Origin of the sequence: Microcoleus sp. B3-D2, assembly GCF_036705345.1 — a bacterium.
Taxonomy (GTDB): domain Bacteria; phylum Cyanobacteriota; class Cyanobacteriia; order Cyanobacteriales; family Microcoleaceae; genus Microcoleus.
In genome coordinates this window covers 1-45,190 of record NZ_JAUBUG010000060.1, presented here as the reverse complement: position 1 = coordinate 45,190, position 45,190 = coordinate 1, and the positions used below count along the sequence as shown (strand labels likewise).

Genomic DNA, 45,190 nt, shown 5'->3' with positions numbered 1-45,190 from the left:
TCTAGGGAGTAGGGTTTCATTTTTCTCTTTTTTACCACCTCTACTATTGTACCTAATTGTTAAGCAAAGTGCTGTATTGTGCTAGATTTACCAGAAAAATTGTGTGGCGATCGCAATCAACAACGTCCAAACCGCAATTTTGGAAATCATGTAATTCGCCGCCACGTTCAGAATTTAAAGCGATCGCTCAAATCTCTCGATCGCGAAGGATTTCGGTACGTTTACGTCCTCCGTTCCCCAGAGGAAATCGACGCGGTGGAAGTCGAGAGACAACCTTTGTGGAACAATCGCAAAGGCGACTGCGGCCCTTTTGACATCATCGGCGACGTTCACGGATGCTGCGACGAATTGGAACAATTGCTGCAACAGTTGGGCTATCAAATTATCGAAAAATCCAGCGAATCCGATTTGGGGAATTTTCCCACCTACGCGCACCCGGAAGGGCGTAAAGCCGTGTTTTTGGGCGATTTGGTCGATCGGGGCCCGCGCATTCTCGACACCCTCAAACTCGTGCGAAACATGGTACTCGCAGAAACAGCTTTATGCGTACCTGGAAATCACGACATCAAACTGCTGCGAAAACTCAACGGCAAAAATCTCAAAATTAACCACGGACTGGAACAAACCTTAGCAGAAATTGCCGCTTTACCCGATGAATTGCGCGAATCAGCAGTACGAGAAATTCGCCAATTTTTAGATAGTTTGATTGGGCATTACGTCCTCGATGGCGGAAAATTAGTCGTCGCCCACGCCGGGATGAAAGCTGAATTCCAGGGACGCGCATCCCGCCGCATTCGAGATTTCGCCTTGTACGGAGAAACAACTGGCGAAATCGATGAATTCGGCTTGCCCGTCCGCTACAATTGGGCCGCCGAATATCGAGGTCAGGCAGCAGTTGTTTACGGACACACCCCCGTTCCAGAAACAGAATGGTTCAACAATACAGTTGATATTGACACTGGCTGCGTTTTCGGAGGCAAACTAACAGCTTTGCGGTATCCCGAAAGAGAATTTGTCAGCGTTCCTGCTGCTAGAATTTACTGCGAACCTGCCAAACCGATCCTCTTTCAAGACAGCCCAACTCCACTTAACAATAGAGACATTAATTCACCCGCGCTCAATAGCGGTTTTGCGGCAGTAAATCTCACCGCCCAACAGCAGTTTGATGACGTACTGGACATTAGCGACGTACTCGGAAAACGCATTATTTCAACTCGCCTGCAAAGTAACATTACGATTAAAGAAGAAAATGCGATCGCAGCCCTAGAAGTAATGAGTCGGTTTGCCGCCAATCCCAAATGGCTGATTTATTTGCCCCCCACAATGTCTCCCGCTGCTACCTCCAACGAACCAGGACTTTTAGAACATCCAGCCGAAGCATTTAGCTACTACCAACAGCAGGGCATATCGACAGTTGTGTGCGAAGAAAAGCACATGGGTTCCCGTGCAGTTGCGATCGTGTGCCGCGACGCATCGGCAGCTTTACGCCGCTTTGGCATTCTCAGCGAGAGTATGGGCATTTGCTACACCCGCACGGGACGGCATTTTTTCGATAATTCTACCTTAGAAAGAGAATTTTTAGCGCGGGTAAATGTCGCTCTCACTGCGAGCAATTTTTGGGAGAATTTTCAAACCGATTGGGTGTGTTTGGACTGCGAATTAATGCCTTGGTCAGCCAAAGCTCAAGGTTTATTGAAAGAGCAATACGCCGCCGTGGGAACAGCATCTCGTCACGGGTTTGCGGAGGCGATTAAGAACTTAGAACAGGCAAACCAGCGGGGAGTTGAAATTAATTCTTTGCTAACCAGCTATCAAGAGCGAGCCGAACTAGCCGATCGCTATGTTCATGCCTATCAGCGCTACTGCTGGCCTGTGAAATCGCTCTTGGATCTCAAATTAGCACCTTTCCACATCTTGGCAACCGAGGGTACAGTTCACACTGACAAAAATCACTGTTGGCACATGGAACAGATTTCACAAATTTGTAAAGCTGACCCGGAATTTCTGTTAGCTACTGAATACAAAATAGTTGAAATTGCCGATTTTGACAGCAGATCCGCAGGGATTCAATGGTGGGAAAAACTGACGGAGGCGGGAGGCGAAGGAATGGTTGTTAAACCAATGGATTTTATTGTGAAAAATAGCAAAGGACTCGTACAACCTGCGGTAAAATGTCGCGGTAAAGAGTATTTGCGAATTATTTATGGTCTGGAATATTCTTTGCCGGAACATTTAGAAAAATTGCGATCGCGCGGGCTTTCCGGCAAGCGTTCTTTGGCGTTGCGAGAGTTTGCTCTCGGTATAGAAGCATTGGAGAGATTTGTTGCGGGTGCTCCATTGAGACAAGTTCACGAGTGCGTTTTCGGAGTTTTAGCGATGGAGAGCGAACCTGTCGATCCGAGGCTGTAATCTGAAGGTAGAAAGCAGGCGATCGCTCATTCATTTCCTCCTACTAATCGCTGTACTCCCAATGTCGATAAATTCATCATTTGTGCGACTTGCGCTAAATTCATGCCCGAATTTAACAGTTGAGAAACAAGCTCGCGCAAGGCTGATTCGGCCGCCAGCCGTGCTGGTTCGGATTGCTGGTAAGTATTGAGAAACTCTAGTGTTTGAGGATTCCTAAACCTCAACCCCCAACTCCAACTGACAACAGCCGCAGGGAGACAAAACCAAGAAGTTGACTTTCTGATATTCCACCAAAACAAGCTAGGGATACTGAAAACAGACAGCGAATCCTGCTATCAAAACGCAACAGAAGATGAAATGTGCGATCGGCTTTTGATAGATTCTGGCATCTGTCTTGTCAAACATTACGACGCTACCCGATGCAGCGAAGAACCGGATCTAGTCGTGCAAGTTTTTTGGGAAAAATTGAGTCCGGCATAGGTAGAAAGAGCGATGCGCGCCCTACTTTTAATCCGCGAAACAGGTGGGCAATGCCCACCCGGCTCTTAATTAACATCGGATTTTTCATCCGAATTCGATTGGGCGGCTTAACATCGAGTTTTTAACCCTAATTCGCTCCTATTTATAACCTCTATTCTTCTCCGACCAAACGCGGGTTGGTAGCCCCCAAACATAGACAAATCCTTCAGCAGCTTTGTGATCGAATTCGTCCTCTGCGCCGTAGGTTGCTAAGTCGAAACTGTAGAGAGAATTTTCCGATTTGCGGCCAACAATTGTCGCATTTCCTTTGAATAGTTTGAGCCGCACGGTTCCAGTTACTCGCTTTTGCGTGTCCTGAATAAATGCGTCTAAAGCAGTTTTCAAAGGATTGTACCAAAGACCGTTGTAAATCATTTGGCTGTAGGTTTCTTCGATGCCGCGTTTGTACCGCGTCACATCGGCTGTCAGCGTCAAACTTTCTAAGTCTCGGTGCGCCTGCATCAAAACTAAAATCGCTGGTGTTTCGTAAATTTCCCGCGATTTAATCCCGACTAAGCGGTTTTCAATCATGTCAATCCGGCCGACTCCGTGGTTTCCAACTATTTCGTTGAGTTGGGAAATTAAGGCGACTGGTGATAACTCTTTGCCGTTCAAACTGACAGGATTTCCGCAAGCGAAATCGATTTCTATGTATTCGGGTGTGTCGGGAGTTTGTTCGATCGCCTTTGTCATCAAATACACCTCTTCCGGCGGTTCCGCCCAAGGATCTTCGAGGATTCCGGCTTCGATTGCCATTCCTAATAAGTTGCGATCGATACTGTAAGGGGAAGACTTTTTCACGGGCGACGGAATGCCGCATTTCTCGCCGTATGCGATCGTTTCCTCGCGGCTCATTTTCCACTCCCGCGCAGGTGCTAAAATCTTAATCTTGGGGTTGAGCGCGCCGATCGACACATCGAACCGCACCTGATCGTTTCCTTTACCTGTGCAACCGTGGGCGATCGCATCTGCACCGTATTTTTCCGCAGCTTCTACTAACAATTTAGCAATCAGCGGGCGAGCCAGGGCAGTCGAAAGGGGATAACGGTTTTCGTAAAGTGCGTTAGCTTGAATCGCTGGAAACGCATAGTCTTTGACAAATTCTTCGGTAGCATCAATAACTAAAGATTCCGAAGCACCGGATGCTAAAGCTTTTTTGCGGATCGGTTCTAATTCGTCTCCCTGTCCCAAATCCGCGGCCAGAGTAATTACTTCTTCAACACCCCACTCGTTTTTGAGGTAAGGAATGCAGACGGAGGTATCGACTCCGCCCGAATATGCTAGGACAACTTTTTTAGCGCGACTCATTGCTCTTTACATCCTGAATTTAACTGACATCTTGCACCCGCTGTGAATCAGCCTTTTAGGGGCGGGCAAGATGCCCACCCCACAATAAAATTAAATTTTTGTGGCACAGGCATCTTGCCTGTTCGGGAGAATAGTGTAAGATGCCGGCCCCACAATAAAATTAAATTTTTGTGGAACAGGCATCTTGCCTGTTCTGGAGAATGGTGCAAGATGTGATATTTAACCGACTTTTCATTATGCACCTAATTGAGATCGATTCTTGTCAGAAATAGTACAGATTTATATATTCTTTTTTTGCTAAACTTGGCTATTTCGCGGGGGAGTTGCTGCGAAAAATCTGCTACCGTGGGATACGGTAACTCTGGAGATGGGGAAAAACCGTGTTTTTTAGTGTTGTGATTCCGACGTACAATCGTAAACCGATTTTGGCAAAATGTCTACTGGCTTTGGAAAATCAGGAGTTCGGTGAGATTGTCAGAGAGTATGAAGTAATTGTCGTGGACGACGGATCGACCGACGGGACGCTGGAGTGGTTGGCCGCAGATGCCGACTTGTTGCCTCATGTGCGATCGATCGCCCAATGTCACCAAGGCCCAGCCGCTGCCCGGAATTTGGGCGTTGAAGATGCTAAGGGCGATACGATTATTTTTATTGACAGCGATTTGGTGGTAACAGAGCATTTTTTGCAAGCCCACGCAGATGCTTTGCTACAGGGTTACAAAGATACTGATGCGGTTTTTACTTACGGCAGCGTGATTAATACTTGCAATTTCGACAATCCTACTTCGGAACCTTACAAAATAACGGATTTTTCGGCAGCTTATTTTGCTACAGGAAATGTGGCGATCGCCCGCCACTGGCTGCTGGCTGCTGGACTTTTTGACACTCGCTTTCAACTGTACGGATGGGAAGACTTAGAATTGGGTGTTAGGTTGAAAAAATTAGGTTTAAAATTGATTAAATGTCCAGCGGCTGTGGGTTATCACTGGCATCCACCTTTTAGTTTAGAGCACATTCCGGGCATGATTGACCGAGAAATTCAGCGCGGGAGAATGGGAGTTTTGTTTTATCAAAAGCACCCAAGTTGGGAAGTGCGGATGATGATTCAAATGACTGTTTTGCACCAAATACTGTGGGGAGTTTTATCATTAGGTGGGATGCTGAACGAGCGGACGATGACTCCTTTTTTGCAGTGGTTGATTGACCGAGGTAAGCCGCAGTTAGCTTTAGAAATCGCTCGGATTTTTCTGAATTGGTATAACGTGAAAGCCGTGTACGCCGCTTGTGGGGAATTGCAGGTCGAGACAAAGATACCATAAATCAGCCGGACGGTGCAAATAAAATATAAGATATTGTAGGAGTGTTTCAGGGCCCATTGGTGTCAACTTAAGCTCAAATGTAGTAACGGTATACTGGTTGACACTTATGCCTAAATTCTCCTAGCCTTGCTTAAGAAAGGGAATTTACCGGACTCAAGACTTGGATACAAACCAGAGAAACAAAGGATTTTAGTCTTAAGTTGACACCACTGATCGGGGGGTGTTTTAATTGTCATTTCGACTAAGGATATTTGCTTAGAAAACACAATAGCGAGCCACCAGGTAAAGGCAGGCGAAACCCGGTTCTAGACATTGTAAAAATTTTACCTTTAATCCAAGTTGCTTGCTGAGCCTGTGATTTGAGGAATCTCGGCTGTTTTCTTGATGGGCTGCGATAATTAGATTTCCACACATTTTCCCACTCTTCTTATTTTTGATATAATTACAGATAATTTAGGAGTGTGCTATCTACCCAAGAGTTGTGCTGGTTTACCTGAAAGTGTTAGCTACAAACGGTTAATGACTTAAAACTATTCCCACAGGAAAAATTTGAATAATTTGAGGGTCTGCTGTGAATACAACTGACGAGAAAAATCCCAGACGAGAAACAATTAGACTTCCAAACACTGCTTTACAAGAAAATATTTTAATGGTGGACGACAATCCAGAAAGCTTGCGACTTGTATCCCGGCTTTTGTCTAAGCGGGGATATAAAGTGCGGCCGACACGAGATGGCAAATTGGCCCTCAACTTTGCTGTATCGAGTCCACCGGATTTGATTTTGCTGGACATCATGATGCCCGGTATGGATGGCTATCAAGTCTGCGAACAGCTAAAAGCGTCTCCGAAAACGAAAAATATTCCTGTGATCTTTATCAGCTCTTTAAATGAAGTTTTTGATAAAGTCAAAGCTTTTTCGCTGGGGGCGGTAGACTACATTACTAAACCGTTTGAAATAGAAGAAGTCGTAGCTCGCGTCGAAAATCAACTGCTGCTCAGTCGGCTTTCTAAAGAAATTTTAGCAAAAAATGTGCTGTTAGAAGCTGAAATAGAAGAACGCAAGCGGATCGAAGCACAACTACGAGAAAGCCAGCACTGGCTGTCGGCAGTAATTAAAACGAATCCTAATTTATTGTACGTTTACGATTTGATAGAAGAGAGAAGTCTCTACGTCAACCGCGAAATCTATAGCGATATTGGCTACACGTTTGAAGAAATACAGCAGATGGCAGCCACATTTATTCCTAAGTTAATACACCCTGACGATATCCCTGGATTCTTAGAACAAAGAAAAAAAATTGCGACAGCAAAAGATGGCGAAAGCTTTGATTTTGAATACCGGATACAGCATAAGAATGGTGAATATCGGTGGTTTTGCAGCCGGGACAGCGTGTTTGCCAGAACAGCGCAGGGCCAACCTTGGAAAATTCTGGGAACTGCTGCTGAAATTAGCGATCGCAAACAAGCAGAACTCGAACTTAAAACAGCTTTAGCTGCTTTGGAACGGCAAATCAAGCAACGATTTCTTCTAGAAACAATTACTCTCGAAATCCGCTACAGCTTAAATCCCGAGCAAGTTTTTCAAACCGCGGCGGCCCAAATAGGTCGAATTTTTAATGCCGATTGCTGCTTGATTCACACCTACACAGAAAACCCAGTTCCCCGAATTTTTAATGTCGCTGAGTACAGAAAAGGCCCATCACAATCACTTTTAGATTTAGAAATCCCCGTAGAGGGCAATCCTCACGTTCAGTTTTTATTGTCCCAAGATCAAGCTGTAGTTTCTGACGATGTTTTTTCCGAACCCCTGCTAGAAAACGTCAGAGATTTGTGCTGTCAAATAGGTTTGAAGTCGCTGATATCCATCCGCACTTCCTACCAGGCAAAAGCCAACGGAATGATATGCTTGCACCAGTACGATAGCCCGCGTCACTGGACGCAGGATGAGATCAGATTATTGAACGCTGTGGCGGCACAGATGGGAATTGCGATCGCTCAAGCCAATCTTCTCGAACAAGATAAACAACAGCGACTTAAACTTCAACAGAGCGAAGCTAGTCTAGCAGCAGCCCAGAAAATTGCCCATATCGGCAGTTGGGAATTTGATTTAGTCACCCATAAAATTACTTGGTCAGAAGAAGTATTCCGCATTTTTGGTCTTGACTCAACTGCAACTGAACCGACATCTGCCCAACTTTTAAAGATGTGTCATCCCGGCGACAGACACTTGTTTCAAAAAACTGTCACCCTCACTATCTCGCAAGGCATTTCCTACAAAAGAGAGTTCCGATTTTTTCATACTAGCGGTCAAATTATCTACGTGGAAGGAAGGGGAGAAGCGGTTTTTAACGAAACCGGGGAAGTAATCAAACTGTTGGGAACAGTAATGGATATTAGCGATCGCAAACAAGCCGAAGCTGCTTTGCTTCTTAGTGAAGAACGTTTTGAGCTGGCTTTTGAAGGCAGTGCGATGGGATTGTGGGATTGGAATCTTGTCACGGCCGAAGTCTATTTTAATTCGCGGTGGAAAACGATGCTAGGATATGAAGTAGAGGAAATAGAAAATAATATCGCATCGTGGGAGCAACTGGTACATCCAGAGGATTGGCGTTCGGTTAAAGCAGCGCTAAATGCTCACCTAGAAGGCAAAGAGCCGACTTACGAAAAGGAATTTCGGATGCTGACAAAATCCGGCGAGTGGAAGTGGATTTTGAGTCAAGCGAAGGTGATGGAACGCGACGCTTCGGGAAATCCTGTGCGGATGACGGGCACGCATACCGATATTAGCGATCGCAAACAAGCCGAAGCAGATTTGCTACTTAGCGAACTGCGAGAACGGGAAAAAGCGCAACAGTTAGAACAAACTCTGGAATACTTAAAAAATGCTCAATCCCAGCTCATTCAATCCGAAAAAATGTCAAGTATCGGGCAAATGGTAGCGGGAGTTGCCCACGAAATTAATAACCCGGTCAACTTCATCTACGGCAATATTCTTCCCGCCAAACAGTACGCTTGCGATTTAGTAAAATTGCTCAGCCTTTATCAGCAACACTATCCCGCACCAGTTCCCGAAATAGCTCAAGAATTGGCAGAAATCGAGGTAGATTTTATCGCTGACGATTTTCCGAAAATCATGGCTTCTATGCAAGAAGGTGCTAATCGAATTAAGCAGATAGTGCTGTCTTTGCGAAACTTTTCGAGACTTGACGAAACAGAGCGCAAAGTAATAGACATTCATGAAGGGATAGAAAGCACTTTGGTGATTTTGCAGCACCGATTGCAGTCACAGCCAAAACGTCGGGAAATTCAACTTATTAAAAATTACGGCACACTGCCAAAAGTCGAGTGTTATCCGGCTCAATTAAACCAGGTATTTATGAATTTGTTGTTGAATGCGATCGACGCTGTGGAAGAGTCATCAGCAAGCTGTACTTGCAAAGTTAACCAAATTCGCATTGTTACTGAAGTCAGCCGAAAAAACCAAGTGTGTGTGCGGATTTCTGACAGCGGGCCCGGTATCCGTCCCGAAGTTCAGTCAAGGATATTTGACCCGTTTTTTACTACCAAACCGATCGGCAGCGGCACTGGTTTGGGGTTGTCGATTAGTTACCAAATTGTTAAACACAGGCACGGCGGTAAGTTGGAGTGTCATTCAGAAGTTGGCCGGGGAACAGAATTTGCGATCGAACTTCCGATTTCGCAAAAGTTGAAAATTAACAGTTAGGATAAGCTGTTATATCCTGTCCGGCCAATTAACCATAATTATTGTAGGGGCGAGTCCACCAACAATCTCTAATATCAGCCTGAGACGACCGTAAACCCGCCCCGATCGTCCAATTGGGGGCAATTGAACGGAAACCATATTAATCGTCTATCAGAACCTATTTTAGGTTGCGTCATAACCTGGCATTTTATCCAGTATTTCTTGCTAACAGTCTGTGATTGAGTATAATTTAATCCTAAGCCTGATATAATAAAAAGTTAGCCTTGAAAGCCTCCAGACGTTACGCTGCTAAAATTAGTAGTGAATATTACAGTTGCTCTTATACAAATTCTGTCAACATACGTCTGCTGTAGCGTCTACCACATTTTTACTGAATTATGACTGACTCAATTCGCTTCCTCATGTGTGCTCCTGACCACTACGATGTGGATTACGTGATTAATCCGTGGATGGAGGGCAACGTACACAAATCATCGCGCGATCGCGCCGTCGAACAGTGGGAAAAACTCTACCACGTGCTCAAAGACAACGCGGTGGTAGACCTGGTACCGCCGGCCAAAGGCTGGCCGGATATGGTTTTCACCGCCAACGCAGGCTTACTTTTAGGCAATACCTTCGTCCTCAGCCGTTTCTATCACAAAGAACGCCAAGGCGAAGAACCCTATTTCAAAGCATGGTTTGAAAGCAAAGGTTTCACGGTGCACGAACTCCCGAAAGACTTGCCGTTTGAAGGCGCGGGCGATGCTTTGCTCGATCGCGAAGGACGCTGGTTGTGGGCCGGCTACGGCTTCCGTTCCGAACTCGACTCGCACCCGTTACTAGCAAAATGGCTCAACATAGAAGTGCTTTCGCTGCGTTTAGTTGACGAACGTTTCTATCACCTAGACACCTGTTTTTGTCCCCTGACAGGTGGCTATTTGCTCTACTATCCAGCAGCATTTGACTCCTACTCCAACCGCTTAATTGAAATGCGAGTTGCGCCGGAAAAACGCATTGCCATTGAAGAAGCAGATGCCGCCAATTTTGCCTGCAATGCCGTCAATATTGACAAAGTAGTGGTAATGAACAAGGTTAGCGAAGCCTTGAAAACGCGCATTACTCAGGCAGGTTTTCAAGTAATTGAAACGCCGATGACCGAATTCCTGAAAGCGGGCGGCGCCTGTAAGTGCTTGACGCTGCGGGTAACGGAACCGATTCAAGAAGATGGATCGCCAAACGTGATGGTAGAAAGCCGCACAATTCGCATGGAAGGTCACTTGCTCGATGCTGGTTTAATCAGCCGCGCTTTAGACTTAATTATCGAAAACGGCGGCAGTTTCCAAGTCCTCAATTTCAATTTAGGAGAGCAGCGGCAAAGCACATCATCTGCGGATGTTAAAGTTTCGGCTCCTTCCCACGATGTGATGGAAGAAATCATGGGAATGCTGATTGACTTGGGTGCAGTTCCTCCGCCGCAAGAGATTTGCGACGCTATTTTAGAGCCGGTAGTGCAAGATGGCGTCGCCCCGGACGACTTTTATGTGAGTACGATTTATCCCACCGAAGTGCGGGTAAACGGTCAGTGGGTGAAAGCGCAAAATCAGCGGATGGACGGTGCTGTTGCTATTACGGAAACTGCTGATGGCCCAGTTGCTAAATGCAAATTATTGCGCGATTTAAAAGTAGGAGAAAAAGTAGTTGTTGATGTGGTCGGCATCCGCACTGTCCGCAAAACAGAATCGCGGGAACAGCGCAATTCTCAAGAATTCAGCTTTATGTCCGGCAGCGTTTCTAGCGAGCGCCGCGTAGAATTGGTAGTGGAACAAGTAGCGTGGGAATTGCGCCAAATTCGCGATCGCGGTGGCAAAGTTGTAGTTACGGCGGGGCCTGTTGTCATCCATACCGGCGGTGGCGAACATTTAGCGCATTTGATTCGGGAAGGTTACGTACAAGCTTTGTTAGGTGGAAATGCGATCGCAGTTCACGACATGGAACAATCGAATATGGGAACCTCTTTAGGGGTTGACATGAAACGTGGCGTAGCTGTGCGCGGCGGACACCGACATCACTTGAAAATAATTAACACTGTGCGGCGTTACGGGAGTATTGCAAAAGCTGTTGAAGCCGGGCTGGTTACTAACGGTGTGATGTATGAGTGCGTCAAGAACAATATACCGTTTTCTCTTGCCGGTTCGATCCGCGATGACGGCCCGCTTCCCGACACCCAAATGGATTTAGTGAAGGCTCAAGAAGAATATACTGAGCTGTTACGCGGTGCGGATATGGTGTTAATGCTGTCGTCTATGCTGCACTCAATTGGTGTGGGAAATATGACGCCGGCTGGTGTGAAGATGGTGTGTGTGGACATTAATCCGGCGGTGGTGACGAAATTGAGCGATCGCGGTTCGATCGAATCTACTGGAGTTGTTACCGATGTGGGATTGTTCCTGAGTTTGTTGGTGAATCAATTGGATAAATTGACTAGCCGCCATCATGTAACTCAATCTGTTTAGATTCGGCGGTTGAAACCGCGTCTATACAAACGAAGTCCGCCTGCGCGGACTGAATAATAGAGGCTGGTAGGGTACGCATTGCGTACCTTACAGAGCCGATAATGCTCATTATCATCGCTCAAAATGCGCCCCAATAAATTGAGCTATCTCCCTTTCGATCGCCCTTTTCTCCTGCAGAGGATGTAATTTCTAAATTAGGGGCGGTGACGGCAGACAAATCGCCCGGTAAAGACCTAATTCGCAACTCATTTAGCAAAGCATTAATATTGTTCGGCTCAGCATCCAGAATGCTTGCCAGCGGCAGCAGATTTTGCACTGCATATTCGCCGAGTCGAGCATTAATACTCTCTGCTAAATAGCAGAGCATAATGTATCTGCTACTGCTACTGATAATATGAAATATTTTATTCAACTCATCAAAGTATTGAGTCCCCGGTATAGATGCCGCGATTTGGGTTTCACCCTTCCAGAATAAATCTACATGAATTTGACTAGCTGGCGAAACTTTAGCCTTTGCAATCCAGATGATATCGAGGATTAGTTCAGAGTCGCGCTCGTGGAAAATCAGCCGCTTTAAACCAGATAGAAATTCTGGAGAATTTAGCGTATTTTGCCATTCTAGACACCAATCATTACTTTTAGCATTTAGGGCATTTTTGACCGTCGTCGGACGTTCAATCACATCTTTTAATAAAGAAAGACTTCCCGCAGCTTTGGCAAATTTTGGGGAGATTTGCTGGTGCAGTATCTGGTTGGGATCAATGTAATCTTTGCGCCAAGGTGCGTCCGGGATGAGAACTTCACAGGCGGGAGCAAGTGTGATGTTAGCAGTAAGTATCGGTGGGTTTTTAACTGTGCATCCTTCTAATGACTGTTGAGATTCTAGACGGCAGATGACCTCGATCGCAGAGTTTTTATCTGCTGCGTTTAAAGGTGTGTTGCTGTACTCTGCTGCTAATTCTTCGAGAAAATCTAGGTAATCTTGCACAACAGGCGATATCCCTTGTCCTAAAAGCTGATAGACTTCGGAAAATGGATTAGAAACCGCTATAGTTGTGCGGCGGTTGCCGAAAAAAGGCACGTCATCCAAAAAAGCGTATTTTGGCCGCCAAAACTTACCCCTAGACTCATCCCACAGACATTGACGGTGAGCAAAGCGCTTTTGAATTTGCTGGCGTTGTTCGCTGGAAATACTGCCTTTGATGAAAGTATTATCGAGATACTTGTAAATTGCCTTTACTGATTGTAAATGTGCGTTTAAATCGTCGGATGTCGTGATTTCAACTGTCATTTTCCCAAGTTTTGATTAGTGTATCAAAGTGGTCGATAACTGTAGTGGTATCTACAGGCTGAAAACCAAGTGCAGTTCTGATTTCGGGCTTCAGCAAGTCGCGCTCAGGGCGTGCAAATAAAAATTTTTGGCTAGCAACTAAGCGAACATCTTGAATGAAACAGACATCTTTAGCGCGATACAGCCTCGGTTCAGGTATCGCCGCGCCGGGATATTGGCTTAACTTTTGAGGATTTTGCTCGACAGGAACCCAAGGCTTATCTGCGAGTGTTTCAGCCAGTGTTTTGTTGGTATTGGCAATTTTCGTATGTTTTAGTTCATCCCAATTATCATTATCAATGATGTAGTTAAAAACAGCAATGCAAGCATCGGTTACTGCAACTGCACCTGAACGATTTGCGGTTTGAATTAGATTGTCAACAGCAGCTACAATGTCATCTGCACTCAAGGTTCTTCGCATACCCAAACCCTCGAAAAAATCGAGCCAGAGTAGCTCATCCTGCGAATAAAATTCCATGTCTGGAATAGCTGCTAAATTTCCGACAATGTTGCGGATTACTTGATTTTCAGGAGTGTAAATTAATTCGGCAGATCGTAATCTGCGATCGCTACAGCGTACCAAACGCGCTTTTTTAAGCTCTTCCTTAAATGAGGAAGCATCCTCTCCTCCCTTTTCTAGTTCTTTGCAAGCTTCACTCAGATGATCTCGAATCCAGGCCAGCGCCGTTAATTGTTCTTCCGGGGCAAATGACGCATACTCAGGCAACAAGCACTCGCGAATTAGTCTAGCGCGATTCAGTACCGGAACTTGCAAAAGTTGGAATAGCCGCAGCCATTCCCGGTTTTGTTCTAGGCGTAAAAGCCTCAACGTACCTGCAATTTCTGGCGGTTCGTATCCGCCGCCAGGAAGGTAGACATTTTCATCGTTGAGGGAAACTATTTCGTTGGAAGTTGTGGGGTAAATTGGAAGTTGACGCAGCTTATTGAGGCTATCTTGGTTGTAATCTAGTGGCTCTGAATTTCCCAGGAAATTGAGGAGAGATGTATAATGCTTTTGGTGGTAGGGTGGCAAACCTCGGGCGTAGCGCGAAGATACTGTATCTAGGACATCTGGGCCAACGACAAACGAAATTAACTGATTTTTGTGTCGTTGGGCAAATTGTGCGATCGCACTTTCAAGTTTTACTGGTGCTTTGACAAGCGTCACCCCAAAATACTGTACAGCTTCCATCATTTCCGCTGCAATATTATCGCCGCCCAACAAAGGAGTGTCAAGTTTTCCTCCTTTGTAAAGCTTCCCATCATTTCCCGGAACCAGCGGAACTTTCTTCAATTCATCGATTGTTTCTTGCGACAGATATCTGGGTGAGATATTGAAAAAATAATTGTATACGAGAGTCAGCCACTCTGCATTTGGTGGATGTGGTGCATCAGCTTGCCAATCACATTCTGACTGCGTTGAACCAATTACGTGCACCAATTTCTTCGCTACTTCTGCGGCATTCATCTCTGAAACGCCAATCATGTTATGTGGAGGCAATACATTGGTTAAATCTCCGTGCAAAAACCATTCTAGATGATTGGCAAATATCTGCCTTGGTGCATACTCTGAAATGTAAACAGTTCCTATCGGGTTATAACCAAATACTTGTAAAGTATTATTAGCGAGAATAGCTAACGGCAAACCTCGCAAATCTCGGTGATTGTCGCTGATGCAATAGCGCAGCATATTCGCAACCCAATGTCTCTTTTGCAAGCTTGGTTTCGGTGCATTTTTCAAAGGTACACCTAACTCTTTATTTTCGGTTAAGTGCTTTCGCAAGTTCGCCGCAGTGAATGTTGGCAAGGGCAAACCTGCATCTTTGAAAACTCCCAAAATTGACTCTGGCAATGGCGGTTCGGGAATGTCAATCTTGTCGGCGCGCAGCGGTTCTAATAAGTTGTCCCAGAACTTTTTAGAAGGTAGATTTCTGACTGTCGGAGGCGTCACCCATCTTGTTTGCGACATCACTATCACGCCCAATAGACGTTCATTTACAGCGTGTTCTACAGCGGAGCGCACAACTTTTTTATTATATAATAACTCGATTACAAAGCGGGGCAGTTCTTCTAGAACTTTGCTGACAGTAATTTTGCTAATCGGCCAAAATTTATAAAATTCCTCTGCCTGATACCTGCCAATATCTTGCACTAAATCAACAATTAAGTTAGCATAAGCGTGGGACAAAACGTGCTGCGCGAGTAGTTGGTTCCAAATAGATCTCGGTCGGTCTTTTCCAGTTTGTCCGCTGTCGCTGCTGAGGTTGTCCCGCGAACTATTTAAGTTAAAAAAACCGTTGATGTGAACGGGCAGCCCGCTTTCCAGGGGAAGCGGCAAAAAACAGTAAACTTTCCCGCCCACAGGTTGAGGATTTTCCTCGGTACTAACAGCATTAATCCTAGCAGCAGCGCCCGCCCAAGGCAAGACTTTTTCTTGGCTTTCGTACATTGCTTTTATGACTTTTGCCAACTCGCCGCCTTCATCTGTGCGAATTAAACTTACTGTTCTCCAAGTTGATTTGGTATTCCGATTCCCGCTAATCGTTTCTATCTCGTGGCGGTAAGAAACTGATATTAAACCGGCTGGATTCTTGTGGCACAATTCCAGCAATTGGTCTGCTGTCTTGGGAATTGCATCGAGGAGTTGTTGCCGCGCTTCTCGTACTTCTTGCTGGTTCTGGGTAACAATCGCCAGAATCTCTTGCCGAGTTTGTTGACTGTTGGCGGGTATTTCGTAAACTCTAATTTCCTGAACAGATTTCAGGAATAGCAGCAGTTCTTCACCTGAATTAATCAGTGCGTCTAGTAGTTCCTTGACGTTGGATTCGGTAAAAGCTTGTTTGCGAATTTCGCTATTTTTAGCGTGTTCTGCGGTTCTCAAGGGCAAGCGAAACAAAGTGCCTTTAAAATTTGTATCTCCTAATGGCAATCCTCCCGCTGCGTAGACTTGCATAAAATCGGGATATTGTTCGTACCATTTAGCGTCTGCTAAATTCCACTCGCGTCCGGGTTCTTGTCGGGAAGTGCCGGGAATAGCTGCACCGTGAGGGTCAAAAAAGATGATCCGATCGCGCGATACGAAACTCGGATAATCTGTAACGTGATATATTGCATTAAACCCGACGCCAAATCTACCCGTTTTCTGCAAATCTCGCGCTTTTTCGCTTTGTCCCAGACTGCGAATGCTCTCAAAATCTTTATCTGCAAACACGCGATCGTTGTAGACTAACATCGCCGGCCCCATTAGCAGTACCATACGATCGTCAGGCAATTGTTTGACCGGATGGTGGCGCCAATCAAGAGTAATTTCTACCCGCGTTGCTTTAGCGTCGTCAGCATTTTGGATCAACTCTTTGATAATGCCAACGCCTTCGGGATAATCTCGGATAATCCCTCTCAAGCGGGCGATCAAGGGTTCGGATTGGTAGAAAGACTTGCCCTCAATTTCGCTGTTGCTGTAAGCCATAGATGTTCTGACGACTAAAAGCGGGAGGAATTTAAATGCGATCGCGCATCTTCACTTTGTACCTAATACTATACAAGCGAAGCGTAAATACAAGTAGGGTGCGCGCGCAGCAACCTACCGAAAGCTATTCGTAATATTGCAATAAAAAGCCTCAGACCCGCAAGCCTGAGGACCGGAGTTCCTGAAAATCGTCACTTCTTACTATTGTCGCCAACAAACACCACAACATACAAGAGGGGTACAACCCAGCAGGGCAGATCGTGACAGACAGAGATTGCTTCCTGACTCGCAACGCGAAAGCAATTTTTAATTCACCACTTCACAAAAGCAAAACAATTCTTCTGGCCCTTTTCATATCTGGGTTGATAATTTTCCTTTAGGACGGCAACCTTTCTTCCATCGGAATATAAGGAGCACCGTGAGTCCCAGTATATATTTGAGTCGGGCGGTAAATGCGGTTTGCCTCTAGCTGTTCCTTCCAGTGGGCTAACCAGCCAGCAACACGGGCGATCGCAAAAACCGGCGTAAACAAGTCCAGCGGAATTCCCATTTTTCGGTAAACCAGACCAGAATAGAAATCTACATTTGCATAAATTCCTTTGTGACCCAATTTCTCTTCAACCACTTCTTCCAACTTGACAGCAATGTCGTAATAATCGTCGTGGCCGAAGTTCTCAAACAACTGTTCCGCTAACCTCTGAAGAATAGTTGCTCTCGGATCTTTCACCTTGTAAACTCGGTGACCGAAACCCATGATTTTGTCCTTATTTGCAACGCTCTTCTCGACAAAAGCCCGCACGTTTTCTACCGAACCAATTTGCTCCAACATATCAATCACTTCTTCATTAGCTCCCCCGTGCAGCGGCCCCGCCAAAGTGCCAACTGCTGAAGCAATTACCCCGTAAGGGTCTGTCAGCGTCGAAGCTGTTACCATTGCCGAAAATGTAGAGGCATTAATTGTATGTTCAGCGTGGAGAGTCAGACAAGTGTCAAAAATGCTAGCTAACAGCGGATCGGGTTCTTGCTCGTTGAGCATATAAAGAAAGTTAGCCGAGTAGTCCAAGTCATCCCTCGGTCGCACCGGGTCATTTCCCCGCCGCATTTGCTGGAACGCTGCTACCATTGTGGGAATCTTAGCTAGCAGCCGCACTACAGCTTCTCGAATGTATGCTGGGTTAGCCAGAGCTCTGCGGGAGTAGAACAAGCCCAAGGCGGCCGCTGAAGCTTGCAGGGCGTCCATGGGATGTCCTCTTTCTGGAAAGCATTTCATCATGTCCCGGATGCGATATTTGATCCGGCGGTGATAGCGAATTTCATGCTCGAAAGCTTCGAGTTCTTCCTTTGTCGGAAGTACCCCCCAGATTAATAAATATGAAGTTTCGAGAAAGGAGCTTTTGAGTGCCAGTTCCTCGATGCTAATCCCGCGATATTCCAGCAACCCTTTTTGTCCATCGACGTAGCTAATGCTGGACAAGGTGGCGGGAACACCTTCTAAACCTGGTTTGAATTCGCCGACGACCATTGCGATACCGTTTTGTGTGAGTTCAATCTACTAAAAGTACATTACCAGAAACGAAGATAGTGTCACAGTGTTGACAAATAATCATTTAATTGCGCTTGGGAAACCGGGTTTTTCAACAGACAGCCCGATCGCACCGCTGCGTATTTTCGCCCGTTTTTCCCGGTTTCGGCGCCCGAGAATGCGGGTTTAAGAGGGCTGGCGCGTCCTGTTAATGTCGGGGCGGTTCGCTGTTTCTAGCCCAGCAAAAACTTGGGCGCAGTTAGCCAAAACATTTGGCTGCGGCCCACTGGAGAGCCGATTTCCGGGAGGATTAAGCCGATGATACCTGCTTTTTTGAGAATCAGGGCATCTTGCGATCGAGCCCAAAGCAAAGTTTCTGCCCAGTGGCCTAAGTCTGGTTGGTGGCCCACCAGGGCCAAGCTGCGGCTACCTATTTCCTGCCACTGTTTGTACCACTCCAGCCAGTTTCCGATTTCTCCTGAAGGTGCGAGGGCGCCGGATTCTTCTATTTTGGAACTCAAATCGGCTGTTTGCAGGATTTGGGCGGTTTGCTGCGCCCGCAGTAGGGGACTGGTGAGAATCAAGTCAAACTGAATTTCGAGCTCGTACAGCCGCTGGGCGATTTTCCGGGTTTTACGATTGCCCTCTTTAGTCAGCGGGCGTTCTGAGTCTGTATCATATTCTTCGGGCTCGGCTGCGATACCGTGACGGATCAGATATAAATCCACTGTCGCTGTCCTTTTGATAGCTGTGCGATGGCTACGCCCCGGCTTACGCCTACGAACTTATGGGTGAAGTTTGGCGCGATCGACATATTTTGCCTATTCTACAACTGCATTGAAATCTGGCGCCGTCATCTGGTTGGCGCTTCTGTAGCGATCGCGCCCTTGTCGTTTCGCATCGTACAATGCTCGATCGGATGCGGCTATCAGTTCATCCGGCGATTTTTCGCAGCAGGGAATCACAGTCGCAATTCCCATGCTCACAGTCACGATCGAGCTCACATCAGATTGCTCGTGAGGGATTCCCAAATCTCGGATTGCCTGACGCATCGACTCAGCAACCGCGATCGCCCCTGCAGCATCCGTACTCGGCAGGATAGCAGCAAATTCTTCGCCCCCATACCGCACAAACAAATCGGTGGAACGCTTAACCGCCGCTGCTCCGGCTTTCGCGACTTTCACCAAACAAGTATCCCCAGCTTGATGTCCGTAGCAATCGTTATATCGCTTGAAATAATCTACATCCAACATAATCAACGAAAGCTGTTGTTTGGTCTGCATCAGCCTATGCCATTCCGACTGCAATCGCTCATCAAAACAGCGGCGGTTTGCTACTTGTGTTAACCCATCTGTCGTAGCAATTAATCTTTCTCGTTCCGCCCGGTGTCTTAGCATCTCATCTGCCCGCTTGCGTTCTGTAATATCAGCAAAAGTCGTCACTACTGCATAGGGTTGAGACTCATTGAGATGGAACAGCGGTTGAGAATTAATCGAAATCCAAGTCAGCGTTTTATCCGATTTGTGAATGCCCATCACCACATTCGATCGCCCTTGTCCCGTGCGTAGGGTGAGGATTGCCGGATGCTGTTGGCCCGGGAACGGTTGGCCATCCTCCCGAACGATTCGCCACTCTAAATCTACGGATGTGCGCCCCATCATTTGCTCGGGGGTCAGCCCGAGAATTCTTTCGGCACTAGCATTACACGCAGTAATTTGTCCGTTTGCTAGCTGGAGTACGACACCTTCTGTCATGCTAGTAATCACAGAACGGTAGCGTTCCTCACTTTCCTGTAATTGACTCAGGAGAATGTTTTTGGCATCAAACTCTGAAGCCAGATGCAGGCTGCTTGCCAGAAACCCGGCCATCAGTTGTAAGGTATGAATATCTGGCTCTGTAAAGGCACAGGGTGTAGCTGAAACAACTTTTAAGACGCCAACCCGATCGTCCTGATAGAACAAGGGAACAACCACCAGTGACCGGATACCAATGCGCTCACAGGCAGCCCGATCCACCCGTGCATCGGTTTCTGAATCCTGGCAAAGCATGATTTGGCCGGTCGCAATACATTTTCCCGATAAACTTGTCGCTACTTTGATCCGTAATCCCACATAGGCGCTGGCGATACCGCTCGCCGATCGATACACCAACTCATCCCCTTCAAGCATTTCAATCACGGCCCCATCGGCGCCGATCGATTTTTGAGTTCGATCGGTAATCACCGCCATCACTGCATCCAGGTTAGGATTGCGGATGGCGATTTCCTGTTGGGTGGCAATCACCACAGCCAGACGCTGGAACTCTTGTTGTAAGGCTGCTTCTGCTTGCTTGCGATCGCTGATATCCTTCATAAAGCAGTGATGCCCGATCGATCGCTCCTGCGAGTCGTAGGCTGCCAAAAGCACCACCTGCTTGTAAAAGATCGAGCCATCTTTCCTGATACCCCGGGCCTCAACCTCCACTCGGCCCTCGGCTAGCATTTTTTGATAAGCCGCCATCATCCTGTGGCAATCGTCGGGATGAACTGTTTTCTGCCAATTCATACCAACCATTTCTTCAGGTTGATAACCTGCTATATTCGCGTAGGCTTGATTAACGGTGATGTACCGCCCGAAAATATCCAGCCGCGAGATGCCTTCGACGGCATTAGCAAGAGCTGTACTCAATTCTCTGAGTTCTGTTTCCGCCTGAACAAGATCTGTAATGTCTTGGGATGTACCAAACAACCGAATGACTTGTCCCTCTGCATTGAGTTCGGCCTGTCCTCTGGCTTCGATATGGCGGATAGAACCATTCGGGAGCAGGATTTTGAGCCGCAATAGATAAGGCACTCCGCGAGTGAGCGCTCGTTGAACTACCAGGTGTAGCTGTTCGGCACTTTCGGGATGGTAAAGCAGCAGGTTTTCTTCATAAGTAGGTTCGCCCAGGGCCCGGGATCGTCCCACAATCTCGAATAGTTCGGGAGACCAGGTAATTTTATCCGTAATCACGTCCCATTCCCAGCTACCCATGCGGGCAACCCGCTGGGCTTCTGACAACCGGGTTTCACTCTTTTGCAGGGCTGTTTCTGTCTGCTGGCGGTCGGTAATATCCTTTTCGTTGACGAGCAACATCGGGTTGCCTGTTACCGGGTCGTCGGTACACCGCACGTCCATCCCGTGCCAGCGAATTCCCGCCAGAGTCATCACTTGAGCTTCCGTGCTAAAGACCTCACCGGACTTAAGAACTGCCATTGCTCGCTCTCCTACCTGAGGGTCAACAAAGCGGCTCAGAAAAGCATTATCTGTCGCAGAGCCAGGGTGCAGCGCCTCCCCGTAACAGCGCAAGGCCGCCGGGTTTTGCAGCAGCGGCACACCTTCGAGAGTGTAAAGCGAAACCATGAGCGTGGTGTGTCGGAGTGCCTCGATCGATCGCAGGGTTTCCGGCTCGATTTGATGAGCGGTTTCGACCGTACCCTCGACCAAGATTGCCAAACGCCCATTATCAATCCTGATGCCAGAACACCGACAGCCGACAGAAACAGGCTCACCGCCCGGATAAAACGTCCACTGCTCGGACAAGGTTTGGCCTTGCTCAAACTGTCGCACATAGGCCTGCAAGCGAATCCGAGTAGACTCTGACAACATATCCCTAAAGTTGCGGCTCGCGAGTTGCTGCCGCGTCGCAGCATTCCACAGGTACAAGGATGCTTGGTTGGCCCACCGGATTTGCCAATCCTCAATATCAAATATCCAGATCGGGTTTTGCAACAAGTCAAAGGCTTTGAGGTGGACAATATCCCCGCTCAGGGAACAGGCAAACTCTGGTTGTAGACAATTTTGATGATGGACTCTTGGCGCGCTTTCTGTATTGGGATCAGTTTGATTCGGTTCTGTTTCGAGTTCCGGCGGTTGATTTGGCCCCAGCACCGGGCGGTGAGATTCCAAGTGCCGCATCCTCAACCCGATGTGCATTGCCACCTGTTGCAGGATCTGAACGTCGAGAGGTTCCCACTGACGCCGACTTCGGCAGTGATGAGCAATCAACAGTCCCCAAAGCTTCGGAGATTGCTGCTGTTTGTCATCTAGCAAGACTGGCGCAACTAAATTTGCCTGAACTTGGAGGCGATCGAGCAATTCTACATAACAAGCTTGAAGATGAGCGCTGGGAATATCAGAAATGCTGCTCGTTTGTCCCTGGCTGTAACGCTCTACCCAGGTAGCTTCCAAGCAAGGAGCGTAAATCTGTTTTCCTACGATTCGCGGCCACTGGGCATCAACCGATTCAGCCCATACTACGCCATTTCCTTTTGGTAGGAAGCGATAAATAATCAGGCGATCGGTTTCCAGCAGCACCCTGGTTTCTTCTAGCGCACATTGCAACATTGTCTCCAGCTCCACGAAATCGTTGATTTGAAGTGCAATTTCAGATTTTTTTTCTATGATTTTCTCTAACGACCAAGAGAAAGTCTGTTTTGTAGACATCTCCGTGTTCCTTTTTTTTAAAGCTATTTGTTACTATTCTACCCCGCAACAAATAAATCTAATATTTTTTTCAATCATAAGAATCGGTTTTTGGGTTTATCTAAAAAAATACTTGACTTGTGTTAAAAAAATTGGTAATACTACAAGTCGTTGTTTTTGGGAAGTTAGGCAATAATCTAAACTCTCCTGTATGTATTTTGCCTTTTCTACGGCGTTTGTTTTCTAATTACGATCGGAAATCTCCTGCACCAACTATAACAAATTATGATTGAGTTAGCTAATTTATAATTTAATATCAAAAAATTAACGCTGTAGAAGTTTTATAATTGAATAATTATGTTGTGAAGTTTAGTAAACTAGAGTCCACTCAATTTTTTCCCACACCGGGTTTTTTACTAAAATTCTTCGTTGCATCCCTTGACAATAGTTAAAATACCCGATTTTTTTGGTGTGTATTTTTGGAAAATGGGGATAAAATTTATTAGTGTTAGCCCTGAGAACTTAACCGGATTTTTCAACCCCGTTACTTCGTTCAAACTGACATCTTGCACCATTTTCAATAAACTTTTTCTGCCCGGGTTCTCATGCCCGACCCCTACTACCCACAAGAAAATTTAATTTTTTTGGAACCCACCGGAAAGCCTGTTCATGACAGAGGTGCGCTGGGCGTGAGTTCCAACCATCAATAAGAGTTAAAAAACGAGGTTGATGAGAGTTGAAGTGCGGGCAGGACTGATTGTCAAATTGAGATTTTGCCCGAAACGAGAAAAAAACGCGACAAAACCTGGTAGCAACCGGAGGTCGAACCCAGCATCGCATTTCCAGACTGGTGTTGGAATCAAGACCGCACCTAAAAACTGCCGAGTTAATGATCGTAAACAGGATTGTCTTTAGGACTAATTAATTTAAGCAACTTTTGCTTGATCTGAGCATCGAATACTTCCCATTTGTGCCTTGCATAATCGCTATTTTCATTCCCGCCCGAAAGAAATCCCACCGGAATTTCAAAACCTCCTGCTTGACTTCTGCCACCACCAAAAAAGCGTCCTTGAGCATCTTGACCGAAGGCTTCTTTAATGAATTCGTCGGGGTCGAGAGTCAGTTTATTAGTTCGCAGCGACCCAATTACTACTTCAATCTCCTCATCTTTGTCGTGAACAATTGCGTAAACAACGGCTGTATGTACGTTCTCTTCTGTTACTAAAAAGTCCGCCGCTTGGGGAATAGAATCCCGATCGTCATAGCGGAGGTAGCCGATGCCGGCGATCGAAAAATTGTTCTGGACAGTGCGGTGTTTGAGCGATCGCTCGATCGCGTCCATCACCCACTTAGAACGAGACGACTGCAACACCGCATTCAGCAACTGCGGGTCGTAAAACCGGCTCAAATAAGCCGCAGCTAAAAAGTCCTCCTCCTGAGCTTGTCTGAGGGCGATCGTATCCGATCGCAAACCGTGCATCAAAGCTGTAGCGCACTTGATGTGCAGGCTGACGCTGCCGTCGAGAGCTAAAAGTCCAGACTGTAAATACTCGGCAAAAATCGTGGCTGTAGCGCGGATTTGAGGGCGCAAATCGATAAATTCTGCGTTCATTTCCCCCTGCAAATTGTGGTGGTCGATGACGGCGGCGATCGGAACTCCAGCCGCTAAAATATACTCGGTTAAATTACAAGTCGTCCCTTGATTGTCGATGAAAGCGCAACCCTGAAACACCGACAAATCCTTAGTTTTTAATGTTTCCACCGTCCACCGCTGCAACGGCAACCCTGTCAATTTAACTAAGGCAATATTTTCTTGGTGGCTGAGGGCGCCGGCGTAGATAATCTCGCATTGGATATCGTACTGTTCGGCAATTAATTTGTAAGTCCAAGCGCTTGAAAGTGCGTCGGGGTCTGGAAAATCTTGCAGTAATATTAATTGGCGATTGCCTTTGTGCCGATCGAACATTTGGCGCAATTGCTCGACTTTGCGATCGTGCAATTCCTCGCGGAGACGGCCGCGGTTCTCTTCGGAAGCAACTTCGGCTTTGCTGCGCCGTTTCGCAGGCGCACTCGCTGCGGGTACAACCTCGCTGCTGGTATCAACTTCACCTTCGCGGTTGCCCGATGTTCCATCGGAATTGGTAAGGGCGTGGTCTTTCATCATTAAAAATTAACAATTTAACTATTTCAGGATGTGCGCGACATTCTATCTTAAACCCAGTTTCTTTGTAGATGCCTCGTTGTCAAAGCCAATACTTCTGACGAGAAACCGGATTTAAGAGCGTAAATTCTCTCTTTAATTTTTTAATTCATGCAGAGAGTGTGTGTTGCGAGGAACGAAGCAATCTCATAACTAACAACTCCTGCAAAAAACCCCCGCGCTTGCGCTGACAGGGGTTTTAAAGGCCTATTACATATTTTTGCCATTCTTTGTGCATACCGCTCTTAACGTGTTTAGTCACTTCAAAATAAAGACCGCTGTGAGGTTTCCTCGGCGGATAGCGCAGCGGCATTCCCGCTTCTTTTGGCGTGCGGCTGCCTTTATTGACATTGCAGCGGACGCAGGCGGTGACGAGGTTTTCCCAACTGTCGCCTCCTCCGCGCGATCGGGGAATTACATGATCGAGGGTTAAATCGTCGCCCGTATAACTGCAGTATTGACAAGAGTGTGCATCCCGGTGCAAGATGTTCCGGCGGGTCAGCGGAATATCTTTATAGGGAACTCGGACATAATGCCGCAGTCGGATCACAGTTGGTAGCGGGAAGTTTGGCGCAATAAATTTCCCGTTGTGTTCTACCTGTTCTGCTTTTCCTTTCAGCAACAAAACTACCGCCCTTCGCCAATTGGTGATGTTAAGGGGTTCGTAGGAGGCGTTCAGCACCAGAACATTGCCCATTGTTGATTATTAAAGAGAATATTTTTTTCGATATTAACACAGGTTCCACTTTAGGTGGGACGGCTTCAGGAAGAGCGAGGCTCAGCAAAAACCGCACCTTTACCCTATTCCTTCGCGCCTGCGCCCCCTATGGCTGCATCTATTTTCTGCCGTCCGTGTTTCTCAGCGAGCTTTTTTCCCGGAGTTTTGGCTTAGATGAGGCCAGTGTGTGCGATCGGCAAAAATTTGCAAAATAAATTTTATTTTTTTCTCTAAATGCCTAATCTTCCCGGCAACAAACAGTTTAACTTTTTAGACTATTAGTAACCTTAAATGAAAAAGCTTATTACTGCTCATGAAATTTCGGCTCTTAAAGTCTGCTTTGAGCGCGTCAATTATTGCCCTTGCTGCTCCGATTTTAGCAAACAGTCCAGCCTTTGCCCAAGCGCCTTCATTCTTTTGCGGCGCTGCTGGCGGCCGCCCAGCTACAATTGCTGTCCAACAAGGCAAAAATATTCCCGTCATTTTGTGGCTAGCTGATAACTATTTCAATGAATCAGGAGAAGATGCGATTACTCGGTGTACCAGAGTCTCAGGAATTCTCAACAACTCGCAACCGCAAGGAAGCTGGGACAATATTGTCACAGCAGGTGCATCCACCACCGGTCAACTAATTATTTGTGCAGCTAATCCTCAAGACGGTTCCTGTAGATTATTATATCAAGTACCCAAAGGTCAAAATCCCGAACAAGCCCGACAAGAACTCTTAAAAAGAGTTACAAATCCTAATGTAAGTGTTTCGCCTGTTAAAGTAAATTGATAGTCATAAGTTATTAGCTACAGGTAGAGACACGGCAATGTCCATTGGTGTCAACTTAAGCTTTTCGTCTGCCAGTCCTCCCGCTCACCCGGCAGTCCGCCAGGGAATGAATTCCCTGTCTAATAGCTAAAGTCCTCTCAAAGAGGACTGAAGAACTCATTAGTCCTCTTGAGAGGACTTTAGCTGTGAGGCAGGGGTTTCAACCCCTGTCGGACTATCGGTTTAACGTGAAGTTGACACCTATGGGCAATGCTGTGTCCTACGTGCTAAAGTCATGTATGACCCTACTTGCAGATAGTTGAAACTCTTGTAAAATACTTCGGTTGAGTGGTGAAAAAATTGCAGCTTTGCTTCAGCAATTCTTCTAACCCTTCAACCTGCCTCAACCAGACAGTGCCGTTGCTTCCAGCTACAGCAATTTGCTTTCCATCTCGGCTCCAACTGACACTAACAACATTCTCCTCGAACTCAAATTGAGCAACCTGCCGCCCCGCTAAATTCCACAGCCGTACAGTCTTGTCAATTCCCACTGTAGCAAGCCGTTCTCCGTCGGGACTAAAACTAATTGATTTCGCATCAAAATGCAAGGTTTGAAATTCCTTAACTAATTCTTTTTCTGACAGATTCCACAGCCCAACTTTGCCATTCAATGTTACTGTAGCAAAGCGATACTGGTGTTGAGCAGGAGTGAAACTGAGCCCAATTGCCTGAATAGGCAGTGTTTTTTTCAGCTTGCCCGACAAATTCCAAAGTCGCACTGTAGATTTGCCATCTAAAGTCGTTATAAAATCGCCGTTTGGGCTAAAATTTACGCTTCTCACTAAGCCGTTGTGACCTGGGAGTTTCAGGCTAGACGATACTAATTGTGGCAGTTTAGACAAATCCCAAATTGCAGCATAGCTGTCTATCCCTGCCGCCGCTAATAACTTTCCGTCGGGACTAAAACTGATGCTGGTAACAGAGCCTTGAATTCCTTTCAAAGTAGAAATATTTTTACCTGATAAATTCCATATTTTAACACTGCTGTCCCTTCCGGCGGTCGCTAAAAAATTACCGTTCGGGCTAAAACTTACCATATTAACTGACTGCTGTAAAGCTTTCCATTCAGCAATTTTTTGCCCGGAAAAGTTCCACATTCTAACTCGACCGTCTATTCCTGCGGTTGCTAAAATGTGCCTCTTTGGGCTAAAAGCGACGCTGGTAACTGCACCTTTATGAGCGGGCCAATTTATCTTTCTTTGCGGACTTAATGAGGCTTTGAGCTGCTGTGTTTCACTAATTTTATCGAGAATAATTTGTAAGGCTAACAGCGGTCTAGTTGCCGGGTATTGTTCTAGCTTATGTTTGTTTTCAACCAAGGTTTTTAATTTTTTCCCGGAGGCGATCGCCCTCAGTAAAGCTTCTGATAAAGCTTCGCTATTTTCTGTCTTTTGAGAAACAGCCAACAATAAAGCATCGCTGCCATTTTGTTCGATTTCAATACTTGCTTGTGCTAGTTTAAACCGCTGGTAAGCGAGAGTTGAAAAGCCGATCGCCGCCAGTAACGATGCTGCCAGTACCGCAGAACCGATGCCGATCCACTGTTTGGCTTTTTGTTTGGCAGAGTCAGCTTCACTCCAAGCTTTTTCGGCATCCCAGACAGCTTTTTTGGTTTCTAGTGTAGCTGAATGCAGCAGTTGATTTTGGTCGCTCAAAATAACTTTCTGGCTGGCAGTCAAAAACTGAAAATCTTCGTTTCTCAAACTTTTTCCTGCCGCCCAAACTAATGCTGACTGCAAATCATTCCCTCGCAACAGTTGGGAATCATCTTCACAGCTAGAATTTAGCCAGAGTTTGATCGCTTCCGAGTAAGGCGAGAGTTTTTCTAATTTTTCTTCAATTAATTCTTTGTTAAATACAGCTTCATAAATAGGATTAGAAATTGTTAATTTTTCCCCGCGCTTAACGATTAATCCGCTTAATCGCAACTCCATTTGTTCGGCACTACCATCGGGGACAATTTCAGTTTGTTGTAAAATTTGCTGATACAATCCCAGTCTCCTGACAATGCGCTGGTTTTCTTTGAAAAGCCGATCGCGAATGGTGGACAAATGTTCTGGGACATCCTGAGATTCCCAATTCTCCACTATTTTCAAGCGCACTACCTTCTCAACCCACTCTTGAGAAGTGTGAATTTTATCTTTTTCCCCACCTTGCCAAGCAGGGGCTGCATCTTCCTCCCCCCCTTGGCAAGGGGGGGCTGGGGGGGGTAAATTCGGGATTAATTCGGCATTTTCCAACAATAGTTTGCACAGCTTTTGAGTCAGGAACGGCTGCCCGCCCGTCCAATACAAAACCTCTCTCAAAACTTGATTAGGGCAGTTTGTAAACTCTGCCAACCCCGCTGCTAGCGGTTGAGCTTCTGTTTCGTCAAAACCAGTTAATTCGATCGCCTTGCCAATATTAAAAGGGGTATTGCTGCTGGCATTTTTCTCGCGGCACAAATCCGTCGGCGATGCTACGCCTAAGAGGGCCCAAGTTAGGCGATCGAACTGGGAATTGTTGGCGCGCTTGTTGTAGCACGAGCGAATTAAGGCTAAAAAATCGTCGGCGGGAAAATCTAGGGCGAGAATGCTGTCGATTTCGTCAATAAAAATGACAATATTGCTGGAAATGTTGGGTAACAGTACGGCTTCGATGAATTCGCTCAATCTTTGAACCGGGGTTAAAAAATTGCGATCGCGCCACCAAGTCCGCACGTTGACAATATCCGACAGGTTAAAGTTATTTTCCAGAATACGTAGCAAACCAGCATACCACTGTTCGGGAGTGACGCCGCGGTTGCCAATTTCCGAAATGTCGATCGCAGCACAAGCAATTCCTTCGTTTCTCAGCCGCTGAATTGTCCGCACCTGCAAGCTAGATTTGCCCATTTGCCGGGAATTCAAAACATAGCAAAATTCCCCGGCTTTCAATCCGTTATAAAGGTCGTCGTCGGCTTGCCTCTTGACATAATTCGGAGCGTTATTTGTCAAACTTCCACCGACTTGATAGTAACTGGGCTTTGTGGTAAAATTCATATAACTTATTCGGCGGTTGAAACCGCTACTATACAAACAAAATCTGCCTTCGCGGACTGAAGAAGTGAGGCGGTATTAAAGCATAATTATGTATGATAAATTGTAACACAATACAGTTATTCGGCGGTTGAAACCGCTCAAGAGTCAAACAAAGTCCGCCTTCGCGGACTGAAGAAGTGAGGCGGTATTAAAGCATAATTATGTATGATAAATTGTAACACAATACAGTATGAAAACTGATTGGACAGGATATAACGACGACAAAGACAAGTTAAGAGCTGAAATTTGGTTTTGGCTGAAGCATCAAGCCGCATCTATTGGCGATCCGTTTGGTCATATCCCCAACTTTGTCGGTGCACAGGTGGCGGCAGAAAGATTGGCAAAGTTACCAATATGGCAACAAGCAAAAACGATTAAGTGCAATCCAGATTCGCCACAAATTCCGGTGCGGATGCGAGCTTTGCAAGATGGAAAACGCCTGTATATGGCAGTACCGCGATTGACAGACGAGCGCTGTTTTGTAGAGTTAACTGCTGAAGATTTGCAGCGGCAAAATATATCAATTGCCGAAAGTGCGATCGCCCGCAAAGCACTCGCTTGCGGAAAATTGGTAAGTTTTGCAGAAATGGAGCCGATTGATTTAGTAATAGTCGGCTGCGTAGCGGCGGCGCCCAACGGTGGAAGAACCGGGAAAGGTGCAGGATTTGCCGATTTGGAATTGGCTATGTTGAAGGAATTCGGGTTAGTACAAATCGATACGCCAATTGTAACAACAGTGCATCCTTTGCAAATAGTCGAAGATTCGCGTTTACCAATGCAGGCTCACGATTGGGCGCTGAATTGGATTGTTACTGCCCAGGAGGTAATTGAGACTAATACAAGTTATCCGCGTCCTATTGGGTTAAACTGGGATAGTATACGGCCGGAACAGTTGGAACAAATTCCAATTTTGCGAAAGTTGAGAGAGCAAGACTAGATATAGTTCTTTCAATTTATCACTCCCAATTATTTTGACTGATTCAACTGGCTTGGCTTCATCCCTAACCAAATTTGTTGTCCTGTTTCCTTGAATGCAAGCACCACTACATCAACTGATGAGCCAACTGCTGGATAATCAGATGGAGTCATATTACCTTCATCTGTGAAATCGGGGATTTGAACAATACCCGTAAACTTTATCCCTGGAAGGGCAGCGAATATCCCAAAAGGAAAATGCTGGGTGACTACTCCTTTCAATTTAGTTCCAACTTTTAGAGACTCTTTTATTTCTTCCCATGATTGTTCGTTAATCATTTTATTTTGCAAGCCTCATAGTTGCATTATTAAAACATCTCTTAATATCTACTTTGTTGTGAACACGCGCCATGCAATGAAAGCTGTAAAGGCTAGATAACCAAACACGGTTATCCAATCTAGCCAATTATCGGATGTTATCAAAAAAATATCGTTCATCGGTATCATTCACCTGATTATTACTTACCGCACTTACGCACAAAATTTTACACGATCGCGCTCAAGTGCGATCGAAAATATTGTCGGTACAGTTCGCACCTCGGCACGCACTCGTTCCCCTGCAATCTCACCAACCCCAAACTGTCCAACTTAAAAGCCTGCATCGCCTTTAATGGCACCGGACAATCCGCAGTCACAATCTCTCTCATCCCCTGCGCTAACTCAGGATATTCTTCCAAATTCCACAACTGCCGGCGCAAATGGTCGCTGTAAATTCCCGCATCTGCGATCGCAGTTTCTTTTAATTCATCGAGTGTCAAACCCGAGCGCGAAATGTGATATAATGCAACTCGCACTAAATACGGATGTCCGCCGACAACTGCCATCAATTCCTCAACTTCTGCCTCCGACCAATTCAAGTTGTGCCGCGCTGCTAACTCTTGTACTTGCTGATGGTTGAATTCCGGTAAATCGACGGGCAATCCGACGTTGAAAGGCGATTGATTGATGTTCATCGGGATGTAAACTTCGGTGGAGTGAACTACAATTAATCGCAGTTTTTTCCAGATGTCGCGCCGCTTCGATTCTTCATGCCACGCCCGCAGCAGTCCTAAAAAGTCTTCGGCAATGTCGGGATATTGAAAAACGCGATCGATCTCGTCTAATCCTAAAATTAAAGGACTGTCGATTTGCGGTAAAATGTATTTTTCAAAGTAGTCTTTGCAGTTGACTTTGCTGCCGAAAATTTCGTCCCAATAATCGTCTAATTGATTGGGTAAGTGCAACTCGCGGCCGACGTAAGCACAAAACCACTTTAAGAATTTATCTAAGTTGGCAAATACGCCTTTATCTACTAACTGAAAAGTTAGCGGCACGGTGCAATAGCCTTGACGAGCTCCGTGATGCAAAATTCTTGCCATCAAGGAAGTTTTGCCCATTTGTCTTGGTGCTTTGATTCTAATTAACGCGCTGGGCTGCACAATAGTTTGATAGCAGCGTTCTTCGATGGGCGGGCGTTCTACATAAAATTGAGAAGCGACATCGACTTGTCCTCCCGGTAATTCAGGTTCGGCGGCGGGTAGAGGTATTTCGTCGCTGCTAATTTCTAATAGCTGTTTTTGTGTTAAATCTTCCGTTTCTTCTATGACGGGTGCGGGTTGTTCTGCTAGTAAATTCAGAACCTCTTCGATAATAATTGGAGTGTCGGCGCTGGTTTTCCATTCCCTCTGTTTGATGCGGTACAGATAGCCCCGCAAGTCGTGATTTAGAGGCGCGTTCAGGGGAAAACCGACGCGGATGGGGAGAATTATTGGTTTTCTGTCAGGGCGGGAGTCTTGCAGTTCTTTTGCTTGCTGAACTTGATATGTTAGCAGTTCGCTTTGGTTTCCCGTTGGTGGCAAAAGTATCAGCAAATAATCGCATTCTTGGAGGAAGAAATTAATGCGGTCGAACCAATTATCTCCTAATCTAATGTTATTTTCTGCTGTAAAAACTGTATGACCGATCGCGCTTAAGGCCGTTTCTAACTGTTTTCCTAACTCGCGATCTGGTTCAGCGCTGCGATAACTGACAAATACTTTAACAATTCTGCTGCTGGCTGTATCTTCCGCTGGCGGCGAATTTTCCAGCTCGTCTAAATTTTCCGGTTCCTCAAGTTTAGCCGATCGGTGGTCGCTAGCAGCCAGAGTCATTTCAAAAGCCGCGAACAACTGGCGAATTTTACTCAAATCCGCACCTTCTCTACCCTGCTTAATTTTGCTGACTGTATCGGCGCCGACGCCAGACTCAGCCTCGATTTCAGTCAGAGTACCTCTAATGTTATTTCGGTCAGACCATTCTTGGAGCGCCTCGTTAAGTTTCTTTAAGCCAGAGGCAGTGAGAATGCGACCGCGATCGCGTTTTGACTTGAGCACTTCGCTTGCAGTGAAAGGGGAACGAATCTAGAAATTTTAACGCCTTAAGTTCCTATTTTGGGGGATTTTAAGGGAGATAGTCCGCGAGGCGGAATTTAAGAAATTTTACGGTCAGAGGTTTTTTGGGCGATCGACTCCTCAAACTCTGTCCTGATAACGGCTTCAACAGTTGAATATATTTGAGGAGAAAAAGTTTTTCTTAACTCCCCAATCTCCGCCGCTAATCACCGCTTAACTTTTTAGAGTAGATACACCAAGCAAAAAAGGAGCAGCCAAATGAGCAAAATCTTACACAGACTGGCAATGGCCGCTTTGGGAACCGCCGCCATTTTCACAATTAATACACTTAATAATTTAACAGAAGCATCAGCCGCTGGTAAATTTGACCAACCAGAAATTTATCAAAACACAATTTTTCCACTTGGTGTACCGGGTCAGTTGCATAAATAGGGCAATTCATTGATTGATTGATTTAATTGAATTAAGGAGAAATTATGAAGTCTACACTGTGTTCGCCACAACCTATAGCTACCAAATCTGACTCCGTTGATGCTGAGGCGATCGATGCCTGCACAGCCCTTGCATGGATGGAATTGGTAGCATTAGATGCTAGCGCTCTCACGGGGGATGATTGGCTGGCTTTGTGCGATGATATAGATAGCGGGGAAATCTACCGCTGCTGGTTTTTGTGGCGCGATCGCGAAGTTAGCGGTAATTGGGAAGCTTACGATCCTTTGAGCGATCGCCGATTCGTTGCGAAAGGAAAAGTTTTTCTCAAAGCTGCGATCGACTCGCTCGAAGATGCTAGAAATCGAGAAGTCGCCTAACTTGAAGTCATCTCAGGCGAATAAAATTTGTGCCTGCAAAACAAGAATTCTGCCAAGAGAATCCGCCAGTGTACAAAGTTTTGTCGGCCTGCGCGATACTGGAACAAAAAGGGGTAATAGAACCGGATTTGATAGGAGTGCCGGAAAGGGAATACTCCCAAAGAAAATAAAAATATTACGGCTGCGGGCAAGAGTTGACTGTATGATGCTAGGTGCTTCGTCTCGAAAGCGGTTGATAACGTTTTTCCAGTCGCTTTCTTGCTGCAGCCGTTAAACTCTTTCTCTTCAAACATGACTCTAAAACTGCGATGGCTGTTGCCGGCCGCCCTTAGTCTTTTCTCGATCGCCCTGCCCGCAAAAGCTGATACACTAACATCTTGGCACTTCGATCCCAGGGGAAATCAGCTCAATTTAACCACAGATTCAGGAGTTCAGCCGGAAGTCAAACTAATCGCCAATCCCACCCGCTTAGTAATTGACTTACCGGGAATAGTCTTGGAGTATCCCGAAAGTCCTCAAAGTTACAACTCAGCTATTCAACAAATTAGAGTCGGGCAGTTTGACAGCGGAACTACCAGGTTAGTGATACAATTAACTCCCGGTTATAAGTTAGACCCGCAAAAAGTCCGAGTCATTAGAGAATCTGCCACTCGCTGGTCGTTTCAGTTGCCAAATCCCGAGCAAATAGCGGGGAACGAGTCTTTTATACCTACAGCTATTACTCGGATAGAACAAGCAGCAGGTCAAGTTACGCCTACTGTTTCACCGGGAAATCAGAGAAACTATTCCACTGATTTGGTGATGTCAACCGGCTCGGAAATGACAGCCATCAAGCCTCAAATCGAAAGTGCGATCGAACAGTATAGATCCCTGAGCGCCGGAATGTTTTTTCTGGATTTAGATACAGGCAACTATTTAGATATCAAAGGCGATCGAGTATTTCCGGCCGCGAGTACCATCAAATTACCAATTCTGATTGCTTTTTATCAAGATGTAGACGCAGGCAAAGTTAGCCTAGACGAAACATTAGTCATGAAGTCCGAGTTAGTTGCCAGCGGTTCTGGCACTATGCAAGACGAACCAGATGGAACTCGGTTTAGCATCAGAGAAACCGTAGATAAAATGATTACCATCAGCGACAATACAGCCACCAACATGATTATTGAACGTTTGGGGGGAATTGCTAAACTCAACGAGCGTTTTCGCAGTTGGGGATTAACTGATACCAGAATTCGCAATTGGCTGGGCGATTTTCAAGGAACAAATACCACAAGTTCTGTGGATATGGTAAAGTTGCTGGCGATGCTGTCTCGTGATAAATTAGTTTCTGAATCGAGTCGGGAACAAGCTTTAGAATTACTGCGGCACACAACAACTAGAACGTTGTTGCCCTCCGGTTTGGGGCCGGGAGCAGTGATTGCTGACAAAACCGGAGATATCGGTTTTGTAGTTGGCGATGCTGGAATTATTGATATGCCCAACGGCAAGCGTTATTTAGCGGCAATATTTGTCAAACGTCCTTACAATGACCCGATTGTGAGAGATTTTGTGCGTCGGATTTCGCGGATTGTTTACAATTATTTAGACCAACCTGCGGCGAAACTACCAGACAATTTGCGTTGATCAGACAATTCGGTGATTAAAATTGCTCCTAAACAAACAAAGTCCGCCTTCGCGGACTTGAAGAGAAGATTTTTAATGAGTAATGACTATTCTTTGCGCTCGATGGCTACAGTCAAATGAGCCACAACTGCCCCTACTGTAGCAAGTACAGCAGCAATTGGAAAGACTACTGCGCCTGCAACGCCGCCCACCAATCCCGCCATCAGCGGAATGTCTGCCAAAGTCCGCCCTTGCGAGTTTTTAATGACGAGGCGGCGGAGTTTTCCTTGCTGAATTAGTTCTTTTACTTTACCAATTAGGCTGTCGCCGCTAATCTTAAATTCTTCCACTCTGACTTTTTCCTCTGTTGCAAATTCTGAGGCGTATAAAGGAGTTTCAACTGTTGGGTTGGCTGAATTTCCTGCCGCTGCTGTTTCGTCTTGTAGAATTGTTACTTGTGGTTCTTTTTGTAAGTTCATTTTGTGTAAGGGCGGGTGAAAACCAGCCGTTTAATTTCTATACTCTTATCTTCGGCGATCGCACTTGGGAATGACAGGCAAGGAAACCCTACAATCTGCATTCGTACTTTCCACCCCTGCCTTTTTACTCAAAACATTATTTTTTTCTGGTTAGATCGGGGCGGGTTTATCTATTTCTAAAGGTAGAGAAAATATTTTTGAAACAACCCCTCTCTAGATACAAGTAAGGTGCGTACTGCTAGTCCGGGTCTTGGTGGCGACTGTGTGTTGAATCTTTAATTTGGACACCAAGTGAACTAAAGTCAGGGAAAATTATTAAAATTAAAACTTTATATTTCTAGAATGACTTCAAAAGTGATTGCTATCTAGGCACAATCGACCTATGTCTTGCAATGCCAGTTCCCAAAAGCACCCCAGAGATAGCATCGCATTGGCGGAGCACCATAAAATCAGAAACTCAAACCGAGTACATCAACTAACATCTGAATCCAGATATTAAATTTGCAGATTTACCTCCATTGCTGGATACGAGTCAATTTCATTTCAGCCATCTATTTAAGGAGTCGGCACATCCCCCTACAAATACCCGATCGCCCAACGGGTAAAACGGGCAAAGCAATTGTTGAAACTTTCGAGATCGATTATGGACATTGCCTTCGAGTGTGGGTTCAACAGCCACAGTTATTCGCAGCAGACTGTTTCGGCAATTTACGGGCATGACACTGACACCCGGAGCGATCGTGGAGTCAGGCCGAGTTTGGTTTTACGGGTTTAAAGCTTTACACTTCGTGATCAAGCGGGTTGTCACACAGCAGAAAACTAAACATAGGTTGCTAAAGTTCTGACGTGAGCAGTAGCGGCTGCAACTGTAACTGGTAATCTGTAGCCACCTCCGTGAGTAGAGAGAACTTGACATCCACATCTCTTAGCAAAATCTAATACAATTTCCGTCAGTTTACAGAAATCAGCATTTGTCCAATCTGTGATTCCCTTTCCACAATCATCTCTGTGTGAATCATAACCCGAAAAAATAGCAACTAAGTCAGGTTGCCAGGGAAGGTCTTCTAGAGCTTCCTCAAAAGTGCTGATACTCTGATGCCCGCAGTAGAATCTGCCCGTTATACCCTCTGACTCCAAAACTTTAACAGGAAAAGATTCACTAACGATCGGGATGTTACAGTGTCCCACAGCTTCGGCAACAGTTGTTGTTCCAACCTTCAAGTCTGATGCTTTAGCCATGTAGAGATCGACGCCACTATGAATGCTAATACAATAGATGCTGGGATCGTTGATAAAGATTGACTGAGTTCCATCGCCATGATGAATATCCCAGTCAACAATCAATACTTTTTCAAATCCTTGGGCTTGAGCATATCGAGCAGCAGCAGCAAGAGGATTTAAGAGACAGTAACCGTGTCCCCAATTAATATGAGCGTGATGCCCAACCATACTGAAGCAGTAAGCGCGTTCTAGGTTTCCCTGTTTCATTTGGTCGATCGCTTCCATCATTCCTCCCAAACCGTAGAGATAACCGGGCAAACAATACTCCAAGCCTTGACATTCAATACTCAATTCTGGTAAGGATATGCTGATTTCATCCAGAGGTCGATCGAGGGCTTGCAATATAATCTTTTGAAGATATTCGCGACTGTGAACCCTAAGATAATCACTTATCCTAGCTTTTCTTAAGGGTAATGCAGGATAGTTTTTCAGAGATTTTTTAAGAGTCTGTCTAACTTGGTTGTAGTAAGTAAAAGAATAGCCCGTAAAAGAAATTTCTTGAATGAGTTTGGAAGTACAAAATGTTTGTGGGTGCAGATAGGTGGCAAATCGCATGGCTTTATTTCATCCGTAACGAGCAAATACACTGCTTCCAAGGAATTCAAGCATCATATCAAATCCGGGTTAGCTACCCCCTCGCTCGTGGGGAGAACAAAACTCACTACAACTTCTTATAAATACCCGATCGCGCAATGGGTCAAACGGGAGAAGCAGTTGTTGAAATAAAAAGAGCGATCGATTAAGGAAGCGCGATCGCGGTTATTTGACATAAATAGTTTGAGCGGTAGAGAGAATTTATTGACGGCGAATCCAGTTGGAACCGCGACGAACATGGGATGGGAATTGGGTAATGGGTGTGCGTGCGATCGCGTTGAGCAGCCGCAAATAAATTCCGGCTCTCACAGATAACGGAAATCCTTGCACTGATGCAGATAAGGGCTTGCTTCATATTGAGCGTTTGGGTCTCTAACAATGGGTTTATGATAGTCACTTAACCAAATAAAATTTGAAATATAAAAACACAAACCACACTGAGCGCGGGAATAAAAGAAATTTCTTTTACGGTTCGTTAAATAGGCGAACACAGATGGAACGAACTGGCTAATACTCAATAGGTAAAAGGTTTCAAACGAGCTTCGTATCGCCCGCACCAGCGTAGTATTAGCTAGCCGTTGCTACTCAACGACATAGCCTTCTAAAAGATTTACAAGGAATTCAACCTTTCCAAATAGCTCATCATAAGTGATGACTTGGACATCCTTCAAACCCATTCTAAACAATTCTAAGGACTTCCTTTGTCTTTTATTGACTAATTCATGATGGATGTTACCAATAATAATTATACATTTTGGGTCGAAAGCTTCAAATTTCTCCTCTTCTTCTTCTGAGTTTGCCAGCACCTTATAATTATGCAATAAGGAATTTTTGTAGTTTATAATCTGTATGACTGAGCCTGACAAATCATTTGAAATGTTGTAAACGTCACCTCTGTATAGTCCACCTAAAAGCTTTGTTACGGGAGTTTTGATTTCTATGAGAGCCACATTTTTAGTCGAATGGTTCGTGCATAAAAAATCAATTATATTTCCACCTTTATTGCTTATATCTTTGCCCCCGACGTAGGCTTTATTTTTAATAAAAATGACTGGAAATGAGAATATTTGAGCAAATATAAATGAATTTTCCGCTAATACTCCTTGCCAAAATTCTTCCTTATCATTCTTGTAATTATTTTTCCAAAGTGAAAGAACACTTTTCAAGTTGCTCAAACCAACTGCTGCACTAAGCTTTTGAATATCATCTACTTTAAGAAGCTTTTCAATAATGTCAACAACATCTTCGGCTTTAGTAGAAGGCGTTATCCAGTCGATCAATCTAGCAATTAGGTCAATTCCTGCTTTATGGCTGAGTTCTAAAAGTTTCCGGAGAGTGCTTTCGTCGATAGCTAATGATATATCTTCGTCTACTAGATATCTCAATAATTTTGAGAGTGGATCAACTCCTTCTTTGCGCGCTCGCTCTAAAAAGTGTGCTAGGGCTCTATCAGTAGAGACATCGTGTAACTTTTCTGATATTTGCTCTAATTGTTCAACCTGACCATTTAATTCCGATGAAAAGGGCGTGACTATAGGCATCGCCTTGTACAACTTTTTTAACTTTTGAAGCGTAGATACAGACAGCCCCATAGCTTCAGCAGCTTCTTTGGAACTGCTATATTTTCCAAGGACTGACTCTAATTCACTAATTGCTCTTTGACGACCAACTACATTACCCCACTGTGTAAGAATCCTCACTCTACCAGCAGCACTGTATATCCCGCCTGAATAATTCTTCCATGCCTCATTCAAAGCCTCTTCAAATGTCCACTTAGGATCAACAATATTTGTCATGAATTAGGATATTCACCTTTAGGGAGATTATACAAAGCTATAGAGGTAAGGCTAGCTAACAGCAAAAGCCAGTGGCGGCAGATCACCTTTGCAACCCCACGAGTGGCTTTTATCACATATAATCAACTATAGCATTGTATCTGCCTGCCCTTGAGGCTGGAGAACAAGTATAGTTATACCGATCGCCCATCACAACACCCCAATCGATCGACATTAGCACCCTCATGGCACGCACCTAACAACAGCCCAAATTCTACTCGCCGCCCCAAATTCCCTCACCCGCAGCAGTTCCACAGCAGCAATCAGCACATAAATCATCGCCACTAGCATACATAAGCTTAAATCACCATCAGCGCTACACTAAGTTAGGTGAATAATTGTATATACAGATGACTATTTTTACTCTGCGATCGATCAAAAAAGACTTCGGCATCAAGGAACTCTTGACAGATGCCAGTTTCAGCCTCGATGAAGGCGATAAAGTCGGACTCATCGGCACTAACGGTTCCGGGAAATCCACCCTGCTGAAAATGATTGCCGGTATGGAGTCGATCGACTCTGGCGATCGCTGGGTCAATCCAGGGTCTACAATTGTCTATCTCCCCCAACAGCCGGATTTAGACGAAAATCACACAGTCTTAGAGCAAGTATTTGCCGACAGTGGCGAACAAATGGCTTTAGTGCGAGAATACGAGGAAATTTCCGCTCAACTGTCCCACGGCAAAGGCGATACAGACAAGTTGATGGCGCGTCTGTCTGCGGTGTCTGAACGCATTGATGAGGTGGATGCGTGGGACTTGGAAACCAAGGCGAAATTGATTTTGACCAAGTTGGGGATTGAGGATTTTGATGCGAAAATTGCCGACTTGTCCGGCGGCTACCGCAAGCGAATTGCCTTAGCAACGGCTTTGTTGTCCGAGCCCGATGTGTTGCTGATGGATGAACCGACAAACCACTTGGATGCGCTGTCTGTGGAGTGGTTGCAGAACTATTTGAACGGCTATCGCGGTGCTTTGCTGCTGATTACGCACGATCGCTATTTTCTCGATCGCGTTACCAATCGCATCCTGGAGATCGATCGCGGCGACCTTTACAATTATGCTGGCAATTACGCTTATTACTTGGAGAAAAAAGCCTTAGCTGAAGAATCCGCCGCCAGCACTGTTCGCAAACACGCGGGTGTATTGCGGCGCGAATTGGAATGGCTCAAACGCGGGCCGAAAGCGCGGAGTACCAAGCAAAAAGCTCGGATCGATCGCATTAAAGATATGCGAGCCCAGGAGTTCAAAACAGCCAACGGCAAAGTCGAAATTGCCACAGCGGGCCGCCGGATTGGCAAGAAGGTGATTGAGTTATTGAATATCTGTAAAGCCTATGGCGATCGCACTTTAATTAAAGATTTTACATACAATTTCACACCCGAAGACCGGATTGGAATTATTGGCAGCAACGGTGCGGGAAAATCGACGCTGATGGATATCATCACCGGACGCATTCAGCCGGATTCGGGTACAGTCGAAATTGGCACAACCATTCATATCGGTTATTTTGACCAGCATTCAGAGGATTTGACCCCGAACGAAGACCAGCGAGTTATTGAATACTTGAAAAGTGTGGCGGAATTGGTGCAAACGGCGGATGGGGAAATCATTACCGCTTCTCAAATGTTGGAAAAGTTTCTGTTTCCACCCAATCAACAGTATGCACCGATTAACAAACTTTCCGGCGGGGAAAAGCGCCGATTATTTTTGTTGAAAGTGCTGATGAGTGCGCCGAACGTGCTGATTTTGGACGAACCGACAAACGACCTGGACGTGCAGACCTTGGCGGTTTTGGAGGATTATCTCGAAGATTTTAACGGCTGCGTGATTGTGGTGTCCCACGATCGCTATTTTCTCGATCGCACGATCGACATGGTTTTCGCCCTAGAACCGGGCGGCAATTTGCGTTTGTATCCCGGCAATTATTCGGTGTATTTAGACTACAAGAAAGCCGAAGAAGCCAAAGAAATCAAAGGCCAAAAAGAAAAAGAAAAACTTACACGCACCGCTGAATCTAATAATTCTAAAACCCAAACTTCCACTCAAAAATCTACCAAAGTTTCCTTTAATGAGAAGCGGGAATACGAACAATTAGAAAGTCAAATTCCACAGATGGAAGCAGAGAAACAAGAGATTGAAAAGAGGTTGTCTAACAATGCTCCCAGCGGGTTTGCCGAGGTGAAGAAGTTATCGGATCGTTTGGCTCAGTTGACGCAGCAGATCGATCGGGCGACTGAGCGCTGGTTGGAATTGGCGGAACGGGTGGGTTAATTTGGGTTGTCCGAGTGTTGTCTTTAGCTCCTGCTCACCATGACAGGAGCTAGAGGAATTATGGCTGAAAAGTTTTCCTGCTGAAACGAATATATATTGACAAATTTCAATATTTTTTTCTTTTTGTATTATAAATAGTAGTGTAAAAAAATATTAGGAATAATGCTTGTTTAGCAGACAATTTGGCAACCTTTGACAATTTATTACCTAAGTGTGATGAAGCTATGGTACTATTAAAGTTATAAAATCGGTTGCTTGTTACTACTCTCAAGCAAACTGACAAACAAACTTAAGACGAGTAAAAGTCTGAAATCCTTGTTAAAGCTGCAAGGCGATCGGAAACAGCGCCAAAAAACCCGCTTTTTTTGCGAGAGCCTCAAGTAAAGCTGTATGTCAAAAACTGTGAAGACCCGGAGGGTGGGATTGACACAAGCAGTGAATATGCAGTAAAAGTCAGCGTAAGCAAATAAGACTGGCAGCAGAAAACAGGGACTAAAAGGCCCAAAACAGGTAAAAAAAAAGTCGATCGGACAAAGTAAGTTGGCCGAGGACTAAAAATATGGTGATGAGTGAGATACAATTGACCTGTTCCGAGCCAAGAATGGGTCAACATCACAAGTATCCTGTAGAAGTCAAAAGTTAACAGTCTCAGGGTTGTCGAGCAGCGCGAATCAGAGAAAACTATGCCTCAAAAAGTAATCGCCAAACAGATGTCTTTGGAATCAGCGTCCGATCCGATCTCCGTGGTTGCGACCGTCGAAACAGTGCCAGCCGAAGCAGTGGCAGTAGAGTCCTACGCCGATCGGTTGATGGACGAACTGTTTGAAGGAGTCGATCGAGCATTCGACGGCAGCGACGGACTGCCATCGGAACCAGTGCAGCCTGAATTCGTGGCGCTCAAGTCGATCTCGGTACCTCAAATAGTTTTGTCGCAGTTGGCATCCCCCCAGCCGCAGCGGGGCGAAAAAGACGTAGAAGCGATCGCCCGCCAAGTCGCCCTAGAAACAACCAAAAAACAGCAGTCCAAACAATCATTCGACAGACTCCTGCTCGGAGCAGCCTTTGGGTCGCTCCTGCTAGTCATGGGGTTGTGGCTCGCAAGCAGGTCGGGACTGGTGCGCTTGCCCGCCGCCTCCGCACCAGAGAGGTCCGTAGCAAGTGGCAAAACAGCACCAGACACCCCGTTTGTCGAATACGTGCAGCGTTCGCTAGAAGCGATCGAACAAAAAAAAGCACCCCTGGCCAACCCGCAACTTGCAGGAGTTCCCGGAGTTGCCACTCCAGGGACGCTGCCGAGCATTTCAATTTCCGGCGCGCCGCCGGCAACCGCAGGTCTTTCGACAGCAGTCAACCGCATCGCTGATGCCCTAGAACAAGCCGGCGCGCAGCCGGGGGCACCTGCACCCCAAATCGTAGTCATCCCTCCCCCCGCTCAGGTGACTGTGGCTCCGGCTGCTCCGGTAGCTGCTGCTCCGGCTGCTCCGGTAGCTGCTGCTCCGGCTGCTCCGGCTGCTCCGGCTGCTCCGGTAGCTGCTGCTCCGGCTGCTCCGGCTGCTCCTCAAACCGCCGCAGTTTCGCCCTCGCCAACGGCTCCAGCCTCCGGTCGAGCGATCGCCGCCGCCGGCACTCGATCTCCCCTCGCCGCTTCCCCTTCCCCGTCGGAGTCTCCACAGCCGAAGATTTTGGCTCGCGAAACCGAACCGGCACCAGCACCAGCGCCCGCAGCCCAGCAATCCGCGCCCGCGCCCGAGCAATCGGCACCGGCCGTCAGCAGCGCCCCGACTTCCGCCCACACGCTGGTAGGGATTTTGGAGTTGGGCGACCGATCGGCTGCTTTGTTTGAAGTAGACGGCGTAGCCCGCAGAATTTATGTCGGCGAAAGCATTGGCGCTAGCGGTTGGACGCTGGCAGAAATCAAAAATCAAGAAGCCGTTATCCGCAAGGGAGGAGATGTGCGATCGGTTTTTGTCGGCCAAAAGTTCTAATCAGTTATCAGTCATTAGTCATCAGTCATTAGTTATGAGTTAGGTCATCGGTAATCAGTAATGGGCAGCGATCGGGCTGTATATCACGAGCAGTGAAAACAGTTATAATATAAGAACCGCCAAGACGTTCTTAATGGCTGAAACCATTGCTCTTATTACTTCTTGCTTCTATCCGTTAAATCGGTTAGCCAATTCGTTGCCGAACTTTCTTCTGCTATAACTAACAACTCAGGATCAATAATCGATCTCCAGTGACTAAGAACCAATGACTAATAACTAATGACCAATGACTAATGACCCAGGACTAATGACTGAGGAATTATAAAAAATGGGCTTATTTGATGATTTCAACCGCTTTCTAGAAACCCGATTAGAAGAATTTTTGCGTAGCAATCCCCATCTGGAATTGCAAGCAATAGAAGAACAACTGAAGGAACAAGAAGAAGACACTCTGCGGCTGATTCTCGATATCCAAAAACAAGAGAAAAAACTGCAAGCCGAAATTCTCTCCGCCGCTCAAGAAATTCAGCGTTGGAACGATCGCATCAACAAAGCTAAAGCTGCTCAAAGGCTCGATTTAGCTCAAGCCGCCCAAGAGCGGCAAGCCGCTTTGCTGCGTCAGGGAAATCAGCGCTGGGGTCAAATGCAAGGCTGCAAAGAACGGATTGAAAAAGCAAAAGAACTGTACCGCCAAATTCAAGTACGGCGAAAAGAAGTCCGAGCAAAAGCCGCAGAAGCTGCAACTCGCACGACCACTAAAACAGAGCCAAATTGGGATACAAAGGGTTGGAATCAGAGTTCAAATTATAACAGTTTTAATGCGGCCGATCCTTTAGAAGAAAAGTTTCAACGCTGGGAAGCAGACGAAGAACTCGATCAAATGAAGCGGAATATAGGCCGATAGTTACCGGAAATTTGGGTAAAAGCCCCCTCCTAGGACGGCTTTAATTAATCCCGCTTGATGATGAAATTCCCTTAATATAGTCGTCAATCCACTCAGAAACAGGAACTCCCTTTTCGTCCGCCATTTTGGCGATCTTCTCTTTCAATTGTTTGGTTGTTATAACATTTATTCTCTCAGTTTTCATCGCACGTTATCCCATGGGGATATAGAATAGTAGTATTCCCCAGGTAGAATAACCGCCCATCCACATGAGATACCAAGCTCAAACGACTAATCGGGAAATAATAATAGCTAGTGGATGGCGAACATCACAAAAAATATAGCTTAGCTAACTAACGTAACCTCCAACCAGAAAAGTAAATTCTGGGAATTTAAACGATCGTACCGTAGGGCATACGGAAACATGAGAAGTAATTCTCAAACGCTTGGGGAGACAAAACCCTCTGGGACTAACTAAATTAGGCTCAATATTTGGTTCAATCGAACGGATATTTCGTTTAAGAACTGCCACTCCGATAGATAGCTTGGCGTTACTGATTCACGGTATGAATAAACTTTTCGCTTGATCTTACAAAACTCACCATCAAGCGTGCCCATAGCAATTGCGAAATCTTGAATTCATACCTGTATTCAGCAACGCCCAACGTCATATTTTGGAATAATATCCGTGAAGATTAAGCTGTTATATCATGTCCGGGTAATCAGTTATGATAAATAGGACTGACAGAGCAGCGATGGCAATTGTTCCTACAAGCAAGA

29 protein-coding genes are annotated in these 45,190 nt (G+C 45.9%); 14 read left to right on the top strand and 15 right to left on the bottom strand.

Annotation, left to right across the window (positions count from 1 at the left end; translation table 11 throughout):
- The first annotated feature begins 78 nt into the window (after nt 1-78).
- Nucleotides 79-2,409 (top strand): polynucleotide kinase-phosphatase, encoded by a 2,331-nt coding sequence (locus tag QUB14_RS21145; protein WP_333218698.1) that lies wholly within the window; start codon nt 79-81, stop codon nt 2,407-2,409.
- A gap of 26 nt (nt 2,410-2,435) precedes the next feature.
- Here QUB14_RS21145 and QUB14_RS21140 read toward each other — a convergent pair whose 3' ends face one another.
- Complete coding sequence (locus tag QUB14_RS21140) at nt 2,436-2,708, bottom strand: hypothetical protein (protein ID WP_333218697.1); 273 nt, start codon at nt 2,706-2,708, stop codon at nt 2,436-2,438.
- Between the two features lie 58 nt (nt 2,709-2,766).
- Between QUB14_RS21140 and QUB14_RS21135 the strand changes: the two genes are divergently transcribed.
- The gene (locus QUB14_RS21135) at nt 2,767-2,889 is read left to right on the top strand and encodes a hypothetical protein (RefSeq protein ID WP_333218696.1); all 123 of its coding nucleotides are present in this window, start codon (nt 2,767-2,769) and stop codon (nt 2,887-2,889) included.
- A gap of 138 nt (nt 2,890-3,027) precedes the next feature.
- Here the strand turns inward: QUB14_RS21135 and QUB14_RS21130 are convergent, their stop codons facing one another.
- Nucleotides 3,028-4,236 (bottom strand): argininosuccinate synthase, encoded by a 1,209-nt coding sequence (locus QUB14_RS21130; RefSeq protein WP_333218695.1) that lies wholly within the window; start codon nt 4,234-4,236, stop codon nt 3,028-3,030.
- A 380-nt stretch (nt 4,237-4,616) separates the two neighbouring features.
- Between QUB14_RS21130 and QUB14_RS21125 the strand changes: the two genes are divergently transcribed.
- The 3 genes from QUB14_RS21125 (at nt 4,617) to argZ (ending at nt 11,771) form a co-directional block, all read left to right on the top strand.
- Nucleotides 4,617-5,555: a glycosyltransferase gene (locus QUB14_RS21125; RefSeq protein ID WP_333218694.1), complete on the top strand. Its 939-nt coding sequence runs from the start codon at nt 4,617-4,619 to the stop codon at nt 5,553-5,555.
- A gap of 571 nt (nt 5,556-6,126) precedes the next feature.
- The gene (locus QUB14_RS21120) at nt 6,127-9,279 is read left to right on the top strand and encodes a PAS domain-containing protein (protein WP_333218693.1); all 3,153 of its coding nucleotides are present in this window, start codon (nt 6,127-6,129) and stop codon (nt 9,277-9,279) included.
- Nucleotides 9,280-9,656: 377 nt separating this feature from the next.
- Complete coding sequence (gene argZ / locus QUB14_RS21115; protein ID WP_333218692.1) at nt 9,657-11,771, top strand: bifunctional arginine dihydrolase/ornithine cyclodeaminase; 2,115 nt, start codon at nt 9,657-9,659, stop codon at nt 11,769-11,771.
- A 118-nt stretch (nt 11,772-11,889) separates the two neighbouring features.
- Here the strand turns inward: argZ and QUB14_RS21110 are convergent, their stop codons facing one another.
- From QUB14_RS21110 to QUB14_RS21080, 7 genes are all read right to left on the bottom strand, one after another.
- Nucleotides 11,890-13,062: a hypothetical protein gene (locus QUB14_RS21110; RefSeq protein ID WP_333218691.1), complete on the bottom strand. Its 1,173-nt coding sequence runs from the start codon at nt 13,060-13,062 to the stop codon at nt 11,890-11,892.
- On the bottom strand, nt 13,052-16,567 hold the full coding sequence (locus QUB14_RS21105; protein WP_333218690.1) for a sacsin N-terminal ATP-binding-like domain-containing protein: 3,516 nt from the start codon (nt 16,565-16,567) through the stop codon (nt 13,052-13,054). The genes QUB14_RS21110 and QUB14_RS21105 overlap by 11 nt, the downstream gene beginning before the upstream one ends.
- Before the next feature lie 376 nt (nt 16,568-16,943).
- The gene (locus QUB14_RS21100; RefSeq protein WP_333218689.1) at nt 16,944-18,089 is read right to left on the bottom strand and encodes a citrate synthase; all 1,146 of its coding nucleotides are present in this window, start codon (nt 18,087-18,089) and stop codon (nt 16,944-16,946) included.
- Nucleotides 18,090-18,322: 233 nt separating this feature from the next.
- Nucleotides 18,323-18,817: a phosphohistidine phosphatase SixA gene (gene sixA, locus QUB14_RS21095; RefSeq protein WP_333218688.1), complete on the bottom strand. Its 495-nt coding sequence runs from the start codon at nt 18,815-18,817 to the stop codon at nt 18,323-18,325.
- Between the two features lie 93 nt (nt 18,818-18,910).
- A complete protein-coding gene (locus tag QUB14_RS21090) occupies nt 18,911-22,552 on the bottom strand; it encodes a diguanylate cyclase domain-containing protein (RefSeq protein WP_333218687.1) in 3,642 nt (1,213 codons plus the stop codon).
- Between the two features lie 865 nt (nt 22,553-23,417).
- Nucleotides 23,418-24,695 carry a bifunctional oligoribonuclease/PAP phosphatase NrnA gene (locus QUB14_RS21085; RefSeq protein WP_333218686.1) on the bottom strand — a complete coding sequence of 426 codons (1,278 nt, stop codon included), beginning with the start codon at nt 24,693-24,695 and terminating at the stop codon, nt 23,418-23,420.
- 235 nt (nt 24,696-24,930) lie between these two features.
- Entirely contained in the window at nt 24,931-25,428 is a 498-nt protein-coding gene (locus tag QUB14_RS21080; protein ID WP_190659271.1) for an HNH endonuclease, read from the bottom strand.
- 334 nt (nt 25,429-25,762) lie between these two features.
- Between QUB14_RS21080 and QUB14_RS21075 the strand changes: the two genes are divergently transcribed.
- A complete protein-coding gene (locus QUB14_RS21075) occupies nt 25,763-26,227 on the top strand; it encodes a COP23 domain-containing protein (RefSeq protein WP_333218685.1) in 465 nt (154 codons plus the stop codon).
- A gap of 284 nt (nt 26,228-26,511) precedes the next feature.
- On the opposite strand, the gene QUB14_RS21070 is transcribed toward QUB14_RS21075, so the two are convergent.
- Complete coding sequence (locus QUB14_RS21070; RefSeq protein WP_333218684.1) at nt 26,512-29,286, bottom strand: AAA-like domain-containing protein; 2,775 nt, start codon at nt 29,284-29,286, stop codon at nt 26,512-26,514.
- A gap of 229 nt (nt 29,287-29,515) precedes the next feature.
- On the opposite strand from QUB14_RS21070, the gene QUB14_RS21065 reads away from it, so the two are divergent.
- Nucleotides 29,516-30,262, top strand: coding sequence for a 5-formyltetrahydrofolate cyclo-ligase (locus QUB14_RS21065; RefSeq protein ID WP_333218683.1), 747 nt, complete (start codon nt 29,516-29,518; stop codon nt 30,260-30,262).
- Nucleotides 30,263-30,291: 29 nt separating this feature from the next.
- Here QUB14_RS21065 and QUB14_RS21060 read toward each other — a convergent pair whose 3' ends face one another.
- Nucleotides 30,292-30,579 carry a S1 RNA-binding domain-containing protein gene (locus QUB14_RS21060; RefSeq protein WP_333218682.1) on the bottom strand — a complete coding sequence of 96 codons (288 nt, stop codon included), beginning with the start codon at nt 30,577-30,579 and terminating at the stop codon, nt 30,292-30,294.
- A gap of 206 nt (nt 30,580-30,785) precedes the next feature.
- A complete protein-coding gene (locus QUB14_RS21055) occupies nt 30,786-32,651 on the bottom strand; it encodes an AAA-like domain-containing protein (protein WP_333218681.1) in 1,866 nt (621 codons plus the stop codon).
- Nucleotides 32,652-32,927: 276 nt separating this feature from the next.
- Here QUB14_RS21055 and QUB14_RS21050 point away from each other — a divergent pair, with 276 nt between their 5' ends.
- The 3 genes from QUB14_RS21050 to QUB14_RS21040 all read left to right on the top strand — a co-directional run bounded on the left by QUB14_RS21050 (nt 32,928) and on the right by QUB14_RS21040 (nt 35,101).
- Nucleotides 32,928-33,101 carry a hypothetical protein gene (locus QUB14_RS21050; RefSeq protein ID WP_190659259.1) on the top strand — a complete coding sequence of 58 codons (174 nt, stop codon included), beginning with the start codon at nt 32,928-32,930 and terminating at the stop codon, nt 33,099-33,101.
- Nucleotides 33,102-33,145: 44 nt separating this feature from the next.
- The gene (locus tag QUB14_RS21045) at nt 33,146-33,478 is read left to right on the top strand and encodes a hypothetical protein (RefSeq protein WP_242718204.1); all 333 of its coding nucleotides are present in this window, start codon (nt 33,146-33,148) and stop codon (nt 33,476-33,478) included.
- A 291-nt stretch (nt 33,479-33,769) separates the two neighbouring features.
- On the top strand, nt 33,770-35,101 hold the full coding sequence (locus QUB14_RS21040) for a serine hydrolase (protein ID WP_333218680.1): 1,332 nt from the start codon (nt 33,770-33,772) through the stop codon (nt 35,099-35,101).
- Between the two features lie 86 nt (nt 35,102-35,187).
- On the opposite strand, the gene QUB14_RS21035 is transcribed toward QUB14_RS21040, so the two are convergent.
- Complete coding sequence (locus tag QUB14_RS21035; protein WP_333218679.1) at nt 35,188-35,559, bottom strand: DUF4342 domain-containing protein; 372 nt, start codon at nt 35,557-35,559, stop codon at nt 35,188-35,190.
- Nucleotides 35,560-36,178: 619 nt separating this feature from the next.
- Here QUB14_RS21035 and QUB14_RS21030 point away from each other — a divergent pair.
- Entirely contained in the window at nt 36,179-36,334 is a 156-nt protein-coding gene (locus QUB14_RS21030) for a hypothetical protein (protein WP_333218678.1), read from the top strand.
- A 44-nt stretch (nt 36,335-36,378) separates the two neighbouring features.
- Here the strand turns inward: QUB14_RS21030 and QUB14_RS21025 are convergent, their stop codons facing one another.
- Both QUB14_RS21025 and QUB14_RS21020 read right to left on the bottom strand, forming a co-directional pair.
- Nucleotides 36,379-37,395, bottom strand: coding sequence for a histone deacetylase (locus QUB14_RS21025; protein WP_333218677.1), 1,017 nt, complete (start codon nt 37,393-37,395; stop codon nt 36,379-36,381).
- Between the two features lie 620 nt (nt 37,396-38,015).
- Nucleotides 38,016-39,230, bottom strand: a complete 1,215-nt coding sequence (locus QUB14_RS21020) for a Shedu immune nuclease family protein (RefSeq protein ID WP_333218675.1) — start codon at nt 39,228-39,230, stop codon at nt 38,016-38,018.
- Nucleotides 39,231-39,619: 389 nt separating this feature from the next.
- On the opposite strand from QUB14_RS21020, the gene QUB14_RS21015 reads away from it, so the two are divergent.
- The 3 genes from QUB14_RS21015 to QUB14_RS21005 all read left to right on the top strand — a co-directional run bounded on the left by QUB14_RS21015 (nt 39,620) and on the right by QUB14_RS21005 (nt 44,431).
- On the top strand, nt 39,620-41,542 hold the full coding sequence (locus tag QUB14_RS21015) for an ATP-binding cassette domain-containing protein (protein ID WP_333218674.1): 1,923 nt from the start codon (nt 39,620-39,622) through the stop codon (nt 41,540-41,542).
- 683 nt (nt 41,543-42,225) lie between these two features.
- On the top strand, nt 42,226-43,527 hold the full coding sequence (locus QUB14_RS21010; RefSeq protein ID WP_333218673.1) for a hypothetical protein: 1,302 nt from the start codon (nt 42,226-42,228) through the stop codon (nt 43,525-43,527).
- 328 nt (nt 43,528-43,855) lie between these two features.
- Nucleotides 43,856-44,431: a TIGR04376 family protein gene (locus tag QUB14_RS21005; RefSeq protein ID WP_333218672.1), complete on the top strand. Its 576-nt coding sequence runs from the start codon at nt 43,856-43,858 to the stop codon at nt 44,429-44,431.
- Nucleotides 44,432-45,190 lie beyond the last annotated feature (759 nt).

Bases quoted from the DNA above. Each gene is read 5' to 3' on its own strand.
- QUB14_RS21090 (WP_333218687.1), bottom strand. From the start codon at position 22,552: ATGTCTACAAAACAGACTTTCTCTTGGTCGTTAGAGAAAATCATAGAA.
- QUB14_RS21075 (WP_333218685.1), top strand. From the start codon at position 25,763: ATGAAATTTCGGCTCTTAAAGTCTGCTTTGAGCGCGTCAATTATTGCC.
- QUB14_RS21025 (WP_333218677.1), bottom strand. From the start codon at position 37,395: ATGCGATTTGCCACCTATCTGCACCCACAAACATTTTGTACTTCCAAA.
- QUB14_RS21020 (WP_333218675.1), bottom strand. From the start codon at position 39,230: ATGACAAATATTGTTGATCCTAAGTGGACATTTGAAGAGGCTTTGAAT.
- QUB14_RS21010 (WP_333218673.1), top strand. From the start codon at position 42,226: ATGCCTCAAAAAGTAATCGCCAAACAGATGTCTTTGGAATCAGCGTCC.
- QUB14_RS21005 (WP_333218672.1), top strand. From the start codon at position 43,856: ATGGGCTTATTTGATGATTTCAACCGCTTTCTAGAAACCCGATTAGAA.
- QUB14_RS21135 (WP_333218696.1), top strand. From the start codon at position 2,767: ATGTGCGATCGGCTTTTGATAGATTCTGGCATCTGTCTTGTCAAACAT.
- QUB14_RS21070 (WP_333218684.1), bottom strand. From the start codon at position 29,286: ATGAATTTTACCACAAAGCCCAGTTACTATCAAGTCGGTGGAAGTTTG.
- QUB14_RS21050 (WP_190659259.1), top strand. From the start codon at position 32,928: ATGAGCAAAATCTTACACAGACTGGCAATGGCCGCTTTGGGAACCGCC.
- QUB14_RS21100 (WP_333218689.1), bottom strand. From the start codon at position 18,089: ATGGTCGTCGGCGAATTCAAACCAGGTTTAGAAGGTGTTCCCGCCACC.
- argZ (WP_333218692.1), top strand. From the start codon at position 9,657: ATGACTGACTCAATTCGCTTCCTCATGTGTGCTCCTGACCACTACGAT.
- QUB14_RS21035 (WP_333218679.1), bottom strand. From the start codon at position 35,559: ATGAACTTACAAAAAGAACCACAAGTAACAATTCTACAAGACGAAACA.
- QUB14_RS21040 (WP_333218680.1), top strand. From the start codon at position 33,770: ATGACTCTAAAACTGCGATGGCTGTTGCCGGCCGCCCTTAGTCTTTTC.
- QUB14_RS21060 (WP_333218682.1), bottom strand. From the start codon at position 30,579: ATGATTAACGAACAATCATGGGAAGAAATAAAAGAGTCTCTAAAAGTT.
- QUB14_RS21105 (WP_333218690.1), bottom strand. From the start codon at position 16,567: ATGGCTTACAGCAACAGCGAAATTGAGGGCAAGTCTTTCTACCAATCC.
- QUB14_RS21065 (WP_333218683.1), top strand. From the start codon at position 29,516: ATGAAAACTGATTGGACAGGATATAACGACGACAAAGACAAGTTAAGA.
- QUB14_RS21085 (WP_333218686.1), bottom strand. From the start codon at position 24,695: ATGATGAAAGACCACGCCCTTACCAATTCCGATGGAACATCGGGCAAC.
- QUB14_RS21080 (WP_190659271.1), bottom strand. From the start codon at position 25,428: ATGGGCAATGTTCTGGTGCTGAACGCCTCCTACGAACCCCTTAACATC.
- QUB14_RS21130 (WP_333218695.1), bottom strand. From the start codon at position 4,236: ATGAGTCGCGCTAAAAAAGTTGTCCTAGCATATTCGGGCGGAGTCGAT.
- QUB14_RS21045 (WP_242718204.1), top strand. From the start codon at position 33,146: ATGAAGTCTACACTGTGTTCGCCACAACCTATAGCTACCAAATCTGAC.
- QUB14_RS21015 (WP_333218674.1), top strand. From the start codon at position 39,620: ATGACTATTTTTACTCTGCGATCGATCAAAAAAGACTTCGGCATCAAG.
- QUB14_RS21110 (WP_333218691.1), bottom strand. From the start codon at position 13,062: ATGACAGTTGAAATCACGACATCCGACGATTTAAACGCACATTTACAA.